The 53,999-nt window shown below is 63.2% G+C and carries 43 protein-coding genes and 2 pseudogenes; 16 read left to right on the top strand and 29 right to left on the bottom strand.

Going from position 1 to position 53,999, the window contains the following annotated elements; all coding sequences use genetic code 11:
• Both PKD89_RS07630 and PKD89_RS07625 read left to right on the top strand, forming a co-directional pair.
• A pseudogene (locus PKD89_RS07630) lies at positions 1-627 on the top strand (hypothetical protein); the annotation flags it as partial.
• 42 nt (positions 628-669) lie between these two features.
• On the top strand, positions 670-996 hold the full coding sequence (locus tag PKD89_RS07625; protein WP_289011485.1) for a type II toxin-antitoxin system PemK/MazF family toxin: 327 nt from the start codon (positions 670-672) through the stop codon (positions 994-996).
• Between the two features lie 20 nt (positions 997-1,016).
• Here the strand turns inward: PKD89_RS07625 and PKD89_RS07620 are convergent, their stop codons facing one another.
• Together PKD89_RS07620 and PKD89_RS07615 are read right to left on the bottom strand one after the other, a co-directional pair.
• Positions 1,017-1,472: a hypothetical protein gene (locus PKD89_RS07620; protein ID WP_289011484.1), complete on the bottom strand. Its 456-nt coding sequence runs from the start codon at positions 1,470-1,472 to the stop codon at positions 1,017-1,019.
• Between the two features lie 35 nt (positions 1,473-1,507).
• Positions 1,508-3,202 carry an ABC transporter substrate-binding protein gene (locus PKD89_RS07615; RefSeq protein ID WP_289011483.1) on the bottom strand — a complete coding sequence of 565 codons (1,695 nt, stop codon included), beginning with the start codon at positions 3,200-3,202 and terminating at the stop codon, positions 1,508-1,510.
• 334 nt (positions 3,203-3,536) lie between these two features.
• Between PKD89_RS07615 and PKD89_RS07610 the strand changes: the two genes are divergently transcribed.
• Positions 3,537-4,262 carry a YrhK family protein gene (locus PKD89_RS07610; protein ID WP_287391723.1) on the top strand — a complete coding sequence of 242 codons (726 nt, stop codon included), beginning with the start codon at positions 3,537-3,539 and terminating at the stop codon, positions 4,260-4,262.
• On the opposite strand, the gene PKD89_RS07605 is transcribed toward PKD89_RS07610, so the two are convergent.
• The 3 genes from PKD89_RS07605 to PKD89_RS07595 all read right to left on the bottom strand — a co-directional run bounded on the left by PKD89_RS07605 (position 4,250) and on the right by PKD89_RS07595 (position 6,597).
• The gene (locus tag PKD89_RS07605) at positions 4,250-5,077 is read right to left on the bottom strand and encodes an SDR family oxidoreductase (RefSeq protein ID WP_289011482.1); all 828 of its coding nucleotides are present in this window, start codon (positions 5,075-5,077) and stop codon (positions 4,250-4,252) included. The two genes, PKD89_RS07610 and PKD89_RS07605, sit on opposite strands and share 13 nt — an antisense overlap.
• On the bottom strand, positions 5,074-5,775 hold the full coding sequence (locus PKD89_RS07600) for an acetoacetate decarboxylase family protein (protein ID WP_289011481.1): 702 nt from the start codon (positions 5,773-5,775) through the stop codon (positions 5,074-5,076). The genes PKD89_RS07605 and PKD89_RS07600 overlap by 4 nt, the downstream gene beginning before the upstream one ends.
• Before the next feature lie 300 nt (positions 5,776-6,075).
• Positions 6,076-6,597, bottom strand: coding sequence for a helix-turn-helix domain-containing protein (locus PKD89_RS07595; RefSeq protein WP_287391478.1), 522 nt, complete (start codon positions 6,595-6,597; stop codon positions 6,076-6,078).
• A gap of 161 nt (positions 6,598-6,758) precedes the next feature.
• Between PKD89_RS07595 and PKD89_RS07590 the strand changes: the two genes are divergently transcribed.
• Complete coding sequence (locus PKD89_RS07590) at positions 6,759-7,709, top strand: DMT family transporter (RefSeq protein WP_289011480.1); 951 nt, start codon at positions 6,759-6,761, stop codon at positions 7,707-7,709.
• A gap of 74 nt (positions 7,710-7,783) precedes the next feature.
• Here PKD89_RS07590 and PKD89_RS07585 read toward each other — a convergent pair whose 3' ends face one another.
• Positions 7,784-8,299 (bottom strand): GNAT family N-acetyltransferase, encoded by a 516-nt coding sequence (locus tag PKD89_RS07585; RefSeq protein WP_324332351.1) that lies wholly within the window; start codon positions 8,297-8,299, stop codon positions 7,784-7,786.
• Entirely contained in the window at positions 8,296-8,577 is a 282-nt protein-coding gene (locus PKD89_RS07580; protein WP_287391475.1) for a DUF1778 domain-containing protein, read from the bottom strand. The genes PKD89_RS07585 and PKD89_RS07580 overlap by 4 nt, the downstream gene beginning before the upstream one ends.
• Positions 8,578-9,399: 822 nt before the next feature.
• On the opposite strand from PKD89_RS07580, the gene PKD89_RS07575 reads away from it, so the two are divergent.
• Positions 9,400-9,639: an antitoxin MazE5 gene (locus PKD89_RS07575; RefSeq protein ID WP_289011478.1), complete on the top strand. Its 240-nt coding sequence runs from the start codon at positions 9,400-9,402 to the stop codon at positions 9,637-9,639.
• On the top strand, positions 9,636-9,962 hold the full coding sequence (locus tag PKD89_RS07570; protein WP_289011477.1) for a type II toxin-antitoxin system PemK/MazF family toxin: 327 nt from the start codon (positions 9,636-9,638) through the stop codon (positions 9,960-9,962). Before PKD89_RS07575 ends, PKD89_RS07570 begins: the two co-directional genes overlap by 4 nt.
• 43 nt (positions 9,963-10,005) lie before the next feature.
• Here the strand turns inward: PKD89_RS07570 and PKD89_RS07565 are convergent, their stop codons facing one another.
• From PKD89_RS07565 to PKD89_RS07555, 3 genes are all read right to left on the bottom strand, one after another.
• On the bottom strand, positions 10,006-10,386 hold the full coding sequence (locus PKD89_RS07565; protein ID WP_289011476.1) for a hypothetical protein: 381 nt from the start codon (positions 10,384-10,386) through the stop codon (positions 10,006-10,008).
• The gene (locus tag PKD89_RS07560; RefSeq protein WP_289011475.1) at positions 10,383-10,661 is read right to left on the bottom strand and encodes a hypothetical protein; all 279 of its coding nucleotides are present in this window, start codon (positions 10,659-10,661) and stop codon (positions 10,383-10,385) included. Before PKD89_RS07560 ends, PKD89_RS07565 begins: the two co-directional genes overlap by 4 nt.
• An 88-nt stretch (positions 10,662-10,749) precedes the next feature.
• Positions 10,750-12,558, bottom strand: coding sequence for an alkyl/aryl-sulfatase (locus PKD89_RS07555; protein WP_289011474.1), 1,809 nt, complete (start codon positions 12,556-12,558; stop codon positions 10,750-10,752).
• Positions 12,559-12,647: 89 nt separating this feature from the next.
• On the opposite strand from PKD89_RS07555, the gene PKD89_RS07550 reads away from it, so the two are divergent.
• A complete protein-coding gene (locus tag PKD89_RS07550) occupies positions 12,648-12,782 on the top strand; it encodes a hypothetical protein (protein ID WP_289011473.1) in 135 nt (44 codons plus the stop codon).
• Here PKD89_RS07550 and PKD89_RS07545 read toward each other — a convergent pair.
• The 3 genes from PKD89_RS07545 to PKD89_RS07535 form a co-directional block, all read right to left on the bottom strand.
• Positions 12,775-13,188: a PIN domain nuclease gene (locus PKD89_RS07545; RefSeq protein WP_349257328.1), complete on the bottom strand. Its 414-nt coding sequence runs from the start codon at positions 13,186-13,188 to the stop codon at positions 12,775-12,777. The genes PKD89_RS07550 and PKD89_RS07545 overlap by 8 nt on opposite strands.
• A complete protein-coding gene (locus tag PKD89_RS07540) occupies positions 13,179-13,400 on the bottom strand; it encodes an antitoxin (protein WP_289011471.1) in 222 nt (73 codons plus the stop codon). The genes PKD89_RS07545 and PKD89_RS07540 overlap by 10 nt, the downstream gene beginning before the upstream one ends.
• A gap of 363 nt (positions 13,401-13,763) precedes the next feature.
• Entirely contained in the window at positions 13,764-14,354 is a 591-nt protein-coding gene (locus PKD89_RS07535) for a helix-turn-helix domain-containing protein (protein WP_289011470.1), read from the bottom strand.
• Positions 14,355-14,562: 208 nt separating this feature from the next.
• Here PKD89_RS07535 and PKD89_RS07530 point away from each other — a divergent pair, with 208 nt between their 5' ends.
• Both PKD89_RS07530 and PKD89_RS07525 read left to right on the top strand, forming a co-directional pair.
• Positions 14,563-14,730 carry a hypothetical protein gene (locus PKD89_RS07530; protein WP_289011469.1) on the top strand — a complete coding sequence of 56 codons (168 nt, stop codon included), beginning with the start codon at positions 14,563-14,565 and terminating at the stop codon, positions 14,728-14,730.
• A gap of 260 nt (positions 14,731-14,990) precedes the next feature.
• Entirely contained in the window at positions 14,991-15,302 is a 312-nt protein-coding gene (locus tag PKD89_RS07525) for a helix-turn-helix domain-containing protein (protein WP_289011468.1), read from the top strand.
• A 19-nt stretch (positions 15,303-15,321) separates the two neighbouring features.
• On the opposite strand, the gene PKD89_RS07520 is transcribed toward PKD89_RS07525, so the two are convergent.
• The gene (locus tag PKD89_RS07520; protein WP_289011467.1) at positions 15,322-15,516 is read right to left on the bottom strand and encodes a hypothetical protein; all 195 of its coding nucleotides are present in this window, start codon (positions 15,514-15,516) and stop codon (positions 15,322-15,324) included.
• Between the two features lie 514 nt (positions 15,517-16,030).
• Here PKD89_RS07520 and PKD89_RS07515 point away from each other — a divergent pair.
• Complete coding sequence (locus PKD89_RS07515; protein ID WP_289011466.1) at positions 16,031-16,774, top strand: winged helix-turn-helix domain-containing protein; 744 nt, start codon at positions 16,031-16,033, stop codon at positions 16,772-16,774.
• Between the two features lie 178 nt (positions 16,775-16,952).
• On the opposite strand, the gene PKD89_RS07510 is transcribed toward PKD89_RS07515, so the two are convergent.
• The 5 genes from PKD89_RS07510 to PKD89_RS07490 form a co-directional block, all read right to left on the bottom strand.
• Entirely contained in the window at positions 16,953-17,138 is a 186-nt protein-coding gene (locus PKD89_RS07510) for a hypothetical protein (RefSeq protein WP_289011465.1), read from the bottom strand.
• On the bottom strand, positions 17,138-17,728 hold the full coding sequence (locus PKD89_RS07505) for a helix-turn-helix domain-containing protein (protein WP_289011464.1): 591 nt from the start codon (positions 17,726-17,728) through the stop codon (positions 17,138-17,140). Before PKD89_RS07505 ends, PKD89_RS07510 begins: the two co-directional genes overlap by 1 nt.
• Before the next feature lie 149 nt (positions 17,729-17,877).
• Positions 17,878-18,315, bottom strand: a complete 438-nt coding sequence (locus PKD89_RS07500) for a hypothetical protein (RefSeq protein WP_289011463.1) — start codon at positions 18,313-18,315, stop codon at positions 17,878-17,880.
• The gene (locus tag PKD89_RS07495) at positions 18,308-19,459 is read right to left on the bottom strand and encodes a hypothetical protein (RefSeq protein ID WP_289011462.1); all 1,152 of its coding nucleotides are present in this window, start codon (positions 19,457-19,459) and stop codon (positions 18,308-18,310) included. The genes PKD89_RS07500 and PKD89_RS07495 overlap by 8 nt, the downstream gene beginning before the upstream one ends.
• 146 nt (positions 19,460-19,605) lie before the next feature.
• Positions 19,606-20,592: a thiolase C-terminal domain-containing protein gene (locus PKD89_RS07490; RefSeq protein ID WP_289011461.1), complete on the bottom strand. Its 987-nt coding sequence runs from the start codon at positions 20,590-20,592 to the stop codon at positions 19,606-19,608.
• Positions 20,593-20,717: 125 nt separating this feature from the next.
• On the opposite strand from PKD89_RS07490, the gene PKD89_RS07485 reads away from it, so the two are divergent.
• Both PKD89_RS07485 and PKD89_RS07480 read left to right on the top strand, forming a co-directional pair.
• Entirely contained in the window at positions 20,718-21,518 is an 801-nt protein-coding gene (locus PKD89_RS07485) for a type IV toxin-antitoxin system AbiEi family antitoxin (RefSeq protein ID WP_289011459.1), read from the top strand.
• Positions 21,515-22,384: a nucleotidyl transferase AbiEii/AbiGii toxin family protein gene (locus PKD89_RS07480; RefSeq protein ID WP_289011457.1), complete on the top strand. Its 870-nt coding sequence runs from the start codon at positions 21,515-21,517 to the stop codon at positions 22,382-22,384. Before PKD89_RS07485 ends, PKD89_RS07480 begins: the two co-directional genes overlap by 4 nt.
• A gap of 83 nt (positions 22,385-22,467) precedes the next feature.
• Here PKD89_RS07480 and PKD89_RS07475 read toward each other — a convergent pair.
• A pseudogene (locus PKD89_RS07475) lies at positions 22,468-23,178 on the bottom strand (thiolase C-terminal domain-containing protein); the annotation flags it as partial.
• 53 nt (positions 23,179-23,231) lie between these two features.
• Here PKD89_RS07475 and PKD89_RS19940 point away from each other — a divergent pair.
• Together PKD89_RS19940 and PKD89_RS07470 are read left to right on the top strand one after the other, a co-directional pair.
• Entirely contained in the window at positions 23,232-23,861 is a 630-nt protein-coding gene (locus tag PKD89_RS19940) for a cutinase family protein (RefSeq protein WP_425591236.1), read from the top strand.
• Positions 23,862-23,884: 23 nt separating this feature from the next.
• Entirely contained in the window at positions 23,885-25,570 is a 1,686-nt protein-coding gene (locus PKD89_RS07470) for a VWA domain-containing protein (RefSeq protein WP_289011453.1), read from the top strand.
• A gap of 202 nt (positions 25,571-25,772) precedes the next feature.
• Here the strand turns inward: PKD89_RS07470 and PKD89_RS07465 are convergent, their stop codons facing one another.
• Genes PKD89_RS07465 through PKD89_RS07450 form a run of 4 tightly spaced genes read right to left on the bottom strand, consistent with a single transcriptional unit; the run spans position 25,773 to position 29,122 of the window.
• Positions 25,773-26,942 carry a thiolase domain-containing protein gene (locus PKD89_RS07465; RefSeq protein WP_287391447.1) on the bottom strand — a complete coding sequence of 390 codons (1,170 nt, stop codon included), beginning with the start codon at positions 26,940-26,942 and terminating at the stop codon, positions 25,773-25,775.
• Entirely contained in the window at positions 26,939-28,069 is a 1,131-nt protein-coding gene (locus PKD89_RS07460) for a thiolase domain-containing protein (RefSeq protein WP_289011451.1), read from the bottom strand. The genes PKD89_RS07465 and PKD89_RS07460 overlap by 4 nt, the downstream gene beginning before the upstream one ends.
• Positions 28,070-28,076: 7 nt before the next feature.
• Positions 28,077-28,655, bottom strand: coding sequence for a Zn-ribbon domain-containing OB-fold protein (locus tag PKD89_RS07455; RefSeq protein ID WP_289011449.1), 579 nt, complete (start codon positions 28,653-28,655; stop codon positions 28,077-28,079).
• Positions 28,652-29,122, bottom strand: coding sequence for a Zn-ribbon domain-containing OB-fold protein (locus PKD89_RS07450; RefSeq protein WP_289011447.1), 471 nt, complete (start codon positions 29,120-29,122; stop codon positions 28,652-28,654). The genes PKD89_RS07455 and PKD89_RS07450 overlap by 4 nt, the downstream gene beginning before the upstream one ends.
• 726 nt (positions 29,123-29,848) lie before the next feature.
• Between PKD89_RS07450 and PKD89_RS07445 the strand changes: the two genes are divergently transcribed.
• A complete protein-coding gene (locus tag PKD89_RS07445) occupies positions 29,849-30,778 on the top strand; it encodes a DUF6602 domain-containing protein (protein ID WP_289011446.1) in 930 nt (309 codons plus the stop codon).
• The gene (locus tag PKD89_RS07440) at positions 30,778-31,407 is read left to right on the top strand and encodes a hypothetical protein (protein ID WP_289011445.1); all 630 of its coding nucleotides are present in this window, start codon (positions 30,778-30,780) and stop codon (positions 31,405-31,407) included. The genes PKD89_RS07445 and PKD89_RS07440 overlap by 1 nt, the downstream gene beginning before the upstream one ends.
• 232 nt (positions 31,408-31,639) lie before the next feature.
• Here PKD89_RS07440 and PKD89_RS07435 read toward each other — a convergent pair whose 3' ends face one another.
• Genes PKD89_RS07435 through PKD89_RS07415 form a run of 5 tightly spaced genes read right to left on the bottom strand, consistent with a single transcriptional unit; the run spans position 31,640 to position 51,383 of the window.
• Positions 31,640-35,404: an ATP-dependent DNA helicase gene (locus PKD89_RS07435; RefSeq protein ID WP_289011444.1), complete on the bottom strand. Its 3,765-nt coding sequence runs from the start codon at positions 35,402-35,404 to the stop codon at positions 31,640-31,642.
• A gap of 2 nt (positions 35,405-35,406) precedes the next feature.
• Positions 35,407-37,527: a UvrD-helicase domain-containing protein gene (locus tag PKD89_RS07430; RefSeq protein WP_289011443.1), complete on the bottom strand. Its 2,121-nt coding sequence runs from the start codon at positions 37,525-37,527 to the stop codon at positions 35,407-35,409.
• Positions 37,527-43,814 (bottom strand): DEAD/DEAH box helicase, encoded by a 6,288-nt coding sequence (locus PKD89_RS07425; RefSeq protein WP_289011442.1) that lies wholly within the window; start codon positions 43,812-43,814, stop codon positions 37,527-37,529. The genes PKD89_RS07430 and PKD89_RS07425 overlap by 1 nt, the downstream gene beginning before the upstream one ends.
• A complete protein-coding gene (locus PKD89_RS07420) occupies positions 43,811-48,568 on the bottom strand; it encodes a hypothetical protein (RefSeq protein WP_324332349.1) in 4,758 nt (1,585 codons plus the stop codon). The genes PKD89_RS07425 and PKD89_RS07420 overlap by 4 nt, the downstream gene beginning before the upstream one ends.
• A gap of 1 nt (position 48,569) precedes the next feature.
• Entirely contained in the window at positions 48,570-51,383 is a 2,814-nt protein-coding gene (locus tag PKD89_RS07415) for a DEAD/DEAH box helicase (protein ID WP_289011440.1), read from the bottom strand.
• Between the last annotated feature and the right edge of the window lie 2,616 nt (positions 51,384-53,999).

The raw sequence follows: 53,999 nt of genomic DNA, 5'->3' as shown, positions 1-53,999 counted from the left end.
GTCGACACCAACGTCCCCGTCGGCAACCACCAGTACGCCGTGGCCGCCATCGACGGGACCGGCAACATCGGGCCGTCGACCAAGCCGACCAACTTCAGCGTCGCCGCCCCGATCGTGGAGACCGAGTTGATGCCCACCGGCGCCGCTTGGCGATTCACCGTCGACCCGGCACTCGCCCCGGAAAATTGGCAGGCGCCCGCATTTGCCGACGCCGGCTGGGCCGAGGGCCCCGCCAAGCTGGGCTTCGGCCGGTCCGACGTGGCCTCGGTCATCTACACCGCAGGCGGTCCGAACTACCCGACGGCCGGCTACTTCCGGGCCAAGGTGAACGTCCCCAACCCGTCCAAGTACAGCGAGCTCCGCCTTGAGCTGGTTCGCGACGATGGTGCGGCGGTGTCGATCAACGGCGTTGAGGCCTTCCGAGACAACCTGCCGGACGGGCCGCTTGCTCCCACCACCGGAGCGGTCAACGTCGTCGAGGGCGCTGCCGAGCGGACGCCGGTCGTCTACACGGTCCCCGCCAGCGCCCTGCAGCCCGGCGTCAACACGATCGCCGTCGAGGTGCACAACGCCAATAAGTGGTCGGGCGACATGGGCATGTCGATGCGCATCGTCGGCCTCAGCTGAGCCAAACCGCCTCGACTCCTTCCGCGATGCGGCGGCAGCGACGTGACCGACCTCCCCAAGCGAGGTGAACTGTGGTGGTGCGAACCGCCCGGGATCGGGCGCCGACCCGTCGTGGTGTTGTCGCGCGATGCCGCCATCCCAAGATTGAGACGTGCGCTGATCGCACCATGCACGACGACCATCCGAGGTTTACCGAGTGAAGTCGTCCTCGAGCCGGGAGATGATCCGCTCGGACGTCGAAGCGCGGTCAACCTCGACTCGGTCGAATCGGTGACCGTGGCAGTGCTGGTCGAGCGTCTTGGCACCCTCAGCGGATCCCGAATGCGCCAGATCTGCGATGCCCTCGAGGTCGCCACCAACTGCGGATAACAGCCGTCAGCCTGGGAGACTCAGAGGTCGGCTCGGCCCTTTGAGAAGACCGCCCGCAGATCTTCGAGACCGGCAGGCAGCTCGATGGGCGGGTCCGGCAGCTGCTCGACGCCCCGTTCCGCGAGGATCCGTTCCATCGCCTCGGGCTCGTCGCTCCACGAGCGGGGATCGCCCATCATCACCTCGTACAGCTCGACCCCGTTCGGCCCGGCGACGAAGGGCCCAAAAGCGTCGCCGTAAGGAAGCTCGAGGTGGGTGCCCACGCCGCACAGCTCGTCGCCACAGGTGAACTCGCCCGCCAGCACCGTGATCGTGTGCGGGCTGTAGTGCCCATGGCGGCGCACGATCATACCCGGATCCCACTTGGCAAACAGCGCCAGGTACAGCGGGTCCACCGAGAACGCCACCCACCGCTCCCACACGTGCGACTCGGTGCCGTCGGGGTTGCGTTGGCTGCGCACCGCAATCCATGGCACGTCGTTGTCGCCACCCGGGTGAATAATCGTGTGTGTCAGGAGCCGCCGCCCTCCACCCAGATGCCGGAGACCGGGTTGCCGGTCGCCAGGCCGGGGAACGGCTCCATGTCGGTCAGGTCGGGCCCGAGGATGCCGTGAACCGTCGGCACCGAGGCGACCGTCCACAGGCTCCAGTTCCACCAGATGTTGTGGACCTGTTCGGCAAAGCGCCTGTTCATGTTCTCGTAGATCTCGGCACGCTTGGCCGGATCGGCCTCGGAGCGCCCCTCTTCGAGGGCCTTGTCGATCTCGGGATCGTTGATCTTCCCGAAGTTTACCGGCGAGCCGCTGTGCCACCACACGTACTGGGTGTCTGGATCGCCGCCCGGGTGGTTGCGGAACAGCATCAGCTGAAACGCTCCGCTGATCGCACGGTCGATCTGCGCGGCCTGGTCGGTCGAGCTCAGCTTCACGTCGATGCCGGCGTCGGCCAGCTGGCTCTGGATCAATTCGGCGTCGGTCTTGGTTCCCGGGAAGGCGACATAGGTGAGCGTGAACGCCAGGTCCTCACCGGTCGCCTTCTTGTAGGCCGCCGCGTGCTCCTTGGCCTTCTCGAGATCGTGATCCGGGAACCCGGTGTCCTCGAGGTAACCCATGGTGCCCGGCGCGAACGGACCCGAGGCGACCTCCTGCAGTCCGCCGGTGCGCAGCGCGATCAGCTCGTCGCGATCCATGCCGTAGGCGACGGCCAAGCGGGCATCGAGGTTGTCGAACGGGGCCTTCGCCTCGTTGGTCATCGCGTAGCCCACCTCGGCGAAGTCCGAGTTGGAGATCATGTTGATCTGACCGCTGTCGGCAACCGGGGTCAACTGCTGGGCGGCCTCGCCGCCCGAGGTGTGGATGATGTCGAACTGACCGGTCTGGAGGCCCTCAATGCGGCTGCCGCTGTCCGACACCGGCCGGTACTCGATCTCGTCCAGGTACGGCAGCGCATTGCCGTCGGCATCGGTCTCCCAGTAGTCGGGGTTCTTCTCGGCCACGAACTTGTCGTTGACCTTCCAATCCTTCAACTTGAACGGCCCCGTGCCGACCAGGTCCTTGTTGCAGTTCTCGGCGTTGTCCAGTTGGGCCTGACCCATCATGCCCAACCGCCCGTTGTTGTACAGGGCGCTGGGCAGCGCCGGCCACGGCGTCTTGGTCGTGATCACCACGGTCGAGGCGTCGGTGGCCTCGACCGTGTCGATGTTGTCGAGCACGAAGACGAACAGCAGCGGCTTACGCCCCTCGTACTGGCCCCGGTAGGCGTCGAGGTTGTTCTTGACCACCTCGGCGGTCAGGGCCGATCCGTCGTGAAACTTCACACCTTGTCGGATCTTCAACGTCCACTCGTCGTAGGTGTCGTTGGGCTCGACCGACTCGGCCAGCATCGGCACCATCTCGTCGTTCTCGTCGGGCTGCACCAGCGTGTCGTAGATCGAGCGGGCCACCTGGATACCTGAGATGGCCAGCTGACTCTCGGGCAGGCACCACCCGGCATTGGTCTCGGACTCGAGTGCGTAGATCACCTGACCGCCGGCCTCCGGCGTGCCCTCGTCGGTCGGAGCGCTGCCGGTCTCACCCTTGGAGCCACCGCCACCGCCGCCACCACCACAGGCCGCAGCGAGCAACCCCATGGCCATCACCGCTGCTGCGATGCCTCGCGTGCGCCGAGACTTGCTCATCGTGATCCCCCAACGGTCGGATTGTGCCATCCAAGAGGGCATCCCCACCGATGTCGGATGACGGAACAGCACCGTAGCCGCGCGCCCGAGCGATCTTTCTCGAGGTCGCTACGGACGGGCCTCACGAGCGTCTTGGAGGACTCGGCTGACGTCGAGACGTTCGACCCGCTGTCCAGTGATGTCAGCAGTCGGTGGTCGGCCACCGAACGGTCGAGGAGCCGATTTCCAGACGGGTGACCATGCAGATCCTCACCAGCGCTCCTCGTAGCCGCGGGTTGGTTCGGCACTTCAACCTAGGATCCGACGCGCAGCGCTGCCGTGCGATCGACCGGCGCGCGAGCGGAAGGTGACCGCCGTGCCCCACATGTTCGTCAACCGTCCCAGACAGCACGCCGTCCTCGACCCCCACGCCAGCGACCGCGACAACCGGAGGTGGGAGGCGATCAACACCGGGGTCTACCTCGTCGGTGGGGTCATGTTCGTCTGGGGCAGCGTGCTGTTCTTCCCGGCCTTCGAGAGCCGGGCCAACCGTGGCGCATGGATCTTCTTTATCGCATCGCTGATGTACATCGCTGTGACCGCTCACGACCTGCTCGAGGTGATCCGCCACCGGGAATCGCTCAAGGGGACGCCGACGATCTGGGAACGCATCGAGGGGTGGTCGGCCGCCGCCTATCTGGCTGGCAGCCTGTTGTTCGCCGTCGGCAGCATCTGCTTCCTGTCATCGGTCGGGATGTTCACCGCCGGCGCCGTCTTCTTCATCGTCGGCAGCCTGTTGTTCGTTTGCGGGGCGGTCATCAACGTGCTGCAGATCATCCAGGCCCGAGACCTGCGCATCCTCCAGTACATGAACCTCACCGCCATCACGTTTGTGACTGGATCGATGCTGTTCCTCGTCGCATCCGTTCCCTACCTCTTCAGCCTGCAGAGCGCCGCCGACACGCGGACCGTCGATGCCTTCCTCGCCACCCAGTACGTCGTGGGCAGCGCCCTGTTTCTGCTCGGCGGGGCGTTCAACTTTGTCCGTGCGCGCCTGGTCGACCGTGGCTCAGCCGCCCGGAGCGATCATGGTCACGCTCAGACGATGTAGTCGTCGTTGCTTGCCCGGATGGTGATGTCAGCGATGCTGATGCCCCAGGGCTGATTAATGGCGTGGATCACCTGGTCGGCGATCTGTTCGGGCGCCAGCGCGGCCAGCTCGATGCTGTCCTCGTCGGTGAGGCGGACCGGCGGGTCGTCGGAGAACACCTGGGCGAGCTTGTTGTAGAAATGGTCCTTGTTGGCGGCGAGTACCGGGGTGACCGCCTCGACGTTGATGATCCCGCCGGCCAGTCCGGTGCCGGGCACGCCGGTCGGGCGCACCGTGGTCACCTTGATCTTGCCGAGCGACTCCTGGCGCAACGATTCGGACAGCACGTTGACCGCCGCCTTGGTGGCGCCGTAGACGGCGGCGCCGCCGACCGGTGCGTTGCCGTACACCGACGAGATGTTCACCACCTGGCCTCGGCCCTGGCCGATCATCTGGTCGTGCACGGCGATGATGCCGTGCAGGACGCCCTTGATGTTGATGTCGATGCAACGGTCCCAGGCGCCGGCGGCGGCCTCGTGGTCGGCGTAGAACGCCAGGGGCATCACCCCGGCGTTGTTGATCATCACGTCGATGGCCCCAAAGCGGTCGACCACCCGGTCGGCGAACCCTCGCATCGCCGCCAGGTCGGTCACGTCCACCGTGCCGATCTCGATCCGCTCGCCGGCCAGGTCCGCCAGCGCGTCGGCGTCGATGTCGCACGCACCGACGTTGGCGCCGAGCGCCGCAGCTTTCTCGACGAGCAGACGTCCGAAACCGCCCGCCGCGCCGGTGACGATCACGGTGCGTCCCTCGAGATGGTTCGTCGTGGCGCTCACAGCGGTGTCCCCAACTGGAACGTGGCGGTCAGGTGCTCGCCCCAACTGCAGAAGTCCGGCTCGGTGGCCAACCCGAGCGACGTCAGCTCATCGGCGATCGGTCCGCTGCCGATCGTCAGGTGCACGTCGCCGGGTTCGATGACCGCTGCCGACATGTCCATCGCCAGCGGTGTCCCGTGCGGAACGCCATCGAGGTACGAGTAGCTGGTCGTCTCGACCCGGACGGCGGTGTCGTCGGACCGGACGCGGGGAACGGTCACGCTCAGCGCAAGCTCACCGCCGTCGAACAGCTGAAAGGTCACCTGCGCGTCGGTGTAGTCGGCGTCGATCCGGGTGACGACCTTAGGGAAGCCCATCACCAGGTTGCCGGCCTCGCAGGTGAACGGCTGGTCGACCGGCATGCGGTAGATGAACGAGCCGATCACGTCGTCGCCCGCCCCCGCCGGTCGGGCCAGAAACCCAAGGTTGACCTCGTTGTAGTTACCCCACGGGTTGTCGTGGTAGTCGCAGAGGCTAATGATGAACTGGGCGACGCCAGGCGCGATCTCGATGATCTCGAACCCGTCGCCGGGCAACAGGGCGGCCGCTGCCGCTGCGGGCACGCTGAAGCCCATCGTGGCGGCGTTGAAGTCGTCGACGTTCATCGGAAACGTGATCGGTTGGTCCTGGATCGTTCCCCAGGTCACTCGCTCGGCCATCGATCCCCCACTGGTTGTTGATCTCGGGTTCACAGTTAACTCGAAGCGCTGCGTCCGAGGCGGCGACCGAAGAGGGCCTCGTCCTATTCGCTCGGCGGGAGACTTACCTGGCTGCGCCACTTCTCAAACCACTGACGCACACGGTCACGATCTGGCGGGGCGCACGGAAGCTCTTCGTCGCTCAGCCGGTCAAGGTGACCAAAGGCCCGGGCGATTTGTTGATTGTTCACCCCGGCATCGATTTGCTTGGCCCACGAGATGGTCTCGGCTTTGCCGTGCTTCCGGGAGAGCGTCCACAGGTCAGTGAAGTCCCGACCTTCCGGTTGCGTCCGACACCAAGGGATCCCAGGCCGCCCGCAATGTCGCCGGCAGGACCAGGTCGGGCCAAGCCTCACCGAGGAGTACGCCATCGACCACACCCTCGATATCAATTGATGTGCCCTCCCGAAGCACGATCTCGTAGGCGCGCATGCGAGCGGGCCGCGACGCCAAGTCGAAACTTCGAGGGGGCCCACTCCACCAGAGGTGTTCGCCAGGCTGGAAGCGCCGGAGCGCTTGGACGGGTGGGAGCCGCCACAGCCGCGACGGCACTGCGTACGGACGTCGGCCGTCGGTCCACGTCCAGACCACCGGCAACTCGACGGCAACCTGTGCCCCCGCAGCATTCAAAAGGTCGAGCGCGTTGCGGAAGAGCGGCTCGCGCCGAGCGGACTCATAGGCGACGATGTTGGGGCGGGCCACGCCGCTGCGTTCGGCAAGGCCTGCCTGGGTGAGGCCGGAAGCGATGCGGCTGGCTCTTAAGTGGGATCCGAAGTCGTCCACCCAACGTATCGTAGTCGATACGTATCGAAGTTCTTAGTCAGCTCGCCAGCGGGTGCCGGGGCAATCACATGCGGAGGATGAGCTGGGGACGCCCGGCGCTAACTCGCGCGCGGCGCAACGCGGAGCCCGGGAGGCGGGGGCGAGCCGTTACCGTCGGCGCCGTGTTCGCCGCTTCGACCGTCAGCTCCCGCTTCGCCGGACTGTCACCCAACTCGCTTGGCGCCCTCTACATGATCGTGGGCTCGGTCGGCTACGTCACCAACGACACGCTTGTCCGTGCGGCGACCGAGGAGGGGCTCGACGTCTACCAGGCCCTCTGCCTCCGCGGGCTCGCTATGACGGTGATCTTCGCTGCGATCACCCGGCGGCGGGGCGGCCGAATCACCCGCCAGCAGTTCACGCGACCCCTCGTCGGTCGCGTGGCCGCCGAGCTGGCGGGAACGGCGCTGTTTTTCGCAGCGCTCGTCAACCTCGATTTCGCCAACGCGCAGACGATCCTGCTCCTCGTCCCGTTCGCCGTCACGCTCACGGCGGCGCTTGCGCTGGGCGAGCCGGTCACCGGGCGCCAGTACGCCACGGTGCTCGCCGGGTTCGCCGGGGTGCTGTTGGTCGTGCAGCCGGCAACCGACGGCTTCTCGCTGTGGTCGCTGGTCGTCGTCGCCAGCGCAGCGTTCATGACCGTGCGCGAGTTCGCCACCCGACGTGTCCACAAGGCGATCCCGGCCGCCTCGGTCGCCCTGATCACGGCGGTGGGGCTCACCATCCTCACCGGTGTCATCTCGGTTTTCACCGGTTGGAACACCGTCACGCCGCGCGCCGCGCTGCTCGTCGTTCTCGCGTGCCTGAGCCTCACCGTGGGCTACATCTTCACGATTCAGACCGTTCGCGTCGGCGACCTGAGCGTCTCGGCACCCTTCCGCTACACGACGCTGCTCGGCGCCGTCGTCTTGGGCTACCTCTTCTTCGCAGAGATCCCCGACGCGCTCACACTCACCGGATGTGCAGTGATCGTCACCAGCGGCATCTACGCCATTCGCCTTGAGCGGCGACACGCTGCCAGCGGCGCAACCGCCCCCGCCACCGGTGACGCCGAGGGTGACGAACCGAGGTAGTCCACGATGATCGGGACGGTCTCATCGATCCTGAGCACGGGCCGCACGTCAAAGTCGAGCTACTCGGTGGAGCCCTACCGGAGCGTCCTCATGATGTCCTTCATCATCAGGACCAGATGAAGCTCGTCGGTGGGAGACGGTTCGAACTCCGGGATCAAGTGGACGTAAAAGTCTCGGGCTTGCGGTGACTCCGCATGAACCAGGAGGCCTCGGCAACCAATCTCCTGGCCGATCTCAACCGACCGCGAAATCACATCCTGAAGGAGGGCGGCCCCAAGTCCTCTTCCCTCGTGCGCCGCCGAGACCCCGAGTCGAGCGAGCAGCGCAACGGGCTGGGGGTGCCGGCCGGCGACCTTCCTCAGCCGTGCCGGCACCTCGGTTGGGACGATCGAGGCCATCGCCCACGCGTAGTAGGCCACCACCTGATCGTGATCCGGTTCGGTGACGACGAGTACCCGTGCCGAATTGGAGGAGTTGGCTTGACGGGCGTGCCGCCTCAGCCACTGCGTCTGCTCGACGGAACGACATTCGAACGTTTCGACCACATCGTCTGGACCAAGCGCTCGCGGCGCCAGGTACCGACGGTTCATTCGTCGACGAAGGGCGACGGTCGCTCCATCAGCGACCGCAAGCCGCCAAGGTCCCGTGCTGGTCGCCGGTTGGCTGCGTCCCACGAACGAAACGCGGCGCCATCGAGTTCAAAGACCGTGCGGTCCGCCAGCACCCGCTGTGCCGCCACCCTGAGGTTAGATACCACGAAGTCGGTCAGGTCGGTCTCCGACGCCGCCACCGCCCGATTGATGAGTTCTCGATCCTCAACGGTCGTTCGCACCTCGAGCCGCTCGCTCCGTCTCCGCTTCGTCTCCATGGGTGTCCTCGTCTCCTCGACGCGTACGGCCATTGTACGGCAATGTGCCCCATCCTCAATCGCATGAGGGGATCCGAGCAAGCCCATAGAGAAAAGGGCTACCTCGCGTTGACCGCCGCTGAGTCCGGCCCCGAAGCAACGCCGCCTCTCGGAATATCGGTTGCATCCAACATCAAGGGATGCCAAGCCGCCCGTGATGTCGCGGGCAAGACAAGGTCGGGCCAAGCCTCACAGAGGAGCACGCCATCGACCACACCCTCGTCACTTGGGGTGCCCTCCCGAAGCACGATCTCGTAGGCGCGCGGGCGGGCCGCGACGCCAGGTCGAAACTCCGAGGAGGCCCACTCCGCCACAGGTGCCCACCAGGCTGGAATTGCTGAAGCGCTTGGGCGGGCGGGAGCCGCCACAGTCGCGACGGCACAGCGTACAGACGTCGACCGTCGGTGTACGTCCAGACCACCGGCAACTCGACGACGACCTGTGCCCCCGCAGCATTCAAAAGGTCGAGTGCGTTGCGAAAGAGCGGCTCGCGCCGTGCGGGCTCATAGGCGACGACGTTGGGGCGGCCACGCCGCTGCGTTCCGCAAGGTCGGCCTGGGTGAGGCCGGAAGCAATGCGGCTGGCTCTCGAGCGGGATCCGAAGTCGTCCGCCTAATGTATCGCAGTCGATACGTATCGAGGCTGCCCGGCAATGACCCAAGTCAGTGGCGTCGACGATTGAAGGTGCGTACCGCGGCTACCTCGACGCTGGTGAGGCGATGCTGGAGGTGCAGACGACCTCCGCGCCAACCGGTTATGCCATGTTCGTGGCATAATAGTTGCATGGCACGAACTCGGATCAGCACCACCGTCGACCGCAATCTTCTCGACGAAGCACGACGAGCATTCGCTGGCACGACCGATGCCAAGTTGATCGATGAGGCTCTCGCCGCACTGTGCTTCCGGTATCGCTCGGCGCAGATCGATGCCGCCTACGCCACTGCGTATCGAGATCATCCGATCGATGAGGCTGACGAGTGGGGCGACCTCGCATCGTTCCGCGATGCGGCTGCAGCGACGTGACCGATCTCCCCAAACAAGGTGAGCTGTGGTGGTGCGAGCCGCCCGATGTCGGGCGGCGACCGGTCGTGGTGTTGTCGCGCGATGCCGCCATCCCAAGGTTGAGGCGTGTCATGGTCGCACCCTGCACCACGACAATCCGCGGTCTGCCGAGCGAAGTCGTACTCGAACCCGGCGATGACCCGCTCAGCCTTCGAAGTGCGGTGAACCTCGACTCCATCGAATCGGTGTCCGTGGCAGTACTGGTTGAACGGCTTGGAGCGCTCAGCGGACTCCGGATGCGCCAGATCTGCAGTGCGCTCGAAGTCGCTACCGGCTGCAGCTAGGCATCGTCGACGAGCGCATCCGCCCAGATTGGTCCGGTTCGGTTCAGGACAAGACGACATCGCATCTGAGTTCGGCGGCGTGAACGAGCGACGCGATGTCGCCCGGATCCGAAGTGATGATCTGATCATCGTGATCCGCGAGCGCCACCACAGCGGCGTCGATGGCGTCACCCATGCCACTTCGAGCCAGCAAAACTCCGGCCCGACGCCCGAGCCCGTCATCGAGCGGGGTCGTTTCGATGGACTTCAGAGCCCGTGCGAGCGGCGCCTGACGACCTGCGCCCCCACGCCAGACCTGAGCGATCACGCCGCCATGGGTCCGGGGCGGCACTCCCGCGAGTTTCGCTGCCTTGAGCCGTCGCCACATCGCCCGGTCGTTGCGCTCGAGCGCGAAGAACGCTCCGGTGTCAAGGATGAGGGTCATCCGGCCCTACGCAGCTCGGCCCGCACGAGCGCTGCGGAGTCCCGGTCGGCCTGCGTTTGTTGCGCCAGCTCGTCGTCCGTGATTGTGCCGTGAACCGCCTCATACTCAGCGATGAGCTCGCCCAGGGCCTCCAAGCGCCGGTCATTGGTCTGTCGAGCGACCATGGCTTCACCAATCCAGGCACTGACCGACGAGGCTCGACCATCTGCGACGGCCTTGGTCGCATCTTCGATGAGATCCTCGTCCACCGTGATGGTTACTCGCCGCTTCTGCATACGATCATCATACTATGGACATCGTTTCCGAGTACTGGCGCGGCCACGCCTCGCCGGATCTTCATAGCGACCCTCTGGTCGCCCGCGGTCAGGGCGTGACGATCGCGAAGTCGGGGTTTGGCTGGTCGGTGTGCCCGATGAGGGTGGCGAGGACGGCGGAGTCACCGTCGATGGTGACCCCGTCGGCGTTGCCGGCCATCAGAAGTGCGACGAGTTGCTGTCGGGTCGCCGTGATTGTGGCATCGGCGGCCGGCAACGAGTCGGTTGGGTGGTGGATGAGCACGCCGTTGCTCAGCTCCATGCGGTAGTACTCGTCGGCGTCGGTGATGTGCCAGGCGATCGTGAGGTGTGCGTCCCATGCGGAGGGCCCGTCGATGCGGATGGCGATGGAGTCGAAGAGTTGGGTGACGGTCAGCGCAGGAGCGAGGCCCGCGCTGTTGATGTCGGTGTGGTCGACGGTGTTGGTCCGAAGCTCTTGGGCGCCGGTGAGGAAGCTGTTGCGCCAGGTCGCGTTCTCTGCGCCGTAGCCGAGCTGCTCGAGGGCTGAGGCGAGCAGCTCGCGGGCGGCGAGGTTGTCGGGGCCGGCAAAAACGGCGTGGCTGGCCAGCTCGGCGGCGAAGCGAAGATCGCCGGCGTCGTAGAACTCGTTGGCCCGGGCGATGGTGGCATCGATGCCGCCGATCGCCTGGACGTAGCGGGTCGCTGCGGCTTCGGGCGGGTGCATCCAGAGGTGGGCGGGGTTGGCGTCGTACCAGCCGAGGTAGCGCTGGTAGATGGCCTTCACGTTGTGGTTGACCGAGCCGTAGTAGCCGTGGGTGTGCCACGCCTGTTCGAGTACCGGGGGCAGCTCCATCATCTCGGCGATCTCGCTGTGGACGTAGCCCTGGTTGATCAGCCGCAGGGTCTGGTCGTGCAGGTAGCCGTACAGATCGCGCTGGGCGATCAGGTACCCGACGATGGCGTCGGTGCCCCACGTCGGCCAGTGGTGCGATGCGAACGACACGTCCGCGTCGCGGGCAAACAGATCGATGGCTTCGTTGAGGTAGCGCGACCAGATACGCGGGTCACGAACCTGAGCGCCGCGCAGGGTCAACAGGTTGTGCAGGTTGTGCGTTGCGTTCTCGGCCATGCACAACGCACGCCGGTCTGGGAAGTAGAAGTTCATCTCGGACGGGCACTCGGTGCCAGGCGTCATCTGGAAGACGATGCGCACCCCGTCGAGGACCTCTTCCTGGCCGGTGTGGGTGATGTCGACCGTGGGTGCGATCAGGCCGGGCGTTCCGGTCGAGCCGCCGGCGCCAAGCCCGATGCCGAGGGTGCCCGTGGGGCTCTTGTCGAGGTTGATGCCCGCGTAGTACATCGAGCGGCGCAACATCGCGGTCCCGGCGTAGACGTTCTCCGAGACCGCATGCTCCAGGAAGTGCTCCGGAGCGAGGATCGGTACCTCGGTGTCGGCGTCGACCACCCCGAGAACGCCCCCGAAGTGGTCCAGGTGCGCATGGGTGTAGATGACCGCAGTCACGGTTCGATCGCCACGGTGTGCGCGGTACAGCGCCAGCGCCGCAGCCGCGACCTCCTCGGAAATCAACGGGTCGATGACGATGACCCCGTTCTCGCCCTCGACAAGTGTCATGTTCGACATGTCGAAGCCGCGCACCTGGTAGATGCCGTCGGTCACCTTGTACAGCCCGTGCTTCGCGGTCAGCTGCGCTTGGCGCCACAGGCTCGGGTTGACCGTCGACGGGCACTCGGCATCGAGGAACCCCCAGTCCATGTCCCACACCACGCGACCGTCGTCGGCCGTGATCACCATGGGATCGAGCGCTGCGATGAACCCCCGATCAGAAGCAACAAAGTCGTCGCGATCCTCGAAATCGGCTGTCCCGGCACCAGACATATGCGCTCCCTCACGTAGCGGACCAGCATCCCGACCCGAAGCCGAAACTGTACGTGCATCCCAGCCACACGTCGACGCGCAGTGTCGAGGTGATCCGACATCGGGCCACGCTTGAGCGGACGCTGATCATCTGGGATCGCCTTGAGGCATGGGCTGCGCTCAGCTTCCTCATGGCCATCGCCTACGTGACGGGATCCGTGCTGTTCGGTTGGTGGCTCACCTGAGGTCGAGGCGCTCGACAGGCTGGCCGGTGACGTCAGAGATCAGGTCGAAGTCCTTATCCAGATGAAGCACGGTGAGCTCAGCAAGTTCCGCTGTTGCAGCGATCAACACGTCTGGAATCGACGGCGCACGATGCTGCCCCCGGGCTGCCAGCAGGGCTTGGACCGCCATGGCCCGATCCTCGATGGTGGGGGTCAAGTACTCCACCGGCATCGACGCAAACGGGGGCTGAGACGTCACGAGCCGGTGATCGGTCGCCGAACGGGCGGAGAAGCCAATTTCCAATCGGGTGACGGTGCAGATCCGAACCAGTCCGCGCTCAATCCTGGCCGCCCATTCAGGCGCGTTCTCAGCCAGATGGAGGCGCCCAAACGCCGACTTGTCAACGAGCCAAACGGTCACGACCAAGCGCCGGACATGACGTCAGGGTCGTCGAGGTCGGCCGTCAGCTCAGCCATCCGGCTGAGCTGGGCAACGCTCACGGGCCCAAAGCCCTCCTGACGTTCTCGTTCCAGCACTCGCCTGAGGTACTCGGAACGCGAAAGTCCCAAGCGCTTCGCCGATAGGTCGATGGCCGCAACGACGTCGCCTGCAACCCCTCGGATCAGAATGTCGGCCATTCGAACCTCTCACTGTGATATCTCATGATATCGCCATGCCAACCAGCATCGCCGCCATCGGTTGTGTATGCGGAGATGTCCGGCAGCGATCCAGCGACGCGTAAGTACACGGCTTGAGCGCCTACCACGATGATCGAGGAGCGCCTCGCCCTCTGCCGACATTCGTCCGCTGCCACTCAACCAGTCGACCGCCAGTTGTGGAAGGTTCACGAAACGGACGCCGTAGGTTGCCCTCCCGAAGCCCATGCCAGGCCAGAAGCGACCCGCCGACCAGGATCAGCGTGTGCTGGGGACCGATCGGCTCCATTGCATCGGCAACCTCACTGAGGTAAAGCCGGATGTGGTGACCGGTGAGTGGTGGCATCACGCAATCTCGTTCCACCGATCACGCCACAGGCTGTTGGACGCGAGAACAAAGCCCCTGGCCACCAGTTGCGGAGCCGTGGCGCTCTGCGCGGCCGCCTGCATCCGGGGTGTTGCGGGCGTGCACCATGGCCTACTCAGGCCAGGAATCTCAGCAGTCCACGACGGGCGTGGCAGCTCGGCGTCATCGCTGAGCTTCTCAGCCATCGCTGCCAGGAGATTGTCCATGACCTGCGATCCTGACGGGTCAGGCTTGTCGGCGATCGACGCCTGGATCAGCTCCGGATGGAGCCAGAGGTAGTCGAGGAATACCCTTAGCCGGGTCCAGTCCGGACGATCCGTGCCATCCGGATGGACCCGCCACGCGTCCGTCAACGCACCGAGCCTCCCCTCGTGCGAGCGACGAGCACGGAGTTCGAGGTCGTGCCCGGAAGCATCGAGGAGCCGGTCGAGCATGCCAACGGTTGGGTCCATGTGACGTCGCTCGACCCGCGAAACCGTCGAGGCAGCGACGCCTGCCCGCCCTGCCAGCTCCCGAACGGTCAGGTTGGCTTCCTCACATGCCGCTTTCACCAGCATCGCCGCATCCATGACGTAAGCATATACGCAACAGCTCGCCGACGGTCAGCCAGACAGGGATCAAAACGATGGAAGCCCTGGTGGCCACCGAAGCGAGCCATCCCAGGACTTATGGGCCAAGCGTACCGCCCGGTCCCGACAGGGAGCGGGCAACAGCAGTGGCAACGCCGCCGATGTGGATCAGGCACGCCGGGTCCTCGGCACCGCAAAGTCATCGCAGGTGCGGATCGCCGTATCCGCTGACCTCGGTCCCGACCTGCTGGCCCCATGGCGCCACCCCACGCTGACCATCGTCTACGCCGACGGCCAGATTCCGCTGGAGGAATCCGGGATGGTCCCAGCCGAAGGTCAAGCCGACGCCAGCCTCGTTCTACGCATCACCGAATAGTCGGCGGACCTTTCTGCAACGCCTCCTGGCCCGCCGAAGTAGAGGGTCTCCCCTTGGCCGACCCAACCCAGCAATGGTGGGACCTCAAGGATCTCGGCGGCGAAGACCGGTACGAGGCCGCCGACCGCCTCCAGCAGGCCATCATCGATCGAGCCCTGCCGAGGGGCACATGAACGAACAGCGGGTCGGTCTCACGAGCGTGTCTGCCGCCCCTGAGCCAGAGCATTGCGTATCATAAAAGACACGCTATGCTGGCGAGCATGTCAACCGCGCGCACCGGAGCAGAGCGATACCTCGAAGCCCGGCGGGCGGATCCCGACTATGAGCGCGAGTACCAGGCCGCTCGGCGACGAATCGGTCAGATCGATTCATTCATCCGAATGCTCGACGAACGGCGGTCCAACCTCCACCTCAGCAAGGCCGAGTTGGCGCGCCGTGCTGATCTCCGCCCAGAGATGGTCAGGCGGCTCTTTTCCGCCCAGGGGCCCAACCCCACCCTCGCCACGCTTGTTGCGCTCACGGAGGCCCTCGAGCTGGAGCTTGTCGCTCAACCCAGGTCGACGAAAGGTTGAAGGGCCGTTTCGCCTCCGGTCAATAGGGGTCGATCTCGATCTCAATCAAGACGATGGAGCCGTCAGCCAAGAGTTGGCCAGTCACCAGCGCGGCCTTCGCCAAACTCCCGGTTGCGACCAGCAACCGGTAGTCATCGCGATCGGCAAACATCGGCTGAAGCTCGTCGAACCGTTCAGCGAACGCATCGGCGATAAGCGGCAGGTCGATCAGCAAGAAATCGGTCGACGACGGCTCACCGTTTGGCCCCCTGCCGGGCCCGAAGATCGCGTCCAGCTCGTCGAAGAAGTGTGGGGCAACCCGAACAGCTCGACGGGAGGGGTTCATCAGCCCGCTTGAGACCCCTCGGTGGCCGCAATCCGTCGCTCGACCTTCCGCCGAGCCCGATCGAGTAGGTCAGGGGGCACCTGGCTCGGGTCGGTAACGAATCCAGCCTTTACGATCGCGGCGCGCTCATCCGGTGAGAGCCGTTCCAACTCCGCTGCTGTCCAGATCTTCTCTCCAGCCATGCAAACCAGCGTACCGCGACATCAGCTGATCTCGACCCTCCAGTTCGGGTCGAGCGACCCGGTCAGGGATCGCCGGCTCCGACCGAAGCGCCATCCCCTGAATCCACTGCGGCTGACACCCCTCAGCCGCCGCCGCATCCGCCGAGGCCGCGGCTTCGTTAGAACCTCTCAGGGTATGAGTGTTCCTTGTTTCCATGAGAGAACACTTATACCCTGAGAGGATGACAGCGACCGACAGCCGAGTGCGCTCGGTTCGCAGCTGGGGTGCAGGAACCTGCGCGGTGGTTCGGCTCCTCATCGCGCTCGACCAACCGATCACCGGTATGGCGATCGCACGTGAGGTGGGCGTCACCCAACCTCGGGTCTCACAGGTACTGGCCCAGCTGAGCGACAAGGGGGCTGTCACAGCTTCCCCCCGGGGCTATACCGGCGACCCCGCTCGGCTACTCGTCCTCTACCAGGCCCATGCCAAACCACACCTCGCCGAGCCACAGTCCTACTGGTACAGCACCCGGCCACTCATGGATCAGGCACGCCGGGTCCTCGATACCGCAAAGATGTCGCAGGTGCGGATCGCCTTCTCCGCTGATCTTGGTCCCGACCTGCTGACCCCATGGCGCCATCCCACGCTGACCATCGTCTACTCCGACGGCCCGATTCCTCTGGAGGAGTCCGGCATGGTCCCGGCCGTTGGGCGAGCCGACGCCAGCCTTGTTCTGCGCATCACCAAAGAGCCGGCGAACCTTTCCGCGACGCCTCCCTGGTGCGCCGACGCTGAGGGGCTCCCAATGGCCGACCCCGCCCAGCAATGGTGGGACCTCAAGGATCTCGGCGGAGAGGACCGGGACGAGGCCGCCGACCGCCTCCGCCAGTCCATCATCGATCGAGCCCTCCCGAGGATTCCACCTTCTGTTGAACAGTCGGATCACGGACCTTCCGCCTCAATCACAAGGGACTGGATGTAGTTGCTGAGAAACTCGTCGTCCGGAGCGTGCGGATAGGCCTCCCGGAACATCGTTGCGGCGGCCTCTGGCGATACGAAACCCGTCCGAGACCAAATCGCTGCAAGATCCTCTCGGTCTTGTTCTCGTCCGGCATAAAGCTTCATGACGAACACCTGGGCCCACGGCGCACCGAGAACCTTCAGCCGTGGAGCTCAGCATCCAACCGTCGAACGCTGTCGACATCAAAGGTCGCCTCCCGAAGCCCATGCCAGGCCAGAAGCGACCCGCCGACCAGGATCAGCGTGTGCCGGGGACCGATCGGCTCCATTGCATCGGCAACCTCACCGAGGTAAAGCCGGATGTCGAGACCGGTGAGTGGTGGCATCACGCAACCTCGTTCCACCGATCACGCCACAGGCTGTTAGACGCAAGAACAAAGCCCCTGGCCACCAGTTGCGGAGCCGTGGCGCTCTGTGCAGCCGCATGCATCCGGGGTGTTGCAGGCGTGCACCATGGCCTACTCAGCCCAGGTATCTCAGCAGTCCACGACGGGCGCGGCAGCTCGGCGTCATCGCTGAGCTTCTCAGCCATCGCTGCCAGCAGGTTGTCCATGACCTGCGATCCCGACGGGTCAGGCTTGTCGGCGATCGCCGCCCGGGTCAGCGCCGGGTGGAGCCAGAGGTAGTCGAGGAATACCCTCAGCCGGGTCCAGTCCGGACGATCCGTGCCATCCGGATGGACCCGCCAGGCGTCTGTCAACGCACCGAGCCTCCCCTCGTGCGAGCGACGAGCAGTGAGCTCAAGGGTTTGACCGGCAGCATCGAGGAGTCGGTCAAGCATGCCAACGGTTGGGTCCATCTGACGCCGCTCGATCCGAGAAACCGTCGAGGCAGCGACGCCTGCCCGCGCCGCCAGCGCTCGAACGGTCAGGTTGGCCTCCTCACGTGCCGCTTTCACCAACATCGCCGCATCCATGACGAAAGCATATACGCAACGGGTCGCCATGCGGCCAGTAAGGGATCAAAACGATGGAAGCCCTGGTGGCCGCTGAAGCGAGCCATTCCAGGGCTTATAGCCAAGCGTACCGCTCAGCACCCATACCACCACCCTTGCTTGCTGGAGGACTATTCAATCGTCGCCGGTGACGCCGCGACGTATTCAGAGTTGAGGTGAAGCCGTTGCGCGACGGCTCGTCGCCGAGGCTTGTGTTCCACACGTCGAAAGTCGATGAAGCAATGGAAGTCATCGTCGACACCGTCGCAATTGCTGTCGTCGACTACATCCATCGAGACGCCCTCAAGCTCGGCGGCATCAAGCACATCAGACACGTGGAAATGCGCCACTCCTACGGTCGTGCGGTTTCGTGTCCCCCACAGGTCAACGAAGTCCTGGAGCTCGATCTTGTGCGAGTCCACGCAGGAGTGCTTAAGGTCGTCTGAAGCAGGCATGAAGACATCGAACCGAAACTTGATGCCGGACGGATACATCTGGGTTGGCAACACATTGCGCCAAACTGGGGAAGGATGCCCCGTCATCGAAGCCTCACAGGGCTCGTCACTCACTGGTCAGATCCTCGAGATCCCCGATCTGGGTAATCAGGTCGGGGACCGTGGGGTATTCCAGGATGGTTGATGGATGGCGGTCCTCATGGGTTCCGACGACCTCAACGATCCCGTCTTCAAACACATCCAGCGACGTCATCCACCCAGACCCCGACCAGCAGAGGCGGATGCTCTGTTCCCCAGTTGCGTACGCATCAGACGGAGGCGGAAGGCGTTCGTGGGAGAGGGCCTGCAGGACATCGAGAGCGCTCGCCCGTAGCTGTTCAGGTATCGGCTCTCCGCATTGCCCATCAATCCAGCCGGACTCGAGGCCGCTTGTTGCAACGATCGCATCTTGGGCGGCGTCAAAAGCACCAAGCTCAACTTCAACAACGCTGATCCCCAAGAGTTCCCCGACCCCCTTCCTTCCCCCATCGTGGCCGATTTTGAACTCGACTTCGACGGCCACGCGAGGGCCCAGTCCATCCGGACGCAGGTTGTCATGAAGCAGGGCCCAGTCGTTCTCGGTATATTCGACCGTGAAGAGTTCACCAGCTTCTGACTGCAGCGTCGCCTTATGCCCCTTTGAGTCGAGAGCCGCAATTCGGGCGACCTCCTCGGCAACCTCCGAATGGGTCCCGGCCAACGATGCCAAGAGAACCCTGCGAGTACCTTCGTCGAACCGGACCGGATCGGAGACTGCTTCGCCTGCTCGTGAGATGGACACCCACTCGTCGGGGCGAAGGTTGCGCCCGAAGTTCTTCAGCGCCACCGTTGCCGCCGAGGTCCGTAGCTCGGGAGGCAAGGTCTGCGCCCGCGCCGGTGACCTCAGCGCATCCTCGATCATCCGCTGAGAAGCCGCCAGCTCATCCTCAGTAAGCGGCAATTGGTCCCCATTGGTAACAAGCCGCTCCAGCACCGGAGCGACACTGCCGGAGTCCAACCGCCGAAGAACCAGGCCGAGATCATCAGCGAAGTTCCGCGGGATCCGCTGCCGGTGGGGACGACGGCTGAGGTAGACCTCCCGAGCGACGGCCACGAGGAGGTCTCGGTAGGCGACGACCTCGGGCAGCAGGTCAATCGGCAGCGCCGGCGGCCCGTCCGGCATCTCGCCAATCCGGCCGCCATCAAAACTCAGTCGAACGAAGTCCTCGAACTCGCTCATCTCCACCTCCACTCGGACCGGCAACGGTAACAGGAAGAAACTGGGGAATGGTTCACCAAGAACCACGCCATACCTGGGACGATCGCGCCGATCCTGACCGGCAGGATCGTCCCGAGTTCGGTAGAGCAAACGGCGCCGCGGCGCCGTCAGGGCTTGTCGGTGCCGACCACCCACATCGCAAAGAACTGTGTGGCACCGCCGTAAGCGTGACCCAGCGCACGGCGCACACCATCAACCTGATGATCCCCGGCCATGCCCCGCACCTGCATCGCCGCCTCACCAAAACGGATCATCCCCGACGCACCAATCGGGTTCGACGACAACACCCCACCCGAACAGTTCACCGGCAACTTCCCGTCCGGACCGGTCGCACCCGACTCGGTCAGCTTCCAACCCTCCCCCACCTCGGCAAACCCCAAGTTCTCCATCCACATCGGCTCATACCAACTGAACGGCACATAAATCTCGGCCGCGTCGATCTCATCGATCGGGTTCGTGATCCCCGCCCGCGCATACACATCGGCCACACACTCTTGACCGGCGATCGGGTTCACCTGATCACGCCCAGCAGCCATCGCCGGCTCCGAACGCAACGCCATCCCCTGAATCCACGCCAGCTGACGCCCCTCAGCCACAGCAGCATCAGCGGTCGCCTCGTCACCGAGCACCATCGCAAACGCACCATCCGACGACGGACACGTCTCCGAATAGCGGATCGGATCCCACAACATCAACGACTCACGCACCGAGTCATAGGTGATCTCCGGCTCGTGCAGATGCGCATACGGGTTGCGCAACGCGTTCAACCGATCCTTCACCGCCACCTGGATGCCAATATCGTCGGGCGCACCCGACCGAGCCATGTAGTTGCGGATGTACGGAGCGAAGTAGCCGCCCGCACCCGCCACCAGCTGCTGCTGAAACGGGATCTGGAACGACAGCGCCCACATCGCCTCCGAACAGCTCTGCATCTCCCAGGCCACGGTCAGCACCCAGCGGGCCGCACCGGTGGCGTGGGCCACGCCCCGGTTGACCGACCCGTCGAAGATCCGGTTGGCAACCTCGCCGATGCGGATCATGCCAGCGGCCATCATCGGGCTGGCCCACCGACCACTTTGAAGGGTGGAGATCATGCGGTCGCCTGGGTCGAAAGCGATCACCAGGCCGACTAGTCAGTAGAGCACCACTTACGAGCTATATGAGTCGAAGGTGTGCTTGTAGTGACTAGAGTAACGATGTGCCCTCGATCGAGAGAAGCGTGCCACGTTCGGTTGCTCCGTTGCTCGAGGCGCTCGAGCTGGAACAGCCCACGCTGGTCACGCTGAGCCTTCTCGATGAGTTGATCGACCAGACCAAATCTTCGACCACTGCGGCCCACGGTGCTCGGATGCTTCGGGAGCGAGGCTGGCTGCTTCCACTGCGGTCACCGGGAGTATGGGAGTTCGCGCCCGGCGCAAGAGCCGGAGCATTTGGCGGTGGCGACCCCTTTATCGAGCTTCGAGCGCGACTCGCAACGCGACCATTCGACGGAGCAGTCGCGGCGGAGTCGGCCGCCTGGCTGCATGGGCTATCAACCCGTTCTCCGGATCCGCACGTCATCGGCGCGCCCCCGGAGGTGAACATCCCGAAGTCGCTCGACCATTTCCGGGTCGTGCGGTGGTCAGGTACGGAGACGTATGACGACCACGAAGGGCTTCCGGTCTGGTCGGTGTCGACGCTGCTGGCCTTCATGGGTGCACGACCTGAGCGTTACCGCGATTGGCCGAACGTGAGCGAATGGATCGCAGTAGCGGCGAAGCTGACGTCCGTCGAGGCGCTTCAAAACGAGCTGGCCGGACAGCCTCGGAGCGCCTGGGCTCGAATGAGCTACCTGCTGTCTATTGGTGAGCAGGACGAGATGGGCGAGGCGCTGTTCTCGGGGGCACCCCCTGGTGGCGGACCGTTCCACCTCGGTCCCCGGGACATGAAATCCAAGTTCTCGTCGCGTTTCGAGGTCATCGACCACATCTTTCCGACTTGGTGGTCGACCAAGGCAGCGGCCAAGCCGCCAACGGCATGAGGATCACCGAGGGCTACCTCTCCCAGCACTTCCAAGGTCGATCCGGCGGGCGCGATCCTGCACTGCTCGACATTGCACAAGACCACGCTCTCGCCTTGCTCCACGAGCAAGGCGTGTTCGATCTCGATGTGGTGCTGAAAGGTGGGACCGCGCTGAGAAAGTGTCGGGCCGGGAATGCTGGCCGCTTCTCGACCGATCTGGACTTCGCCGTCGAGGACGAGGCAACGGCAGCGCTGGTACTCGACACGCTCGACGGTGCCGAGATCGACGGGTTTGGGTTTGCTCTCCAGAACCGAGGCGGCAATCGACGAGCCGATCTCGTGGTTGACCACCCCGTTTGGTCGCCCGGGCATTGGCGCGAAGATCGACCTGTCGACTCGCGGGCTGTGGTTGCCGCCGGTCACAGCGCCACTCGTTCCGCTCCCGATTCACAAGCGTTACGACTTCGACCTACCGAGTACCCCGTAATGACACTCGAGGAGCAGATCGCCGAGAAGCTGGCCAGGTATCGCCGAACCAGTCTTGCCCGCGATCTCTACGACCTCGCCTGGTGCGCTGGGCGAACATTCGATGAGCCCCTCGTGCGCCGGATCTGGGTACTGAAGTGCTTTTTCGACATTGTCGATGATGGGCTCGGCGACAAGCCCGTCGCTGCGGCAGATGTGCTCGATGCGCGCGAGGAATCGTCGTTCACCGCTGAGCAGATCGGCTACCTCACCAAACCGGTCGACGTGGTCGGGTGGGTTCGCTCTATACGCCGACGGTTCGGCTTTCTCGGCAACATGGATGCCGAGGAAGCGGGCTGGGCCTCTGCCAATCCCGGTGACCGGTGGCATGCGCTTCAGGCGGTTGAGGTACTCGGGTAGGCCTCTGACAACGCCGCGCATCAGTTCGATTGGAGCGCTACGGGCGCAACACGAGCTGCTGACGTGACGGCGCCGCGGCGACGTCAGGGCTTGTCGGTGCCGACCACCCACATCGCAAAGAACTGTGTGGCACCGCCGTAAGCGTGACCCAGCGCACGGCGCACACCATCAACCTGATGATCCCCGGCCATGCCCCGCACCTGCATCGCCGCCTCACCAAAACGGATCATCCCCGACGCACCAATCGGGTTCGACGACAACACCCCACCCGAACAGTTCACCGGCAACTTCCCGTCCGGACCGGTCGCACCCGACTCGGTCAGCTTCCAACCCTCCCCCACCTCGGCAAACCCCAAGTTCTCCATCCACATCGGCTCATACCAACTAAACGGCACGTAACACTCGACCGCGTCGATCTCCTCGATCGGGTTCGTGATCCCCGCCTGGGCATACACATCGGCCACACAATCACGCCCGGCCTGCGGGTTCACCTGATCACGCCCCGCAGCCATCGCCGGCTCCGAACGCAACGCCATCCCCTGAATCCGCGCCGCCCCTCAGCCACCGCCGCATCAGCGGTCGCCTCGTCACCGAGCACCATCGCAAACGCACCATCCGACGACGGACACGTCTCCGAATAGCGGATCGGTCCCACAACATCAACGACTCACGCACCGAGTCATAGGTGACTTCCGACCTTCGTGCAGGTGCCCATACGGCTTATGCAACGCGTTCAGCCAGGTCGTCCGTGCGTCCTGCAAAGCGCCAGTGCTCGGGCGGAGGCCCGATTGACGGCCAGCGTACAACTGAATACTCTTCGCAGCCACACAATTGAACGGGGATCCTCATGTCACTACGACGCATCCAGCCAGGATTTGCCGCTGCTATGGCAGGGGTCCTTCTGACAGGCCTCGTAATCGGCCTCACCGGGCAGACCGCTCCGGCGTCTGCGGCCGAAGCAGATCCCGGCGCGGGCGAGTGGGCTCTAGATCGGCCGTGTACGAACGCAATCGTTCTCGGGGCGCGCGGAAGCGGTCAAAGCCTTGACGATCACTTCGGACTAGGGGCAGAGGTCTACGGCGTCTACGAAGGGTTGGCGAAGGCGCTGACCCCAAAGGGCCTCACAACCTCGTTTCTGCCGGTCCGCTACCCAGCCGTGCCAATGGAATATTGGTTGGGGGGGGATCCCAACATCCTCGATTCAGTCGACCAGGCAAGGACGGAAACTCGGGTTTGGGTAGCCGCCATTCACACGAAATGCCCCACTACGCGCATCGTACTGGCCGGCTACTCCCAGGGTGCTTGGGCGATCAAGGGGGGGCCGGGTTCGTACGCGGTTCCGACAAGGAGGCAATTGCCGCCCTTGTGCTACTTGCGGACCCAACCTTCGACCCAGGTGGCGGTGGTCGGGTGCTCGGATTTCCAGAACCAGGGCGTGGCGGCATCGCCGGCAGGTCTTCTCCCCCTGACTACATAAAGAACGCCACTTACAACTACTGCATGTATGCCGACCTTGTTTGCCAAAGCGACCGTGACGACGGCTTGTCGGCAGGCGACCTGGCCGACCTGGCACTCATAGGCGGTGTCGGGGTTCACAAGGAGAGCTATAAGCGGAGTTGGGTTGGACGACACGTCGGCTCGATGGTTGCCCGGGAGCAGTTCTCGTCGGAAAGTCCGGGTGGCGGGGGCACTCCGGACGTGTCTACCGCTCTGATCGTCGACTCGTCAGGATCGATGGGCTGGAACGACCCCGAAGATCGCAGACGCGACGCCGCACGGGCGTTTCTCGCTGCCTCCGACCCGACCGACGAGGTCGCCGTGATCGACTTCGATGGCTCCAGTCGCGTTGCTAGTCCTCCCGTACAAGTGGGATCGAACCGCCAAGCCTTGTATGACGCAATCGCGACGATCGATTCCGACGGGGGCACCGACCTTGGTGCGGGTCTCTCCGAGGGCTGCACCACTCTGGATGCGGCGCGTGGCTCCAAGCGGGCTGCCCTCTTCTTTACCGACGGTGACGGCTCCTACAACGACGAAGCTGCCTGCTTCGCGTCCAAGGGATGGAAGGTTTACACCTTCGGTTTGGGAACGGCGGTCGATGAAACGGTGCTCCAGGAGATAGCCGCTTCGACAGGCGGCTCATACCGCTCGTTGGACTCGGCTTTGAACCTGACCTGCGAATTCCAGCAGGTCCGAGCGGTTATTGGCGGTGGCACGGCTCAAGGGTGCACCCCTACCGCCACCATCATGCCTCGTCAGCTCATTTCTGAAGCCTTCGACGTGACGGAAAGGCTCCGCCAAATCACTTTCACCAATAGTTGGATCGGCAGTGATATCGAGATGCGGCTGACCGGGCCGTCGGGTAGGCAGATCCTCCGAGGAAACGAAGACTCGGACGTGACTTCTGACCGAGGTGCGTCCTACGAGACGGTGTCGGTGCTGTGGCCCGAGCCCGGCGAATGGACGGTTGAGTTCTACGGCCTTGACGTACCGCCCGAAGGAGAGCCGTTCACGTTCTCCACAGTGGAACTGAAGGATCCGAACGAGCCGCCGGTCGCCGCGTTTGAAGTGACACAGGGGGAGCCTGGAACCGTCATGGTTGATGGAAGCGGGTCGACCGATGAGTCTGAGGTGGTCGGCTACGAGTTCTTCTTTGCCGATGGCGCTGTCGCTGAAGGTCCACAAGCCACGCATAGCTACGAGGCTTCGGGCACCTACGAGATCGTGCTCATGGCGGTGGACGACGACCTCGGCACTTCGCTGGCGCGGCAGACCGTACAGGTTGAGGTACCCGAGGATCAGACCGGTACGTCCGGTGCGCCGACAACAACAACCCCGCCAGTTGTGACAGACCCGAACGCACCCTCTTCTGGCGATGATCCTGCTTCGTCAGCATCGACTACAGACCCGGTTCCCACGCCTGCGCCGACGGCCGCACCTAAACCAGTCGCTCCAGCGACGCGCCCCGGCCCAGCCAAGAATGAGGTCGCTGCTCCATCGCCACTTGGGACGTCGTCAACGCCGGCCGCAACAGTTGGCTCAAAGACTCAGCCGAATCAAACCGGGGGTCTCGCTGCCACAGGGGCACAGATCCGATTCATCTCGGCGCTCGCTGGGATGGCTTTAGTGCTCGGTGTAACCATGCTCCTGACCGCTCGGCGGAGGCGCCAAAATTCGGCCGAGTAGATGGCTGCCAGCCAGTTGATGACCTCCATGGGCTGGCAGGCGGCCGGGGGTTGACCTGGTTGCGCTCACTGAGACGGTCGATCTGGCACTCGTTGCGGAACCACTGCTGAATTCAGGACGATCGCGCCGGTCCTGACCGGCAGGATCGTCCCGAGTTCGGGTGTTATTGGGCTGGGTTGCTTGGCACGGTGCCGCTGCGCCGTCAGGGTTTGTCGGTGCCGACCACCCACATCGCAAAGAACTGTGTCGCACCGCCGTAGGCGTGACCCAGCGCCCGGCGCACACCATCAACCTGATGATCACCGGCCATGCCCCGCACCTGCATCGCCGCCTCACCAAAACGGATCATCCCCGACGCACCAATCGGGTTCGACGACAACACCCCACCCGAACAGTTCACCGGCAACTTCCCGTCCGGACCGGTCGCACCCGACTCGGTCAGCTTCCAACCCTCCCCCACCTCGGCAAACCCCAAGTTCTCCATCCACATCGGCTCATACCAACTAAACGGCACGTAACACTCAACCGCGTCAATCTCCTCGATCGGGTTCGTGATCCCAGCCTGGGCGTACACGTCGGCCACACAATCACGCCCGGCCTGCGGGTTCACCTGATCACGCCCGGCCGCCATTGCCGGCTCCGAACGCAAGGCCATCCCCTGAATCCACGCCGGCTGACGCCCCTCAGCCGCCGCCGCATCAGCGGTCGCTTCATCACCGAGCACCATCGCAAACGCACCATCGGACGACGGACACGTCTCCGAATAGCGGATCGGATCCCACAACATCAGCGACTCGCGCACCGAGTCGTATGTGATCTCCGGCTCGTGCAGGTGCGCATACGGGTTGCGCAGCGCGTTCAGCCGGTCCTTCACCGCCACCTGGATGCCAATATCGTCGGGCGCACCCGACCGGGCGATGTAGTTGCGGATGTAGGGGGCGAAGTAGCCGCCGGCACCCGCCACCAGCTGCTGCTGGAACGGGATCTGGAACGACAGCGCCCACATCGCCTCCGAGCAGCTCTGCATCTCCCAGGCCACGGTGAGCACCCGGCGGGCCACACCCGACTCGATGTGGTTGGCCGCCACGATGGCGGTCGAGCCGCCCACCGACCCGGCGGTATGCACCCGCAACAGCGGCTTGCCCACTGCGCCGATGGCGTCGGCCAGGGCGTACTCGGGCACCATGACGCCCTCGAAGAAGTCGGGCGCCTTGCCGACGACGATGGCGTCGATGTCGGCCATCGTCATGTGGGCGTCCTCGAGCGCCCGAAACACGGCCTCCCGCAACAGCCCGGCCAGCGACACGTCGCCCCGGGTGGAGGCGTACTTGGTCTGTCCGGTTCCGACGACGGCTACACGGTTGGCACTCATCGGCCGCCCTCCGGCTGGTTGGACGTACTGGACTGCCCAGCACTCGGCTGATCGGCGGACAGCACCGCCACCAGGTTGTGTTGCATCAGGTGTCCGCCGGTGGCGTGGGCCACGCCCCGGTTGGCCGACCCGTCGAAGATGCGGTTGGCCACCTCGCCGATTCGGATCATGCCGGCGGCCATCATCGGGTTGGCGGCCAGCGGCCCACCGGACGGGTTGACGACGATGTCGTCGGCCAGGCCCAGCTCGTTGCGCAGGATGGCCTCGTGGTGGGTGAAGCAGGTGTGCAGCTCGGCCACATCGATCTCGCCGTCGCCAACGCCGGCGCCCTCGGCTGCCAGCCGGGCCGACGGGGCCCGGGTCAGGTCGCGCACGCCCAAAGCGTGGGCGTCGATGCGGTGGTCCAGCCCGGTGATCCAGGCGGGACGCGAGCACAGCTCGGCGGCCCGTTCGGGCGATGCCAACACGATGGCGGCGCCACCGTCGGTGATTGGCGCGCAGTCGTCGCGGCGCAGCGGGTTGGCCACGTAGTCGCCGGCCAGCACGTCCTCAGCGGAGCCGTCCCATGCCAGCTGGGCGTTGGGGTTGTTCCGGGCGCTGCGGCGGCTTCGGGCGGCCACCTTGGCCATCTCGGCCTCCGATGTCACCCCGGCCTCGATGCAGGCCCGGGCCTGTAGGGCGGCCAGCTCCACCGAGGTGGGCCACAGCGGGGCGGTGTAATAGGGCTCGCACATGCGGCTGAGCACCCGGGGCAGGTCGCCGGGGCTCGACTTGCCGTAGCCGTACACCAGGGCGGTGTCGGCGTGGCCCGAGCGGATCTTCAGGTACGCCTCGTACAGCGCCCAGGCGCCGTCCATCTCCACGTGGCTCTCGGCCACCGGCGGCCAGGCGCCGATGGCGTCCAGCGTCATCACAAAGCTGAACGCCTGCCCGGCCAGGTAGTCCGACGAGCCGGAGCAGTAGAAGTCGAAGCCGTGGTGGTCGAGGTCCACCTGGTCCATCACCTCGGCGATCACCGGTTGGATCAGCTCCACCTCGCTCAGCGTGTCCGCTGCACGCACGTGCTTGGTTTGGGCAAACCCGACGATGGCAACGTCGCGGCCTGCTGAAAAGTTCGAAGTAGTCACAGGCACCTCAGACGTGTTGGGCGTAGCTGGCAGGGTCGGCGTCTTCTTCGCCGTTGGGTCGCCACCACTTGATGTTCTCGAAGCTGGTGGCCAGGTCGTCGTCGTCCACCCACACCGCCTCCACCCGCATGCCGCTGTGGATCTGGTCGAAGGGGGTCTCCTGGATCAGCCCGTAGAGGGGCACGCCCGAGCCGTCGGGCAACACCAGGGCGGTCACGTACGGCAGGTCGTGGTCGCCGCCTGAGAACTGCACGTTCACCACGCAGTAGCTGGTGACCGTGCCCACATGGGCCAGCTCCACCTGCTCGCTGGCCGCCAGGCCGTTGGTGGGGATCACGCCGGTCGGCGGTGTGTACACCGTGCCCGACTCGGAGTCTCGCTCCCCCATCAGCCGCTTCTCGGCCATGCCTCGCAGAAAGCCCGATCGGGCGGTGCCCGGCGTGTAGCTGTAGGTCAGCGACGCCGGCGTGCGGATGCTGGCCACCGTCTCGGTGTCGGCCAGCACGTCGATCGCCGTCGTGTCGATGTCCGGCTGGATCCACAGGCCGTCGGGCAGGGTGGAGATGGTTCGATCGTCGCCACTCATGACGAAGCCTCCGTCGGCTCATCGGAATCCAGGGCGAAGTGAAAGTCGGTGATGGCTCCGCTGCGTACCACGGCCCACACCACCCGAACCCGCTGCCCCACCGACACGTCGTCGGGGGAGGCAACGTCCAAGGCGTGCAGCATCGGGGTATCGGCGCCGTCCAGCCGCACCAACGCCCAGGCGAACGGCTGATCGAACGGCTGGCCCTCCCGGGGTTCGGTCACCCACGTCCACGATTCGACCGTGCCGGTGTCGCCCACCAGCACCAGCTCGGTCAGCGGCTCGGCGCTCACCGGGTCGTATTCCTGGGGCGGACAGATCACCGAACCATCGGCGGCCTTGATGCCCAACAGGCGACCTTCCCGCAGTGCGGTGAAGAACGCCCCAATCACCGGCCCCGTCGTCCGCCGAAACGGATATTCGATCACCAGCGGTGCACGCAGCACCTCGTCAGTCGTCGCTGCCATGTTCCCCCTTGGTTGATGCACGGCCAAACAAGCCGTCGCCGACCACCAGCGCCGGAGCGATCCGGCCGAGACTGCGCAATACTAGACCACGCTGTAGCTGGCCGGTGAAGCTGAAAGACCAGCAGAGCGATCCAATATCTCGGATAGTTCGAGCACTGCTACAAAGACCTCTACAGAAGGTGTTTAACCTCCAAGGGCAGCCCGGGTGGCCTGCGATAGGGCTGGGTCGTTGCCCTCAAGACCACAACATTGAGGCAGCCTTCGCCCGGCTTCCGCAATCCGACAGTGATGTCACCGACCGTCGCCGGAAAGAGCTCACCGCTGCACCCGTACGAAAGTTCGATTTGGAGAGCGCAGCGTGCGTCGGATCCGTCCTTATCCATGCAAACGGTCGGCTGCGCCAATTATCGGCCTCGATCTCGACCAGGTTCTCCGTGATGCATGGTCGACATCGCTGCGTACCGCCCGCGCAGCTACTTAAGCAGGAGGCACCTGAACATTGAACACTATCCCACTCATTGCAAGTCAGCCTGAGCGCCCGCCCTTCCCTGGGCCCAACTCTCCCCCTACCGTCCCGGAGTGGTCCTCGTCTTGCCGATCGGTCCAGATTTACCTCGACATACGAGTTCTAATCGTCTTAACTGATCAACAAGTTCAGAAACCCAACGTTCATCGGTCGCCAACGCCGTCGGTCGGAACCACCGGTCGAATTTGGCGCCGTGCGGGTTGACCCTTGAGTTCGACGCCACCCCGGTGGCGACCCCCAAAGGAGGCGTTCCCTTGGCTACAGCACCAGAACCTGGCGAGCCGGTCTCGGAGGAAGAACACCGTCGTAGGGTCTCTGCTGGCTTCGTCCTATTTGCCAGCCAACTGGCCGGTGCGCTCCAAGCGGCTCGGAACGCCTTCGGCCACGACCTCGCTCGTGGCGAGTATCTGGAGGGGATACTGAAAAGCGCACTGCGCGACATACTGCCGACAGGTTACAACCTCTTCAGCGGCCAGATCATCAGCACGACGTCGATCAGCCGTCAGCAGGATCTCGTAGTCGTGGATTCGAAGAACGTATCGTCGCTTCTACGCTCCGAAGACCTCGGGATAGTTCCGATCGAGTCTGTCTCAGGAACGATCGAGGTCAAAACCTCGCTTACAAAAAAAACCGTCGAGGAGGCCGTTCGCAATGTCGAGTCAGTAAAGGCACTAGTCAAGGATCGCCCACCCACTGCTACCGGCACCCCAGCAATGCCGTTCGGGGGCGTGGTCGGATACGCCTCGCGGCCACAGTTTCTTTCGATTGCGCAGTCATACGTAAACGCATGTAGACACATTCCGAACCGAGACCACCGGCCGGACGCTCTGTTCGTACTCGGTGGTGGCACCGTTATGCCGGGACGTAGGGTGGGGGACGATAATGCTTCATCAATTGCCCTCTGCTATTGGAACGATTTTGAGGCAGAAAGCCAACTCGTCTTCGCGGAGGAGGACGAGGACGATGCTGATGACAACACGCGACCAACGGCGATATTTATTCATCGACTTACGCAACACCTAACAGCCTACACGCCGCCGCCGATTGATATCACCAAGTATGGCAAAGTTGGACGCGGCGACTGGAATTTCCGTCTGTTCGAGCCTCTCCCCACCTCCAAGGAGCACTAATGGAATACGCTCCGAAAGAATCTGCGTCGCATCTGTCTGGACTGCTCCCACCTACGCCGGCGACTAGCCCCAGAGCAGTCGTGGCGACCTCGGGGTTCGGCATCGCTTGGGCGGCCGCGATCGGCTACGTGCTTGGAGGTCCTCACGACGGCTACATCTCCATGTTCACCGCGGTCATCGCCATCACCGTCAGCCTAATACTCGGTATCGCGCTCGGATATCTGATGCAAAGCGTTCGGGCGAACCAATTCAAGACTGATAACGCCCAGCTCGCAGCGGACAGGTGCGAACACAACTTAGAGGCGCAATTGAAACTACTTTCAAGCTCCTGCGGGTCTAAAGAGTTGAACTCGATCGCCCGATCACACGCTCTCGCCCTCGAAACCGACCTGGCGAGCGTGGGGCTGGGCTGGCTAGCAGGCCACCTGGCAGACGCCGTCGACCCTATGGGTGCCCGTGACGCGCCCCCTTACAGCTCACTAGATCCGGAGCTCATTTTCCGATACACACAGGACCTTCTCAGCGCCGGACCGTCATGCTCATCGATCATCGGCAGACTAGCCCGTCCCGAAGGGGACGGCGAGATTACCCGTGCGTTTGATCGGCCTACTCATTTGAAGCCTGAATAGTCGGTCCAGTAATTATGCGGGCCATGGTTGATAAGAATTGCGTGAGGTGAGGGGAACACGTAACGAGGCTTTAATGCCCGGCTCCTAGCAGGGCGACCTCACCTGGCGAACTGCCGCCATCAACCAAGTACGTCACCACAGGCTCAACCATCGAGCAACCAAGAACGGACCACCCCGCATTGGTCACCCAAGTGAGGTGCTCCAGTTCGCTGAGCAAAGTTGCGCCACCGCTTCATCCGATCTCTTGCACTTTGGTCTGCACATCGGAAGAGTCGATCCCGCCTCGTTCGTCATCAGTCGTGACGAGCAAGGTAGCGACATCCCCACCCCCTTCCTTCACACCACTCGATGCATACCAGGCCCTCTTACGCTCCCAGGCTTGGGCATACTCCGGGTTCGACAACAGACCCAGGTGCTCCCAGATATAGGTTTCACCCGTGGCCGCATCCTCGATCGTAAAGTCGGGAAGCCGGATGGTGTCGTCATGACCGCGGAACTGCTTCTCGTAGGCGAACTCGACGCCATCAGCCGAAAGCGCGTTCGCAACGATCACTTCGCTCTTCGATCTCACCAGCGTTCCGTTGGAGGTCCGATGAATCAGGTTTGCTTCGAGGAATCGACCGCCCCCGACATCCTGTGGCTGTGGGTCGCGGAACAGGTTCGTGTACCGCTGCGCAGTCACCGAATGATCAACCGAGGAGTAGGAGAGGAGGTCGTTCAGCGGTCCTTGGTGGAGCACTACAACACGTTTGGTTTGTCTGGTCAGTGCCGTGTAGAGGAGTTCCCTTGACAGCAGACGGCACGGATTTGGCACGATCAGGAAGGTCGTGCCGAACTCCGAACCCTGCGACTTGTGAACTGTGATCGCGTAGGCCAGTTCAAGTATCGGATCACCGCCGTCCTTTGGAAGGTACCTGGCCCCATAGCCGTACTCGGCGCCGAGCTGTGTTGAGAACTCGACCTTGAGGCGTGTGACCTTGAACTTCTGACCGCGACGCTTGAACTGCCCGACGACCATCCCGATCTCGCCATTGGCGACGAACTCGGCCGGCCCCGTGAATGGGCTCCCCTCAGCGAACTCCTCCGGGTACACGTCCTTGTGCCGGTGGTTCCGGTTGTTCATGACCTTGTCGCCGTAGACGATTCCTTCCGGGCCCATGGGCTTGGGCACTTTTCGCCCGTATTTAACGAATGCCTGCGCTGTCTCGATCAAGTCGGCTCGGAAATGTCGGTGGATCGACCGATTCAATTCGGTCACGCCTGCCCCCGTAGCATGAATCGGACTGAGGATCTGCCAGTTTTCGCACTTCGCACCCGCTCCTTCGCTGTTCGGACGGCTGTTGTTGAAGTACACGTAATCGCCGCTGATGACTCCACCGAGCGAAGCGCCAAAACCGGTCTGATCATCGACGTCCGAAATCTCATCGATCTCGTCAACGAGCAGCTCCTGGAGCCGTTCGAAGACGTCTGTCGACGAGTCCCATTGCTCGAATCGAAGTGTTTCGCTGGGGCTTCCAGACAGGACTTGCCCCCATGCTTCCTCGGCGAGGGCACTCGGAGCCTCTCCGCCGAACCATTGCGCCAGTGCTAGATCGTGACGGTATTCCTCCGGGTCTGCCCCAGGACGCTGCCGCCGGAGAATCGTCAGTTCGGCGAACGACGGGCCAACCTTCGGGAAGGGCGATATAACACCGTCCTTCAGGAACTCGACGATGTCGACGAACGGGCGGCCCGCGCCGATCGGGGGGAGCTGTCGCGGGTCACCGACGAGGATCAGCCGCTCGATCTGGCTGACGTTGTCCAGTACAGCGTCGAGCTGCTCCTCCGTCAGCATCGAAGCTTCGTCGATGACGACTGTCCCCCCAGTGACCGCCGGGGGTTCCTTTGATCGACAGTACCGAGCGGTAGCGGGGTCATAGCGGCCGGTCGGCACCAGGAATTGGGCGATCGTCCGGGCCCGAATACCGGTCAGACCCCCAAGCCCCCGCTCGAGCTGGACCCGAGCCTTGCCAGTTGGAGCAAGCAGCGTGACACCGGCGCCTTGGATCGATGGCTGCGTGCACAACGCTGCCAGCAAGGTTGTTTTGCCCGTGCCCGCTGCGCCGACCACCACCGAGAATCGCGCCGCAGCCATCTCCTCCAGAGCCGCTGCCTTCTCCTGACGGGCAAGTGTCTCCACCTCGTCAGGCACCGACGTGGATTGGAGCACGTCCTCCAATACTGCGCCCCAGTCGGCTTGAACTTGGTGGCGCTTTTTTGCTGTCGCCCTCTTTCGAACCTCGGTGCCAATTCGCGTGCGGGCGGCAGCAAGACGGTCGAGCTGGTAGCCCGGGCGGCCGTCAAACATCTTGGCGGTCTGAACAGTCGGTGAGAGATCGCTTTCGACAGCGGCCAGGGAATCCCCGTCGACAGGACACGGCGGCTCGACCGGCATCGATCGAACGGTCCTGATGATTTGGTCCTGTGGCAACAGCGTGTGACCGTCATTTGCCGAATCCTCGAGGGCCGAGACAAGCAGGGCACGAACACGTCGGGGATCCTGCCCCTCGGTCATTGCCGACGGCGCTGCCATGGGAAACGCCGACGTCACCGCTGGTGCTGGGAACGAGCCGCGATCGACGACAGTCACTGGCGTCGCATCGCGATTGACTCGGTCAGTTTCGTAGATCAGGTAGGGATTCTCGACCAGCTCAGCGTCAGCGAGATCAATACCGGCCTGGTGACGTTCCTCGGGCACGTAGAAGCGCGTGGCCTGGGCAGACGAAAGATCGAACCTTGCGAGCAGGTGCAGCAAAGCTCGACGTTCACTGGGTAGTTCCGCCAGCTTCTTTGCCATCGTCGGACCAACACGACCGACCCACTCCTCACCGACTGATGACGGGTCGTCGAGCGCAGCTTGGACGGCTGGCCATGGATCGTCTTCTTCGGAAAGGCCGTCGGCCACTCGAAACGCCAGCAAGTGCCCGTGGTTCACGCCGAACGCCGACAATGCCGAGCCGAGCCCCGGAAATGCTCCGCGGAGCTTCCAGAGCTCACCTAGCCGTTCCTGCGACCAACGGATCTCGGCTGCATAGCTGTTGCCAAGCGAATCTTGCGCCCGCTGCAGCCCTTCGATGATGGCGAGTAGCGATGCGATCGCATGATCGTGGGAGACGTGCTCCGAGCCGTAGGAGAACTGCTCGAATGCTTCGTTTGGAGCGAATACGACCACATCTTCAGGATCGTAGGAGGGGTCTGCGGCCGCCCGTTCCATCGCCTCGTGATACGGAAGCAGGAACCCGCCGTCAACTACATCGGGACGGATCGAATGATGAACGACGCGCTCCCAGATCATCGACCGCGTTGGGTGCCCCTCGCCGAGGTCGTAGTCGTACTCGATTGCCGGTCCATACTTAGTGACCCAACCGACGCCGACGAGAACCCGTCCAGCCTGCTCGGTATGAGGTACCTCCTTGGCGTAGAAGAACGCCAAGGAGCGCTGGGGTTCGATCGCAGAGAAGAACGCATCGAGCATCCGAGTTTGGTTGTTGACGTCCTGCACCCACGACGAGCCGAACTGCATGAGGTCCCGGACAGCCATCTCGGCATCATCGTGGAAGACGAGGTCGAGGGAATCAGCGATCTCAACGGCCTCGTTGCGCAGCATCCACTTGAATGGGACGGCTCCCGCTGTGAATGCGGGGAGTTCGATGGGCGTTGGTCGATAGTGCTTGTGCACCGACGAACTCTTGCTGTACGGGTGTTGGAACGTTCTCGTGATTGGAAAATCAGCCATGAACGTCGCCCGTTCGGCGACACACGGCGGCACCTCGAATTGATTGAGCTCGTCGATTCTGCGGCCTGAGACCTTGACCTCAACCTCATCATTGCGGCGCTCGTGAATATTGCCGAGCCGCAGGCAGGAGCCGTTGTTCACTGGGTCGTTACAGACGGTGCCGTTCCAGGCTGCGTCATGCCACGGCACGCGAATCGAGAGATGGCGGAGCGGAAGGTTCATAGTCACTGTCCTGGAAGCAGGGTGCTCGGGGTTCCGGATGAGGTCACGATGAGTTCGTCCCGAGCGCGGGTACAGGCGACGTAAAGGAGGCAGCGTTCTCGAAGAATGTCGATGTCGTGTTGTGCCTCGTCAACACCGACAGCTGTGATCGCCAGGGGGAACGGCAGGTTGTCGGCGTTGGCGGCCACGACGGCGAGACGTGCAAATTCCAGCCCCTTGCAGGAGTGCATCGTCGCCGTTCGGACCCCTGGCTTCTTCGTGTCGCTACCGATCTCCGACCAGCGGATATCAGCGTCATCCATTGCTGCCTGCACGGCACGCAGATCATCTCGGGTGCGAGCCGTAACGCCAATGGCGGCGTGGGCGACTCCCTCATCGAGCCACTCTCGGATTTGTGCGGCAACGAACTCTGCCTCCTCTGCCGGTGTGGCGAACTTCTGGATCGTCGGTGCGGGTCCATCGAACGCAGAGCGATAACCAACCTGTGGCTCGAGGTTGCCGTCGAGGTCGTCGATGTCTTGGCCGGTGAGGATGCCAAGCGTCCAACCGAGGATCTGCTGCGACGTCCGATAGTTGATCTTGAGTCGGCGCGACTTCCCCCTTGTGTCGATCCCGAGGCTCAGCAGGCTGACTCGGTAATCGTAGATGCGCTGATGGGCGTCGCCGGCAATGAAGAGGTCGTTCGGTCCGGCCGCAACTGCCTCGCGGAGGAGACGCCATTGAGCCGGGTGCAGATCCTGTGCTTCGTCGACGACGACGTGCACATACGGATGTCCAGAACGTGCGGCGAGTAGATCCGCCGCTTGGTCGGCGATCTGGAGAAATGTGGCCTGGCCCTTGTCTTGCAGATCACTGAGCATCCGTTCGAGTGCTGACCAGACTGCTTTTCGTGCGGGTCGGGTCAGCCGGCCGCCGCGACCGGGTCGTGGGCTCGTGCCGTAGTCGGCGAGACTTGTGAGCCGACGGGCGAGAATGACCTGTTCCCATTCGGTGATCAAGTACCGACCATCCAGACCGAAGTCATCCAGGCCGCTCATGTTGGCGGCCTGGTCGGCTAGATCCTGAAGCCTGTCCGTCTGAACGACCCGCACGCGGGTCTTCGAGACGGAAAGGGCCTTTCGTGCGAACGAGTCTACGGTCGACACTTGGATTCGGCGGTACTGCTCGGGGCTGCAGAACCCGCGGAGCGTCCGGTCGAGGTTGTCGGTGAGGCTGTTTGTATAGGTCGCTAACAGGACACGACCGTTCGAGTCGTCGGCGTCGATCAGCTGTTGGGCAAGGAAGCGCGCCCGGTGGATAGCGACGACCGTCTTGCCCGTACCGGCGCCGCCAGTCACCTTGGCGGGCCCTGGATACGAGGGGCGATACGCAAGGGCGCGCTGTGCCGGATGCAGGAAGGTTCGCCAGGCCTCAAAATCGCCGGACAGGAGCCCAACAAGTTCCTCGTCACTGGTCGTGACGACGAATGCCGACTTGGTGCCCGGCTGTTCGAGCGCAACGTCGATGTCTTCGGGATCGACCGGATCACCCGTGAGGTCGTAGTCCTGAGAGAGCGCCTCCCAGACCTCATCGGTGGTCTTACCGTCGGCAAGCATAAGCACGGCGTCGCTTTGCGCTGGCGGGAGATAGTTAGCGATGGCGTAGAGCTCAGCTTCGTCAACAATTCGACGGAGCACGGAGATCAGTTCCTCATCGATGCCGACGGCAGCGAATTCGCGATCGCGCCTCTCAGCGAAAAGGCTCGGGGCATTGACCGGCTCCGAGGCCGTGACCGCCTCCACCCGGGCAGCAACGGTAGGGATGTCGAGGATCTCGACGAGACCGGTGACGGGGTTGATCGCGAGCTTCTGCTTCTCCGCCCATTCGTATGCGTCATCGTGTGGAAGCACACGGAGGAGCGCGTACTTACCACCCCCGAGACGAACGACGACTCCTCGCACGGACTGGTCGACGCGAACGGTGCGGATTCGGTCATCCCGGGTTGCGTTTGGCTTCTCGAGGTGCACTCCGGTGTGTGTAGCGTCCTCGAACTTGCCTGGCAGTTCGCGAACCTTCTGTCGAACGGGGGGTTCGAGCTTGACGAAGTCGTCCAAAAACTCCTTGGCGAATAAGAGCGTGGCCATCAGCGAACTCCTTGCTCGAGGGTCTCGACAAGAGACTCTTGTGTCCATCCAGCAGGGCTCCGAAGATCCCATTCCAGGAGGGTGGTCGGCCGGGCAACATTGCTTGGCAGAATCCCAACCTTGCTGGCTGGCCAGGCGACCTCGATCGGTGTGTCGTCAGCGTCCCCTGCAGGAAAGGCAACCTCGAAGTCGGACCAACCGGCATCGATCGCATGCTCGGCGAGAACTATGGCAGCGGCATCGAAGACGTCGGCGAGGAGATCCTCATCGGAAGATGAAAACTGTGTCGACGGAACCGGACCGGTTGAAGCTGACTCCGTGTGGCTGTAGGTCCGGGTGGTCGTGATCACCGCATTCTCATCGAGAAACTGGAGGATGTTTCCAAGATGGAGCCAGTCAGTCCACCTTGCCTTGTCGGGCTCAATAGATGTGTCGTGCGAGACGATGGCGGTCAGGATCTGAGCACGTCCACGTTCAAGGATGGAGCCGCCGTGCTGACCGCTCTGCGATGTCCACGTAACCGCTGCGATACCTGTTTCGTGATCGGAGGGCTGGACGACGTCGCCGAAGGCCAGCTCATCGACTGCTCGTCCGATGTCGTCCACCGGGAGCGTGTGACCATTCCCCGGGGCAAGGCTCGTGGTCAGGGCCAGGGCCCGCCATGCTTGGTCATCGGGATGAGCGAGGTAGTGCACCAGCTGGTCGAATGCACCGAGGGAATGAGCGCTGAATGCCGGATGGCTGGCACCGAATGCTTGCTTCGCTCCTTGTGCGGAGGAGTGGAGTACGGGGTTTGGCAACGGCGTTGCCGAACCGACCGTCAAACCCTGCGACACCGCCGTGAGCGTCGCCTTCACGTCGTGCCAGGTAAGCGCCCACACCCGGGTGCCGCCTGCTCGGACTGACGCGCGGCGGGTGGAGTCCTTATCGACCTGGTCGGGGTCGCTGCCGTGGAACTCCCAGCCGTCGAGATAGATGGCTACGGGAGCGGATCCGGTGGCGTCGACGCGGGTGGCGTAGAAGTCGGGCTTGGTGCCGTGGGCAGCGAGGTTGACCTGCTCCCGTAGCTCCCAATGGGGTCCATCCTGGAACCGCACGTCGAAGCGGGCGAGGCTCGCATGGTCGGGATCGGGTCTGGCGGTGACTCGGGCGGGCCCGTCCGTCGACCAACGATGCAGGAGCGCTTTGAACATCCGTTCCAGTTCGGATTGTCGAACGTTCGAGAGGTTGACACCGGTGATGGTGCCATCCTCGGCGGGCTTGAGGTCCCAACCAGTGAGGATCTCATCGAGCAACTGGAGGGCGACATCGCGCGAGACGAGCGGGATCTCATGGCGGCCCACGGCGGTGAAGAGGCAACGGTGGCAGCCGGGCTGGCCTCGGGTTTGGCACTCGCATGTAGAGATGAGTTCGACAGCGCGGGTCAGGATCTCGCGGAGTCGTTCAGGGTCGGCAAGTCGGGGGAGATAGCCGGTTCCGCCCGGAACCGTGTCATGGACGAGAACGAATCGGTTACGGTCATCCGGCTCGCCACCGGGAGCTGGGAAATCGGTCTGGATCACGCGGAGGTGCGACGGGTCGCCACCGAACGAATCCCGGAGGCCGAGGAGCAGAGCCGCCTTGAAGGACAGCACCCGTTCGATGGCCTCGAACTCCGCGACCGGAAGCAGAATTCTGACTGCCTCGGTAACGAGTTCGTGAGCGAGAACGAGGCTGTCCCATTGCTCCTTGCGCGCGCCAGACCGGACCTTGCACCACGTGCGGTGGTGGTTCGAGTCTTCCGGGTCGCGTGTGTCACCGCGGATGCCGTAAACGCCGCCACAATGCCGACAGACGGTGAAGAGTGAGACCGGGGCGTCGTAGCCATCGATACGGACCTGACGGGACTGACCGGAGCGAGACCCGTGCGGGCCGAGGTTGAGATAACGAATACGGGCGGCTCGCGCCGCCTCGACGCCGAACACGATCTTGGCGTGGAGATGAGCGGCGGTGATGTCGTCAGGTGCGATATCGACGGAGGTAAGGACCTCATGCCATTCCTTCTCGCGGTCTTCGCTGTCGTCGCCGACTCGCGCCGAGGTCTCCCGCTCCGTCGACGACACGACCCGCATCGGCAGGACCGTGAGCATGGCACCCTGGTCAGCGACTCCATTCGATCCGCATCGCGGGCAGGTGACGACGGTGGTGCTCACATCGGCTGATGCCCAAGCACAGGACGGGCAGAAGCGCCACGTTGCGTGGGCCGGTTCGCTCTCGGTGCCATTATCGACAGAGTCGATTCGCACCCGGTGCGCATCGACGTAGAAGTAGTTGCCCGGCGCCAACTCGCGAATGGCGATGGAAGCTGGCCTGGTGTATTCCTCCGCCCTTGACGTGAATCGTTTGCTCTGTTCGTCTCCGGGGTCGTAGCCGTCATTCGGACCCCAGAGGTTCACCTCAAGGGTGACGGTGTCGTCGAAAAGGGTGTAGTTGGGCAGCAACCCGAGACTCTCCAGTGCACCAAGAGTGTCCTGGCTCTTGGCTCGGATGATTCGACTGGCGGTGTACCGCAACTCGGCCACGACCCGTCCGAGCGTGTCCTTGTCCTCATCGGTCGGGTTCTCCAGGGCGACGAGTGGCTTCTCACGTTCGCGCAGCCGGTCTCGTTGGTTGGTGAGGGTTTTGATGTGCACCCACCATCGATCGATGACCCGTTCGACGTGAGGTCGCATGTCGACGGAGGCCCAGGAGGCCAGACGCGTAGAAACGGAAGCGTCGAGGTGTTGCCCAAAGAGGCCTACAAATCGCGTCACCAAGTCTCGGGCCCTACCGGCTTCGAGGATCTCGGCAAGCCAGCCGCCTGGTTGGAGCCCGGACGAAGCGATCTGCCCAATGGTTCGTGGCATCTGCCCTGCGCTGGGGATGAGACCGTCAGCGCCTTCGGCGGCTCGATCGAGCAGGAACGCCAGGTACTGGCGACGGAGGATCTCAATGGCGTCGAGATAACAGCTCGGTGCGGTGATGTCGCCGGCAATCATCAGTTCCGGGTCGTGGAGAAAGTACAGGCTTCGGGGATCACCCTCGGCGAATGTCGTAACGAACGCATTTCCCGTCTTTCGGCCGGCACGACCCACGCGTTGGATGTAGCTGGATTGCGTTGGCGGGACTGCGGTGAGCATCACGGCCGAAAGGTCGCCAATGTCGATCCCCATCTCGAGCGTGGGTGTCGCCGCTAACACGTTGGGGGCATCAGGCGTTCCCCCATCCTTGAAACCGGTCTCGATGAGCTCCCGCCGCTGGCGTGTGAGCATTCCGGTGTGTTCGGCGGCGACGACCCGCCGGATCTGCCCGGACCGGTAGAGGTGGCGGTAGTAGTTCGTCGGCAATGTCGACGCCGGTTTATAGGTGCCCGTGCACCGCAGCCGAAGGCAGGGTCGGCCATTCCAATCGTCGAATCGCTCAGGTGTGGCGTAGTGCCGGTGCGCACACAGCTCGCACCGGAGTTCAGTCCGGGGAAACCCGTCGACAGATGGGGCAATGTCTACGAACTCGATGCGATCGGCGGGAAGGCCCCACACCGTCCCTTTGGTGGAAGTCCGGGCGCCGAGGATCTCTTGCTCGGTGAGCAGGTGGAGAAGGTCTCGGAGCGCCTGGTCGGCTGCTGCTCCTTCGATTCCCAGCACCTTCTTCGACCAGAGACGGAGCCAGCTTTGCGGTCCGGTAACGGGATCGAACTCATCGGATTTGGCGGAGGAATAGAAGGCAGGCGCGGTTATACCCTTCGGGAACTTGGGTGCGAGACGGTCGCCACCACCCCAAATGCGCCAGCGGTTGCCATTCTCGGCGACGTACCGGTCGAGGAACGGGTGGAAGATTCCGCCGCGGAGTCTCAGGCGTTCGATGACTCCGTGGATCCACGTTTGGATGGTGACGGCGTCGGTGAGGAGCAGGCCGGTGTTGGCCTGCACTGCCTCGGTGGCGAACTGGACGAGGTTGGTCCACTCATCGTCGGTGATCAGCACCTCGGCAATGGCGGTGCCCGTGGTCTCCAGTGTTCGGCCGAGACGCGATCGCACCCCTGCTTCGAGAATTGCGTCGAAACCGAGTCGTTCGGCCAGACCGTCGCGGGCTTCCTGGGCGGCGTTAGTCCCGGGTGATTCCCATGACGCTGCCAACCAGCCCTCCCACAGAAGGTCGGGCGGGACGAGTGCGAAGACGTCGTCGAGCGGGCGATCACCCTGGTCGGCCTTGGTGAGGACGACCTCGGCGACGCGCTGAAGTGGCACGCGTCCCTTTGACTGGAGCGCACCGGAGAGGGTGGCCCGGAGATTAAAGCGATGCGTTCGGCCCGAGAAGAATGCGGCGCGGTGGGAGGCGTCCTGGACCGAGTCGGTGAAGGCGAGCAGCTTGCGTTCGTCGTCGGCGACGTAGTCGGAGCCGAACATCTGGGTGATGCTCACCGACGCGAGCGTCGTGACCCGTGACCCGAGGAACCGGATGGCGTCTCGGGTGCCGCACGACGGGCATTGTTGGCGTTTGGCGGCTTCGTCGCGCGATTCTTCGGTGGACTCTTCGCCGGTCATCCCGGCGACGAGCACAGGGATACGCGTTGCTTTGTCGTCATCGCCCTTGTGGACTTGACCGCTGGCGGGGTCGAGCCAGAGGACGTCCGGCTCGGGCGCGTTGGCTCGAAGCATCGTCCTAGTCCGTTCGCGGTCCCGCACCGACACGAGATAGGGGTCGGTATCGTGGTCATATACAAGACGTTCGATCGCCGCAGCACCCTGTCCCCCGGCTCGGTTCACGACCCCGAGCCAGCCGGACCGGCCGCATGAGGTGCAGTACACCGATGGCAGCTCGTGGGTAGCGTCGTCATGATCGTTTGGTGGTGAGTCCGCCCAGCGGAACCCGGGCGTGCCAGACACGAGACGCTTGAGACGCGTGACTTCTCGTATCCACAGCTGCACCTCGACGGAGAAGAGCGGTCGGATCCCACCAGTACTGGTGCGGCCCTTGGCCTGCGAAACCAGGGCGACAAACCGCTCGAGGCCTTCTTCGACTGCGTCCACGTCGCGCGTCAAAGCCTCGCCCCACTCGGGGATCTGCTGTGCCACGCCGGCGACCGCATCGGGCCACCGGCGGGGACGGTCAGCCGCGACGCGGAGCAGGCTTGCCGTGACTCGATGCCGTAGTAACCGATCGCCCACGGACTTGGCGTCGTCGAACCCCTCGCCGGTGAAAGCCTCGGCTAGCGCGTCGAGGTCAAGCGGATCGAGAGCGATCAGATCTTCCGGGCTAGGGACAGGCATCCCAAAGTCGATGTCGCCGCATACTTCCGCGACGGTTCGCCGCTGTTCCCCGATGATCGACGACGCATCGAACCGCACTCCGAACACGCGGGATGCGAAGCTGCACATATCGGCCGCTGCTGTCGGGGACGACCCGAGCGTGGCTGACGTGCCAACACATCCGACGCCGGTGAGCGGCGAAGCTGTGGTCGCTGTGTTGAGGCGATACCCGAGTCGCCGGAGCAGCATTGCCACGTCGGTGCCCTGTGCGCCGTCGTACGTATGGAACTCGTCGAGGACCAGGTATTTCAGGGGCTGCTCCCAACTGTCGTCGTCGGTTGGCCGGGTATTTGCCGCCCACAGGCGTTGCCGAGTCCAGTTCGTCAGGAGCCGGTCGAGCATCTTGTAGTTGGTGAGAAGGATGTCGGGTGGGTCGGCTTGCAGTTCTGCCGGGTCGGAGATGAGGTGCGATCCGTCCATCGCCCGACGTGGACGGATCGAGCCGTCATCGCCGATCCACACCCCTCCGCGAACACCGGCGGCTTGAGCTTCCGGATCCGTGAGGAGCGCTGCGATACGTCGCTCCTGGTCTGTGACGAGGGCGTTCATGGGATACAGCACGAGCGCCTTGATGCCCCGCTGGCCCCGACCACGAGCAGAGATAGCGTGATCGATGGCCGGGATCAGGAAGCCCTCCGACTTACCAGAACCGGTCCCGGTGGTAATCAGGGTTGGCTTCGGCGTCCGCCCTCGACCAGAAAGCCGCTGCCACGCCAGAAGCTGGTGCAAGTACGGCCGAAACCCGGGAGGTGCCCACGCAAGGCCTAGGTCCGAATCGTCAGGAGCTTCGACAAACGGCAGCCGGACACGCAGGTACGGACCACGGAAGATCCCGTCTACCTCATCCAAGAGAAACTCGGTGAGTGTCTTGTAGGCCTCGTCCTCGGAGAGCGCGAACGTCGTTGCGAGGTACTCGACGATCGAGCCACGAAGCTCCCGAGCAACAAGAGACGGAATCACGACGCCAAACCACTGGGTGTCGCCGGGTCGAGGCCATATCGTTCGACGAAGACGTCGTAGGCACTCGTCATCGCTTCGACCCGATCGGCAGAAGTGAAGGGCGGTTCGAACGGCCCGAGATCAACGTCGCGATCTCCCCCGAGGTAAGCAGAGACCCGGTCCCACACCCTGACCCATCCCCGGGTTCCTTCCTCCTTGGCCTGTGCTTCAAGCTGCGCCTGAAGAAATCCGTGCTGGTGCCAGTCGCCGCAGAGCTGTCGACCTTTAGCGTCGAACACCATCTGATGCTCGTAGGCACGCAGCACTGGGAACTGGGAGTTGTAGACGGCGGTCAACCCAGCCGGGTCGACTCCCAGCACAAGTGCCCCGAGTGCATCAAGCTCGGTGAGAAGCAGCCACCTGTCAAGGTCTGTCCGGACCGGAACGCCCATGTCCCAGGTAGTTGGAGGCGAGGCGATAGAGCGGGTGGCACGTGCACTATCGGCGAAATCGTCCTCGGTCCAATGCTCGGAATGTAGCGAGCTCCAGAGATCAGCGAAGTCGTCGGTCAGGCAGTTGAGCCGGGCCACGCGGTGGAGCACAGGCGCCGAGAACGTACTTTCCTTTCGCATCGCCGGAAGTCGCCCAATTACGCCTTCGGTCACGTCGGTGGTATCGGTAATTCGGATGAAGAAGTCGGAAAGCAATCCCGACAAAACGCCGACAAGCAGGGCGGTGTCGGTCTCGTCTGCGTAACCCCCGAAGTAACAGATATTGGTAGCGATCGGCCCACGCGGGCAGAGTGACACAAACAGCGATCGGTACGTGTTGGAAGGAATGCGCTTTCGTACTATGGCTCGGAAGCTCTCCGAGTATGGAATGCCATCCCACGTTTCAAGCGATGTCGCCAACGCTGACCTGCTTGCCTTGCGTTGCCAATTTGTCCGTGGAATGTGTGACTCTGAAAGCTCGTTGAGATCAATCTCGTCGTAGTCCTGCTGATGCAGCCCACTTAGCCTGGGCTCCTTCTGGAACGGATTGGAGATACCGAAATGTGGGCCCTGAAGAACGACGTCTGTCCATGCAGCGGGCCGGTCCGTCCGTTGCTCAAGTAGCCCTGCGCGCTCGGCCGCAGACTCCTCGACTCCGCGTGTCCAGAAAAGGCCCTGAGATCCGAGCCTGTGCGAATGTCTGCCAAGGGCCTCGGCTGCCGCAGCCTCAGCTGACGTTACGTTCTTGATAACCGGCGATGAAGGCGGCTCGCTGTAGGCCAGGAGTGCTGCCCAGGACGAAAGCGTGCCAGCGTCGACCTCGACAAACCGTTCTGCGTGTGGCCGAAGGTCCCAGCCCCCCGCAGGCAGCTTGCGACCGGGAAGCTCTCCGGTACCGTCGTGTCCGATGCTGCGATCGACGACTGACGGGTGATACAGAAACGCTGCCTGCGTAAACGACGGATCCTCCCGCTCAGATGAGTAGACGTGGACCCCGTACTCACGCGTATCGCTGATCTCTGCGAACAGCATGAGTTCGTTGATGAAGTGGTAGTGACGCCGGTAACGCCGGTATGCCGTCGCACGAAGTTCCGCTGCCTTCGGGTCGCTCAAGAAGCCCTCTGGATGAAGCAGCGCTGTCACACCGCCGCTGGCCTGTCGACGCCAGGAGTTGGTGATGAAGAGCAGGTACAGGTTGTTCTGTTGTCCGACAAGGAGCGGTTCGCGGGACCCTGCACCCAGCAGATCGTTGAGACCTTCGTTCTCGGCGAGCTCCGTCATGTACTGCTTGCGGGCAGCTGGGGCAGCGAGCACGACGCCGCGGCGTTCAATCCGTTGCTCTTGCGTGATCGACGGCGCTACACCAAAAAACGGGTCGTACTCTGCGAGCACGAAATCATCCGACCATCGGGGCCGCACCCAGGGCGGGTTCCCGACCTGGAGCTCGAATCCGCCACCATCGAACACAGTCGGCTGCTCAAGCTCCCAGTGAAAGAACGCTTGGTCAGCTGCGATGTTCCGGCACTCCCGTAGCCATGGGTGACGTTGAATGACCTCCACCACCGAGGCCCGCCCGAAACTCTCGACCGACTCAAGGGTCCCATCGGCAAGCTCGTTCGGCGTGAACAGCTCGCCTGTGTCTGCCGAGTCCGGCTGCCCCAGAAGGAGCTCGCCGGCCTCAATCCACGCATCGACGCTGGGCAGCAATGATCCGTTCGCCGGACCCCACATCCAGAGCGCGCACCATGCGTCCATGAGGAGTCGGAGTCGAGCAGACGGACCTTCTGGATCGTTGAACCTGCCGCTTCCACCTGACGGCAACTTGGCCGAGTTCCTGCCCCAGAGGTTGACAGCGCGAGAGTTCGCCCGCAGGTAATTCCGTCCATCTTGAGCGGCGGTCGCCCACGCTCGGTCCACACGCCGAGCGAGGGCCTGCAACCGGTCGAGCTGGTGTTTGGTCGGCACGGCGTGGGCCCGCTTGCGCCAGGCCCGAACGGTCTCGGACCACTGCTCCGCCAGCCCTGGCCTGGGATGCTTACCGCCGACACCCTTAAGCTCGCCGGCGGACGCAGCTATGCCCCATCCTTCGCCCGGGAGAAGGAAGTGATGGATCCCGGATGCCTCGCCGAGTGGGACATCGTCAAAGGGAAATTCGGTCGGAGCGACGGCAGGCTTGCGGTTCGTCCCTTTCCACGGCTGCTTCTTCGCCTGCTCGACGGTGTATACGGCGCGGCGGGCACCGATCAAGCTGTTGCCACGACGGAGCCGGGCGCCAAAGTGGGGAGCACGGAGCCCGGGGTACATGCAGTTCAGCCACAAGCTGACCTCAGCGAGCTCGACCGCAGTGGGGTTGAGGTCGACGCCATAGCACTGGTTGATGGCGAAGTGGGCCTTCGTCTTCTGTAGTTCGAGCTGGTACTGATCGGGGTCGATAATCTCGCCCGCCTCGTCTTGGGCTGCCTTGAGATAACGCTCGGCGAGCTGGATGATCGCTTCGTTGAGGAACGCGCCGCTGCCGAGCGCTGGCTCACACACGGTGAGCTCGAGAACGTCAGCGGCAGCCAAGTCGGGATGTTCCTCCCAGTACACGTCGAGGGTATGGCGGACGGTGAACTCAGTGAGTACCTCGGGTGTGTAGTAGCTGGCTGACCGCTGACGGTCTCGGCCAGATAACCGGAACACAAAATCGCCTTCACGATACCGGACAGGTCGCTCCTGCCCCTCCGCTCCCTCGACGAGAAACACGTCGTCGGGGAACTCCTTGGCCCGGTCGACCGGGATGACCCAAGAGCCGTTGTCAGGGTCGCCATCATTGGCAATCTCGAAGAGCTCCTCAGTCGCGAGGAACCCCTTGTAGGCCATGAGGCCCTCGTACACCGCGCCCAATTGATTGATGCCAAGGGTCGCGTAGCTCAGGGCCTGCCGGCTACGACCGCGCTGTTCCTTCGAGAAGCAGAGGTTGGCGAGTACCTGCTGCAGTGTTTCGTCGGTGATCCTGGAACGGTCGAGCAGCGGGCAGGCTCGCTCGGAGAACAGCGTCGACCCCAGACCAGGGAAGGTCAATCCTCGAGCATCGATCTCCAAGGTCGCTTCAGGCTCATACCCGTCGTTGACGAGGCGGAACAGGACCGCTAGCGACTGCTGGAGATGGGTACTTTCACGAGCTCGATCATCATGAAGCTCGGTGAGGGCGGTTTCGCGGAGCCTGGCCAGGCTGTATCCGGCCTGGTAGTCCGGGTCGTCAACGGGGAGGATGCCAAGCTCGGGACGAGCTTCGGCGAACAAGAGCACGATCACTCGGTAGAGGTAGCGGAGACTCTGGAGGGTGAGGTCGTCGGGATCGATCTGTCGCCATGCGCCCTTCTGCCGGTGGCGGATGTCCCTCACGACGGCATTGGCGAGGAGTTCGACGCTGCGTCGGACGCCATGTCGCAGCTCCTTCGAGACTCCGGCCGACTCATTGGCGGCCTTGTCGAGAAGTGCAGTGAGAATCGACTGGGCGTCCTCATCGGGATCGATGGCGTCAGCACTGAACAGGGCGGCGATCGCAGACAGTTCACCTTTCGCTCGGTCATCGTTCCGTGCAACTGCGTTGTCGAGGTTGGCGGCAAGAAGGACGCCCTCCCCCCATCGATCGCGATCGAGCAGTGTGATCGACCCTCCTGAAGTAATGAGGAGGTAGTTCGGGGGGTCGTCGGCGGTAAAGATGAGCTGAGCTGCTTCGAGGGCGGTTCGTCCTTCCGCCTTGCCCCCAACTCGCACGGGGTCGAGCAGCGTTCCAGCCGGAGCCGTCTTGGTAGCGACGACCGTCGAGGGGTCCGTGGCGAAGACCCCGTCAAGAGCGAGGAGCAATAGGCCGGTTGATGTCTCACAGACGTGGGCAGTTGGAATCTCGAGCGTCTTGTCGCCGGACGTCAGCGTCACTACCTCGTCGCGATTCGGCATCCAGCCCAGAGCCAGCAACACCTCGTCGTTGAGGTCGCGGAGCGCCTCAACCGAGTCAGTCGACAAAATACCGAGATCGAGTCGTCCGTCGTCCGTCTCGCCATCGGGCGACGTGAGGGCGGCATCGACCCGAAACTTGTCGAAGGCGTTGGAGAGACCGCGAACGCGACTTCTCGCCGTACGGTCCCCCTTGCGTTCGGCGGCGTCCCATCGCTTATAGAGCTCGTCGAGACCGGCGTCGAGTCGGTACGAAAGGAAGTAGTCACTGAAGTAGGCCTGGTTGACGACCGAGGGCAGGCTCTTCTCAGCCGACGCTGCCTTATTTGTCCGAGGAGCCATGTCAGTTCCTCGGAACAAGCGCGCCAATGACGCGGATCAGCGGTGATGGGGCGGCTGTGTTATCGGCAATCAACCCTTCGATCTGACGGGTCACCCGATCGATGTCAGAGAAACGACGGTCGCGATGCGGGCCGGGCTTCATCTCATCGGCAACGGCCCGTGCGCTGATCTGCCATCGTTCGAGCCTCGTTCTCGTGGCCTCGAGCCGCTCGCTGACCTTTTCCAACGGCCCTTCCATATGCGCCGCAAGGTTGCTTTCGACGGCGGTGACGATCGGGCCGAGCTGTGCCTCAACCACGGCCATGTCGCCTTGCCAGACAGGGTTGACCATGCCTTCAGCAACACCGGCGGCCGCAAGGGTCGGGAACATGTCCGCAAATGTGACCATCTCGTCCTCGATCGTGGCGGCCAGCCATACAGAGGCGATCGGCTCACCGAGCTTGTTGGACCAGACACCGGAGACGAGAACGGTGGGGGCGTCGACTGCACATGCAATGGCGATGGCTTCGTTGCGTTGGACCCGGTAAAGGAGTTTGTCCGCAAGCCAGTCGAGTACCGGATGCTGAGGACCGAGGTAGTGGACTTCGGGCCAGGCGGTTCCGGTGTCTCCCGAATCGGCTTTGGCATTGACGGCGTCATCGAGCGATTGGGTGGCCACACGCTGGTCGGTGGTGAGTCGCAGTCGACCGGCCAGGTTGCGCTGACGCAAGTATGACTGCGGGAGCGCATCGAGTCGGCGCAAGAGATCCTGGGGCGGCTCGAAGCTCAGGACCTGACCGTCGGTCTCCCAGCCGATCTGGCTCAAGTCGCCGTAGACCAGGGTGGCTCCGACCCTGAGGAAGTCATCCGGGCAGTTGAAGAGCGAAGGGACCGGGCTCGTGGCAACCGGAGGCGCTGATGACTCTGCTTCAGGCGGGGTGTCGAGGCCGGCGAACGCCCACGGATCAAAGGTGTTGGCTGTCGGCACGGCTTCCTCAAGCGCCGCTTCTCGCTCGTCGGTGGTGCGCTTACGCAGGGCATCGATAATCGCGCTCTGCTCAGCCGATTCGCTGTAGAGCCCCATGACAGACGCTGCATCACCCAACGCTTTGTGGGCGGTGTTCTCCTTCTCGACGAGCTTCGACACGACACGAACGTCGCTGGCGGTCTCCTCATCGGCAGGGTTGTAGATGAGGTAGCGGATTTCCGGGCGGTGGAGTTGGCCATAGCGATCAATGCGGCCGTTGCGTTGTTCGAGGGTGATCAGCGACCAAGGGAGGTCAAAGTGGATCAGGTGATGGCACTGCTTGTGAAGGTTCACGCCCTCAGACGCGATATCGGACGTCACGAGGACACGGATCGGGGCCGAGGCCATCGAGAACGCCTCAACGATCTGTTGTTGCTCCTCGTCGCTCTTAGAGTTGTGGAACGTCTCGACCTGCTTGTCAGCCATCCCGAGTTCGTCCCGAACGGCTTCAGCGATCCAATCAAGGGTGCGAACACGCTCGGAGAAAATCACAACTCGGACGTTCGACTCCTTGCCAACCCCGATCTCGCGGAGCGTGGCGACAAGCTTCGCGAGCTTGGCTGGTGCGTTGTCCATCGCCTCCTGGGCCTTGACTCGGAGGCGGCGGAGCGCTTCGACCTCTGGGGAGTCAGTCGGGGTCGACGGATCAAGCGGAACCGCTGTCCCGTATTTGTTGAGGCGGTTATCGATCGACTCGGAGAGCGCGGCTGGTGAGGAGAGCGCTCCCTTCAGCAAGGTGTAAGGAAAGAGGCGATCCTCGCAGGGGGCGGACTTCTCGGGGTTCAGCCAGGTCTCGCTCAGTTCTGCAAAGACCGCTTCCTCATCAGGGCTCGGTATTACGGCGACCGGAACGGGCTCGGCGCGTTCGGCCCACCGGTCGCCAATGACCGCTTCGACGTCGGGTGACTTCTTGTGACGACGAATGACCAGGTGCTCGATGTCCTCGGCCGTGACCTCCTTTGGGTCCGGAACAGCCGTCGGATCGAGCAGCGAGATCAACTCGGCGAAGGACTCCGATTTTCCATTGTGCGGTGTCGCGGTCGTGAGGATGAGCGCGTCGGCATTAGGTGCGAGGACACGAGCGACCTGACTGCGGAGGCTCGCCCTATTGGTCGCGCTGTGGGCTTCGTCGATCCACACGGCATCCCAACGGACGCGCTCCAGATGGTGCCGGTATCGACTGGGATTCTTGATTGTGTCGATCGAGACGATGACACGGTTGAAGTAGGTGAACGGGTTGCGACCTGCCGGGATCCTCTGCCGGACCCGCTGGATTCCTTCAGAGTCGAGTCGAACGAGAGGAAAGGCACAGCGGCACCACAGCTCGTGTTGGATCTGATCGAGGATGTGCCGAGGTACGACGGCCAGCACCCGGTTGGCTCGGCCGCGTCGTTGAAGTTCAGCAAGGAGCATCCCAACCTCGATCGTCTTGCCCAGCCCGACGGCATCGGCGATCAAGAGCCGGGGCTGCAGCTGCGTCGTCGCCTTGCGGAACGGCTCACGTTGGAATGGCAGATCATCAGCGAGCAGCAGGTGGCCGACGGTGAGATCCGTATTCGACACGGGGACTGGGGTCCGGTGGAGAACGCTCTCAAGAACCAGCCTGGTCTCGACCCCGCTTGGGGAGGTATCTAGGCGAAAACGGGTTCGAGTCGGATCCTCCGGCTCGATAACATCGAGATCCGAGAAGAACGATGCAGCCTGATCGCGGACGAGTTCGCTCCGGCCGATGCAACGAACGATCGCCCGACTTCCCATCGAATGTCGTTCGAGTTCGATGACCTGCCAGTCCTGGTCACGCACGATCACGCGTGAACCCGCTGCGATGAGATCCAGTTGTTGCGCGCTTGTCGCCGACTCTGCCAAAACCCACTCCCCTAGGACTGCGATCTCTCACGGTAGCGACTAGCGAGACCCGACGATTCATTCCCGCCAATCTGCGAGCGTGGCTCGCAGCCCTTCACGGTTTCGCCCCCTCCGCCGGAAAGGTCGGAAGGACCGGAGGGTTGAAGTTCGGGAATAAGACTTGCAAGCGAGGACCGCGTCGCAGCGCTGGGAGCTCGTTGAGATGCCCTAATCAATTAATGGCCAGCAGGTTGGCGACGTCCAGCAAGCTAGCTGCGGTCTCCTTTTCGCCTTACCGAGGTTCCCTCCCTCGGGGGAGGGCAGTTCCTGCATCGCGACTCACTCCATGACAGGTCGTCAGCGATGGTGACCTGGGCCGAGCCTTGAGTACCACGCTCTTAACGACCGGAAGAACTGCTCAGCTCTGCATCCGCTGGAAGACAGCGCTCAGTGGCCGGACAGGGAACTCCGCAATTTGGGTGCATCGATGGCTAGTTAGTGAGAGGATGGCCTCTCGGTATCAGCCGCCATCGGGCATCTACGGGATGGGTACTCCGAATGAGGAAACGAAGAACTCAAGCAGTCGTTGTGATTCATGGTATCGGCGAGCAGAAACCCATGGGGACGGTACGCAGCTTCGTAGCGTCCGTACTACCTAGCGCCCCTGCTGGCCCACAGTATTTTAGCAAGCCTGACCCGCTATCGGGAACGCTCGAACTTCGTACACTCCAGAACCGTCAGCAGCCACGCACGCACTTTTTTGAGTACTACTGGGCTTCTCAAGTCGATGGAACCACATTGGCCCACGTAGCCGGATGGACAAAATCGTTACTATTGCGCAAGCCTAGCAAAATTCCACCTAACCTTAAAACGATCTGGTTTTTGTCTTGGGGCCTTCTCGTGGCCGGGCTGGCCTTCTGGTTTCAGTGGTTCCTTCGCAAAGCACCCGATACCGGAGTGGCGAGCAACATCTGGATTGGGTTTTGTCTCACCACCGTTTGGGCCATCGTGCAGGGTTTTTTAGTGAAGTCGCTGGGCGATGCCGCACGATACCTCAGTCCGATCCCCGAAAATATTAAGATGCGGCGAACAATTCGTGATGAGGGCCTACAGCTCCTCCGAAGCCTCCATGATGCAAAAGGCCCAAAGGGCGAACCGCTATATGAGCGAATTGTTGTCGTCGGACACAGTCTCGGCAGCGTAATCGCCTACGATCTCTTAAGGCAGCTCTGGGCCGAAATGCACTCGACCTATAGTAGACCTCAACCCTGCGAACAGTCAGCACTGGCCGAGGCGGAGCGGCTAGCAAATGCTTTAAGCGAACAACTCAAGCGGAATCCCAGTACCAAAGACTGCAGGATATCGCTGGTACAAGAATACCAAAATGCCCAGTGGGAGCTTTTTCAAGAAATGTCAAAGTTGGGAAATGCTTGGCGGATTACGGATTTAATTACAGTTGGCAGCCCCTTAACTCACGCACCGTTACTACTAGCGAAGGACTCAGACGATCTCATCCAACGACAAGTGGAGCGCGAGCTTCCTACCTGTCCACCAATTATCGACGAGGAGCACGGCTCTTTAGATCGCTTTTCGTATCAGATTTGGAAGCCTTTCGGCGCGCCCAGTGACTCTTTCCATCTCCGAGCTCCTCACCATGGTGCCCCTTTCGGCCCAACAAGATGGACCAACCTCTATATGCCAACATGGGCCGGAGTAGCTGGCGATCTCGTGGGTGGCCCCCTTGCTCCCTGTTTCGGGCCAGGAGTGCTCGACGTCGCGGTGCGCGGACCAAACTGGATTCGCACTCATACCCTCAAGGCCCACTCTTCCTATTGGTCCCCAGGCTCGTCTGAGTCAGGCAGCAACGACGAGCCGCGTCTCTCGCTTGACGCCTTAAGGGACGCTCTTGCTCTGGACTTAGACCCGGCGGAACTAAGTGACACGCCCCCAGTTTAGAGGGAATTTGGTTTAGATTTATGGACAAAATCAACCGTCTTTTAGTCATTATTGCCCGTTCTCCAGGCCTCGCATAATTGATGACAGAGTCGTCACTGACCGGATGATTAATTTCATATAGTCGTGCTGACGGTCGACGAGCTTCAAGGTCGACGTTCGAGTCCAGACGGTGGCAGTTGGGCGAACTGCAAAGCGCTAATCGGCACGCACTCGCCCCAATATGCGCCGTTCCGGATGCGAACTGGACGACCGAGCTGATTCGTGACTCGACGCCACACGGCGATACAGCCAGCTACGCCTTTTCTGACGTGGCGTTCGTCGCCCGTTCAGGCGTAATCGCCTAGCGGCTTGCCACCGTTGGTGTGGCTGCTCCGCAATGCGTTCTCGCTGACCTTCGTCTTGGTCTGCATTCGCTTCCAACAAGACCGTTTTCCACCGTGAGCGTTCGATCAAACTGTTTGAGTGATACACCGAACGGCAGTCGAACAATTCACCGACGAGCGGCCATCGCTCGATTCCTACTGGCGGGCGCAGAACCATTAAGGACCCAAAACATCCCCACACAAAATCGGCTTTGAGCCGGCGCCTCTGGGGTTGGGGGGCCCGGCGAGGGGGGTGGGTCCC

It is taken from the genome of Candidatus Neomicrothrix sp. (assembly GCF_035329545.1).
Taxonomy (GTDB): domain Bacteria; phylum Actinomycetota; class Acidimicrobiia; order Acidimicrobiales; family Microtrichaceae; genus Microthrix; species Microthrix subdominans.
This window is presented reverse-complemented; position numbering and strand designations above follow the sequence as displayed.

Bases quoted from the DNA above. Each gene is read 5' to 3' on its own strand.
- PKD89_RS07615 (WP_289011483.1), bottom strand. From the start codon at position 3,202: ATGGCACAATCCGACCGTTGGGGGATCACGATGAGCAAGTCTCGGCGC.
- PKD89_RS07610 (WP_287391723.1), top strand. From the start codon at position 3,537: ATGTTCGTCAACCGTCCCAGACAGCACGCCGTCCTCGACCCCCACGCC.
- PKD89_RS07600 (WP_289011481.1), bottom strand. From the start codon at position 5,775: ATGGCCGAGCGAGTGACCTGGGGAACGATCCAGGACCAACCGATCACG.
- PKD89_RS07585 (WP_324332351.1), bottom strand. From the start codon at position 8,299: ATGAACCGTCGGTACCTGGCGCCGCGAGCGCTTGGTCCAGACGATGTG.
- PKD89_RS07580 (WP_287391475.1), bottom strand. From the start codon at position 8,577: ATGGAGACGAAGCGGAGACGGAGCGAGCGGCTCGAGGTGCGAACGACC.
- PKD89_RS07575 (WP_289011478.1), top strand. From the start codon at position 9,400: ATGGCACGAACTCGGATCAGCACCACCGTCGACCGCAATCTTCTCGAC.
- PKD89_RS07565 (WP_289011476.1), bottom strand. From the start codon at position 10,386: ATGACCCTCATCCTTGACACCGGAGCGTTCTTCGCGCTCGAGCGCAAC.
- PKD89_RS07560 (WP_289011475.1), bottom strand. From the start codon at position 10,661: ATGCAGAAGCGGCGAGTAACCATCACGGTGGACGAGGATCTCATCGAA.
- PKD89_RS07555 (WP_289011474.1), bottom strand. From the start codon at position 12,558: ATGTCTGGTGCCGGGACAGCCGATTTCGAGGATCGCGACGACTTTGTT.
- PKD89_RS07540 (WP_289011471.1), bottom strand. From the start codon at position 13,400: ATGGCCGACATTCTGATCCGAGGGGTTGCAGGCGACGTCGTTGCGGCC.
- PKD89_RS07535 (WP_289011470.1), bottom strand. From the start codon at position 14,354: ATGGATGCGGCGATGCTGGTGAAAGCGGCATGTGAGGAAGCCAACCTG.
- PKD89_RS07525 (WP_289011468.1), top strand. From the start codon at position 14,991: ATGTCAACCGCGCGCACCGGAGCAGAGCGATACCTCGAAGCCCGGCGG.
- PKD89_RS07515 (WP_289011466.1), top strand. From the start codon at position 16,031: ATGACAGCGACCGACAGCCGAGTGCGCTCGGTTCGCAGCTGGGGTGCA.
- PKD89_RS07510 (WP_289011465.1), bottom strand. From the start codon at position 17,138: ATGCCACCACTCACCGGTCTCGACATCCGGCTTTACCTCGGTGAGGTT.
- PKD89_RS07505 (WP_289011464.1), bottom strand. From the start codon at position 17,728: ATGGATGCGGCGATGTTGGTGAAAGCGGCACGTGAGGAGGCCAACCTG.
- PKD89_RS07495 (WP_289011462.1), bottom strand. From the start codon at position 19,459: ATGAGCGAGTTCGAGGACTTCGTTCGACTGAGTTTTGATGGCGGCCGG.
- PKD89_RS07490 (WP_289011461.1), bottom strand. From the start codon at position 20,592: ATGATCTCCACCCTTCAAAGTGGTCGGTGGGCCAGCCCGATGATGGCC.
- PKD89_RS07480 (WP_289011457.1), top strand. From the start codon at position 21,515: ATGAGGATCACCGAGGGCTACCTCTCCCAGCACTTCCAAGGTCGATCC.
- PKD89_RS19940 (WP_425591236.1), top strand. From the start codon at position 23,232: ATGTCACTACGACGCATCCAGCCAGGATTTGCCGCTGCTATGGCAGGG.
- PKD89_RS07470 (WP_289011453.1), top strand. From the start codon at position 23,885: ATGTATGCCGACCTTGTTTGCCAAAGCGACCGTGACGACGGCTTGTCG.
- PKD89_RS07465 (WP_287391447.1), bottom strand. From the start codon at position 26,942: ATGAGTGCCAACCGTGTAGCCGTCGTCGGAACCGGACAGACCAAGTAC.
- PKD89_RS07455 (WP_289011449.1), bottom strand. From the start codon at position 28,655: ATGAGTGGCGACGATCGAACCATCTCCACCCTGCCCGACGGCCTGTGG.
- PKD89_RS07450 (WP_289011447.1), bottom strand. From the start codon at position 29,122: ATGGCAGCGACGACTGACGAGGTGCTGCGTGCACCGCTGGTGATCGAA.
- PKD89_RS07440 (WP_289011445.1), top strand. From the start codon at position 30,778: ATGGAATACGCTCCGAAAGAATCTGCGTCGCATCTGTCTGGACTGCTC.
- PKD89_RS07435 (WP_289011444.1), bottom strand. From the start codon at position 35,404: ATGAACCTTCCGCTCCGCCATCTCTCGATTCGCGTGCCGTGGCATGAC.
- PKD89_RS07430 (WP_289011443.1), bottom strand. From the start codon at position 37,527: ATGGCCACGCTCTTATTCGCCAAGGAGTTTTTGGACGACTTCGTCAAG.
- PKD89_RS07420 (WP_324332349.1), bottom strand. From the start codon at position 48,568: ATGGCTCCTCGGACAAATAAGGCAGCGTCGGCTGAGAAGAGCCTGCCC.